Annotated in this window: 52 protein-coding genes and 1 tRNA gene (2 of these 53 running past the window's edge); 23 read left to right on the forward strand and 30 right to left on the reverse strand. The window is 62.0% G+C overall.

Features of this window, described 5'->3' with window-relative positions:
• Positions 1 to 803: the 5' portion of an ABC transporter substrate-binding protein gene (locus ACP7AL_RS03645; protein ID WP_425988973.1), read on the reverse strand. 217 nt of this gene lie to the left of the window's left edge; the window shows 803 of its 1020 coding nt (coding positions 1-803); it begins with the start codon at positions 801 to 803; its stop codon lies off the left edge, out of view.
• A gap of 97 nt (positions 804 to 900) precedes the next feature.
• Between ACP7AL_RS03645 and ACP7AL_RS03650 the strand changes: the two genes are divergently transcribed.
• The 3 genes from ACP7AL_RS03650 (at position 901) to ACP7AL_RS03660 (ending at position 4458) form a co-directional block, all read left to right on the forward strand.
• Entirely contained in the window at positions 901 to 1719 is an 819-nt protein-coding gene (locus tag ACP7AL_RS03650; protein WP_425988976.1) for a creatininase family protein, read from the forward strand.
• 137 nt (positions 1720 to 1856) lie between these two features.
• The gene (locus tag ACP7AL_RS03655; protein ID WP_425988979.1) at positions 1857 to 2126 is read left to right on the forward strand and encodes a hypothetical protein; all 270 of its coding nucleotides are present in this window, start codon (positions 1857 to 1859) and stop codon (positions 2124 to 2126) included.
• Between the two features lie 319 nt (positions 2127 to 2445).
• Positions 2446 to 4458, forward strand: coding sequence for a carbohydrate porin (locus tag ACP7AL_RS03660; protein WP_425988981.1), 2013 nt, complete (start codon positions 2446 to 2448; stop codon positions 4456 to 4458).
• 3 nt (positions 4459 to 4461) lie between these two features.
• Here the strand turns inward: ACP7AL_RS03660 and ACP7AL_RS03665 are convergent, their stop codons facing one another.
• From ACP7AL_RS03665 to ACP7AL_RS03690, 6 genes are all read right to left on the reverse strand, one after another.
• Positions 4462 to 6132, reverse strand: coding sequence for an FMN-binding glutamate synthase family protein (locus ACP7AL_RS03665; RefSeq protein WP_425988984.1), 1671 nt, complete (start codon positions 6130 to 6132; stop codon positions 4462 to 4464).
• Positions 6133 to 6408: 276 nt separating this feature from the next.
• Positions 6409 to 7281: a patatin-like phospholipase family protein gene (locus ACP7AL_RS03670; RefSeq protein WP_425988986.1), complete on the reverse strand. Its 873-nt coding sequence runs from the start codon at positions 7279 to 7281 to the stop codon at positions 6409 to 6411.
• Positions 7282 to 7391: 110 nt separating this feature from the next.
• Positions 7392 to 8300, reverse strand: coding sequence for an NAD(P)-dependent oxidoreductase (locus ACP7AL_RS03675; RefSeq protein ID WP_425988988.1), 909 nt, complete (start codon positions 8298 to 8300; stop codon positions 7392 to 7394).
• Entirely contained in the window at positions 8297 to 9781 is a 1485-nt protein-coding gene (gene tcuA, locus ACP7AL_RS03680) for an FAD-dependent tricarballylate dehydrogenase TcuA (RefSeq protein ID WP_425988990.1), read from the reverse strand. The genes ACP7AL_RS03675 and tcuA overlap by 4 nt, the downstream gene beginning before the upstream one ends.
• Before the next feature lie 110 nt (positions 9782 to 9891).
• Positions 9892 to 10653, reverse strand: a complete 762-nt coding sequence (locus tag ACP7AL_RS03685) for an N-acyl homoserine lactonase family protein (protein ID WP_425990012.1) — start codon at positions 10651 to 10653, stop codon at positions 9892 to 9894.
• 117 nt (positions 10654 to 10770) lie between these two features.
• Positions 10771 to 11466, reverse strand: coding sequence for an urease accessory protein (locus ACP7AL_RS03690; RefSeq protein WP_425988993.1), 696 nt, complete (start codon positions 11464 to 11466; stop codon positions 10771 to 10773).
• A 246-nt stretch (positions 11467 to 11712) separates the two neighbouring features.
• On the opposite strand from ACP7AL_RS03690, the gene ACP7AL_RS03695 reads away from it, so the two are divergent.
• Positions 11713 to 12693, forward strand: a complete 981-nt coding sequence (locus tag ACP7AL_RS03695) for a Bug family tripartite tricarboxylate transporter substrate binding protein (protein WP_425988996.1) — start codon at positions 11713 to 11715, stop codon at positions 12691 to 12693.
• A 107-nt stretch (positions 12694 to 12800) separates the two neighbouring features.
• Here ACP7AL_RS03695 and ACP7AL_RS03700 read toward each other — a convergent pair.
• The 3 genes from ACP7AL_RS03700 to ACP7AL_RS03710 all read right to left on the reverse strand — a co-directional run bounded on the left by ACP7AL_RS03700 (position 12801) and on the right by ACP7AL_RS03710 (position 15124).
• A tRNA-Arg gene (locus ACP7AL_RS03700) sits at positions 12801 to 12877 on the reverse strand.
• A gap of 118 nt (positions 12878 to 12995) precedes the next feature.
• Complete coding sequence (locus tag ACP7AL_RS03705) at positions 12996 to 13781, reverse strand: DUF1365 domain-containing protein (protein ID WP_425988998.1); 786 nt, start codon at positions 13779 to 13781, stop codon at positions 12996 to 12998.
• A complete protein-coding gene (locus tag ACP7AL_RS03710) occupies positions 13778 to 15124 on the reverse strand; it encodes an NAD(P)/FAD-dependent oxidoreductase (protein ID WP_425989000.1) in 1347 nt (448 codons plus the stop codon). Before ACP7AL_RS03710 ends, ACP7AL_RS03705 begins: the two co-directional genes overlap by 4 nt.
• A 274-nt stretch (positions 15125 to 15398) precedes the next feature.
• On the opposite strand from ACP7AL_RS03710, the gene ACP7AL_RS03715 reads away from it, so the two are divergent.
• Positions 15399 to 16211 carry a DUF1295 domain-containing protein gene (locus tag ACP7AL_RS03715; RefSeq protein WP_425989003.1) on the forward strand — a complete coding sequence of 271 codons (813 nt, stop codon included), beginning with the start codon at positions 15399 to 15401 and terminating at the stop codon, positions 16209 to 16211.
• Entirely contained in the window at positions 16208 to 17233 is a 1026-nt protein-coding gene (locus ACP7AL_RS03720) for an SAM-dependent methyltransferase (protein ID WP_425989005.1), read from the forward strand. The genes ACP7AL_RS03715 and ACP7AL_RS03720 overlap by 4 nt, the downstream gene beginning before the upstream one ends.
• A 3-nt stretch (positions 17234 to 17236) precedes the next feature.
• On the opposite strand, the gene ACP7AL_RS03725 is transcribed toward ACP7AL_RS03720, so the two are convergent.
• Positions 17237 to 17659, reverse strand: coding sequence for a DUF2177 family protein (locus tag ACP7AL_RS03725; protein WP_425989008.1), 423 nt, complete (start codon positions 17657 to 17659; stop codon positions 17237 to 17239).
• Positions 17660 to 18013: 354 nt separating this feature from the next.
• Between ACP7AL_RS03725 and ACP7AL_RS03730 the strand changes: the two genes are divergently transcribed.
• Together ACP7AL_RS03730 and ACP7AL_RS03735 are read left to right on the forward strand one after the other, a co-directional pair.
• Entirely contained in the window at positions 18014 to 18616 is a 603-nt protein-coding gene (locus tag ACP7AL_RS03730) for a YidB family protein (RefSeq protein WP_006022406.1), read from the forward strand.
• 90 nt (positions 18617 to 18706) lie between these two features.
• Positions 18707 to 18979: a GlsB/YeaQ/YmgE family stress response membrane protein gene (locus ACP7AL_RS03735; protein ID WP_425989012.1), complete on the forward strand. Its 273-nt coding sequence runs from the start codon at positions 18707 to 18709 to the stop codon at positions 18977 to 18979.
• Positions 18980 to 19013: 34 nt separating this feature from the next.
• Here ACP7AL_RS03735 and ACP7AL_RS03740 read toward each other — a convergent pair whose 3' ends face one another.
• The 4 genes from ACP7AL_RS03740 to ACP7AL_RS03755 form a co-directional block, all read right to left on the reverse strand.
• On the reverse strand, positions 19014 to 19817 hold the full coding sequence (locus ACP7AL_RS03740; RefSeq protein ID WP_425989014.1) for an SDR family NAD(P)-dependent oxidoreductase: 804 nt from the start codon (positions 19815 to 19817) through the stop codon (positions 19014 to 19016).
• Positions 19818 to 19934: 117 nt separating this feature from the next.
• Positions 19935 to 20684 carry a hypothetical protein gene (locus ACP7AL_RS03745; protein WP_425989017.1) on the reverse strand — a complete coding sequence of 250 codons (750 nt, stop codon included), beginning with the start codon at positions 20682 to 20684 and terminating at the stop codon, positions 19935 to 19937.
• Between the two features lie 65 nt (positions 20685 to 20749).
• The gene (locus ACP7AL_RS03750) at positions 20750 to 21538 is read right to left on the reverse strand and encodes an enoyl-CoA hydratase (RefSeq protein ID WP_425989020.1); all 789 of its coding nucleotides are present in this window, start codon (positions 21536 to 21538) and stop codon (positions 20750 to 20752) included.
• A gap of 58 nt (positions 21539 to 21596) precedes the next feature.
• Positions 21597 to 22742 (reverse strand): ABC transporter substrate-binding protein, encoded by a 1146-nt coding sequence (locus ACP7AL_RS03755; protein ID WP_425990014.1) that lies wholly within the window; start codon positions 22740 to 22742, stop codon positions 21597 to 21599.
• A 284-nt stretch (positions 22743 to 23026) separates the two neighbouring features.
• On the opposite strand from ACP7AL_RS03755, the gene ACP7AL_RS03760 reads away from it, so the two are divergent.
• Both ACP7AL_RS03760 and ACP7AL_RS03765 read left to right on the forward strand, forming a co-directional pair.
• On the forward strand, positions 23027 to 23836 hold the full coding sequence (locus ACP7AL_RS03760; RefSeq protein ID WP_425989022.1) for a thermonuclease family protein: 810 nt from the start codon (positions 23027 to 23029) through the stop codon (positions 23834 to 23836).
• A gap of 4 nt (positions 23837 to 23840) precedes the next feature.
• Entirely contained in the window at positions 23841 to 25328 is a 1488-nt protein-coding gene (locus ACP7AL_RS03765) for a M48 family metalloprotease (protein ID WP_425989024.1), read from the forward strand.
• Positions 25329 to 25445: 117 nt separating this feature from the next.
• Here the strand turns inward: ACP7AL_RS03765 and ACP7AL_RS03770 are convergent, their stop codons facing one another.
• The 5 genes from ACP7AL_RS03770 to ACP7AL_RS03790 form a co-directional block, all read right to left on the reverse strand.
• Positions 25446 to 26231, reverse strand: coding sequence for a CarD family transcriptional regulator (locus ACP7AL_RS03770; RefSeq protein WP_425989027.1), 786 nt, complete (start codon positions 26229 to 26231; stop codon positions 25446 to 25448).
• Between the two features lie 385 nt (positions 26232 to 26616).
• The gene (gene fdxA, locus ACP7AL_RS03775) at positions 26617 to 26955 is read right to left on the reverse strand and encodes a ferredoxin FdxA (protein WP_006022415.1); all 339 of its coding nucleotides are present in this window, start codon (positions 26953 to 26955) and stop codon (positions 26617 to 26619) included.
• A gap of 93 nt (positions 26956 to 27048) precedes the next feature.
• Complete coding sequence (locus tag ACP7AL_RS03780; RefSeq protein ID WP_425989030.1) at positions 27049 to 27318, reverse strand: RNA-binding S4 domain-containing protein; 270 nt, start codon at positions 27316 to 27318, stop codon at positions 27049 to 27051.
• Between the two features lies 1 nt (position 27319).
• Complete coding sequence (locus ACP7AL_RS03785; protein ID WP_425989033.1) at positions 27320 to 30682, reverse strand: helicase-related protein; 3363 nt, start codon at positions 30680 to 30682, stop codon at positions 27320 to 27322.
• A gap of 347 nt (positions 30683 to 31029) precedes the next feature.
• Entirely contained in the window at positions 31030 to 31866 is an 837-nt protein-coding gene (locus tag ACP7AL_RS03790; protein ID WP_425989035.1) for a DUF3108 domain-containing protein, read from the reverse strand.
• Positions 31867 to 32248: 382 nt separating this feature from the next.
• Between ACP7AL_RS03790 and rpmB the strand changes: the two genes are divergently transcribed.
• Complete coding sequence (gene rpmB / locus ACP7AL_RS03795) at positions 32249 to 32542, forward strand: 50S ribosomal protein L28 (RefSeq protein ID WP_006022419.1); 294 nt, start codon at positions 32249 to 32251, stop codon at positions 32540 to 32542.
• A gap of 192 nt (positions 32543 to 32734) precedes the next feature.
• Here rpmB and ACP7AL_RS03800 read toward each other — a convergent pair whose 3' ends face one another.
• The 3 genes from ACP7AL_RS03800 to cobS all read right to left on the reverse strand — a co-directional run bounded on the left by ACP7AL_RS03800 (position 32735) and on the right by cobS (position 36866).
• The gene (locus tag ACP7AL_RS03800) at positions 32735 to 33760 is read right to left on the reverse strand and encodes an esterase-like activity of phytase family protein (protein WP_024920563.1); all 1026 of its coding nucleotides are present in this window, start codon (positions 33758 to 33760) and stop codon (positions 32735 to 32737) included.
• Between the two features lie 4 nt (positions 33761 to 33764).
• Complete coding sequence (gene cobT / locus ACP7AL_RS03805) at positions 33765 to 35660, reverse strand: cobaltochelatase subunit CobT (RefSeq protein WP_006022421.1); 1896 nt, start codon at positions 35658 to 35660, stop codon at positions 33765 to 33767.
• A gap of 210 nt (positions 35661 to 35870) precedes the next feature.
• Positions 35871 to 36866 carry a cobaltochelatase subunit CobS gene (cobS, locus tag ACP7AL_RS03810; protein WP_425989039.1) on the reverse strand — a complete coding sequence of 332 codons (996 nt, stop codon included), beginning with the start codon at positions 36864 to 36866 and terminating at the stop codon, positions 35871 to 35873.
• Between the two features lie 294 nt (positions 36867 to 37160).
• On the opposite strand from cobS, the gene ACP7AL_RS03815 reads away from it, so the two are divergent.
• Together ACP7AL_RS03815 and ACP7AL_RS03820 are read left to right on the forward strand one after the other, a co-directional pair.
• A complete protein-coding gene (locus tag ACP7AL_RS03815; protein ID WP_024920564.1) occupies positions 37161 to 37811 on the forward strand; it encodes a DedA family protein in 651 nt (216 codons plus the stop codon).
• A gap of 7 nt (positions 37812 to 37818) precedes the next feature.
• Entirely contained in the window at positions 37819 to 38310 is a 492-nt protein-coding gene (locus ACP7AL_RS03820; protein WP_425989042.1) for a DUF1801 domain-containing protein, read from the forward strand.
• A gap of 54 nt (positions 38311 to 38364) precedes the next feature.
• Here ACP7AL_RS03820 and ACP7AL_RS03825 read toward each other — a convergent pair whose 3' ends face one another.
• Positions 38365 to 39015, reverse strand: a complete 651-nt coding sequence (locus tag ACP7AL_RS03825; RefSeq protein WP_006022425.1) for a J domain-containing protein — start codon at positions 39013 to 39015, stop codon at positions 38365 to 38367.
• 128 nt (positions 39016 to 39143) lie between these two features.
• On the opposite strand from ACP7AL_RS03825, the gene ACP7AL_RS03830 reads away from it, so the two are divergent.
• The gene (locus ACP7AL_RS03830; RefSeq protein ID WP_024920566.1) at positions 39144 to 39449 is read left to right on the forward strand and encodes a BolA family protein; all 306 of its coding nucleotides are present in this window, start codon (positions 39144 to 39146) and stop codon (positions 39447 to 39449) included.
• A 243-nt stretch (positions 39450 to 39692) separates the two neighbouring features.
• Here ACP7AL_RS03830 and ACP7AL_RS03835 read toward each other — a convergent pair whose 3' ends face one another.
• The 4 genes from ACP7AL_RS03835 to ACP7AL_RS03850 all read right to left on the reverse strand — a co-directional run bounded on the left by ACP7AL_RS03835 (position 39693) and on the right by ACP7AL_RS03850 (position 43371).
• A complete protein-coding gene (locus ACP7AL_RS03835; protein ID WP_425989047.1) occupies positions 39693 to 40067 on the reverse strand; it encodes an endonuclease domain-containing protein in 375 nt (124 codons plus the stop codon).
• A 116-nt stretch (positions 40068 to 40183) separates the two neighbouring features.
• Positions 40184 to 41533 (reverse strand): HlyC/CorC family transporter, encoded by a 1350-nt coding sequence (locus ACP7AL_RS03840; protein WP_425989050.1) that lies wholly within the window; start codon positions 41531 to 41533, stop codon positions 40184 to 40186.
• 78 nt (positions 41534 to 41611) lie between these two features.
• A complete protein-coding gene (gene aroB, locus ACP7AL_RS03845; protein ID WP_425989054.1) occupies positions 41612 to 42754 on the reverse strand; it encodes a 3-dehydroquinate synthase in 1143 nt (380 codons plus the stop codon).
• The gene (locus ACP7AL_RS03850) at positions 42751 to 43371 is read right to left on the reverse strand and encodes a shikimate kinase (protein WP_425989056.1); all 621 of its coding nucleotides are present in this window, start codon (positions 43369 to 43371) and stop codon (positions 42751 to 42753) included. Before ACP7AL_RS03850 ends, aroB begins: the two co-directional genes overlap by 4 nt.
• A gap of 193 nt (positions 43372 to 43564) precedes the next feature.
• Here ACP7AL_RS03850 and ACP7AL_RS03855 point away from each other — a divergent pair, with 193 nt between their 5' ends.
• The 4 genes from ACP7AL_RS03855 to ACP7AL_RS03870 all read left to right on the forward strand — a co-directional run bounded on the left by ACP7AL_RS03855 (position 43565) and on the right by ACP7AL_RS03870 (position 47696).
• Positions 43565 to 43711, forward strand: coding sequence for a hypothetical protein (locus tag ACP7AL_RS03855; RefSeq protein WP_006022431.1), 147 nt, complete (start codon positions 43565 to 43567; stop codon positions 43709 to 43711).
• 17 nt (positions 43712 to 43728) lie between these two features.
• Positions 43729 to 44688: a site-specific tyrosine recombinase XerD gene (gene xerD, locus ACP7AL_RS03860; protein ID WP_425989058.1), complete on the forward strand. Its 960-nt coding sequence runs from the start codon at positions 43729 to 43731 to the stop codon at positions 44686 to 44688.
• A 168-nt stretch (positions 44689 to 44856) separates the two neighbouring features.
• Entirely contained in the window at positions 44857 to 45819 is a 963-nt protein-coding gene (locus ACP7AL_RS03865; RefSeq protein WP_024922058.1) for an acetyl-CoA carboxylase carboxyltransferase subunit alpha, read from the forward strand.
• Positions 45820 to 46208: 389 nt separating this feature from the next.
• Positions 46209 to 47696, forward strand: a complete 1488-nt coding sequence (locus ACP7AL_RS03870; protein ID WP_425989062.1) for a L,D-transpeptidase family protein — start codon at positions 46209 to 46211, stop codon at positions 47694 to 47696.
• A gap of 71 nt (positions 47697 to 47767) precedes the next feature.
• Here the strand turns inward: ACP7AL_RS03870 and secA are convergent, their stop codons facing one another.
• Entirely contained in the window at positions 47768 to 50602 is a 2835-nt protein-coding gene (gene secA, locus ACP7AL_RS03875) for a preprotein translocase subunit SecA (protein ID WP_006022435.1), read from the reverse strand.
• A 399-nt stretch (positions 50603 to 51001) separates the two neighbouring features.
• Here secA and ACP7AL_RS03880 point away from each other — a divergent pair, with 399 nt between their 5' ends.
• The 3 genes from ACP7AL_RS03880 to ACP7AL_RS03890 all read left to right on the forward strand — a co-directional run bounded on the left by ACP7AL_RS03880 (position 51002) and on the right by ACP7AL_RS03890 (position 53760).
• Positions 51002 to 51931: a peptidylprolyl isomerase gene (locus ACP7AL_RS03880; protein ID WP_425989065.1), complete on the forward strand. Its 930-nt coding sequence runs from the start codon at positions 51002 to 51004 to the stop codon at positions 51929 to 51931.
• 186 nt (positions 51932 to 52117) lie between these two features.
• Positions 52118 to 53359, forward strand: a complete 1242-nt coding sequence (argJ, locus tag ACP7AL_RS03885) for a bifunctional glutamate N-acetyltransferase/amino-acid acetyltransferase ArgJ (protein ID WP_425989067.1) — start codon at positions 52118 to 52120, stop codon at positions 53357 to 53359.
• The gene (locus tag ACP7AL_RS03890; protein WP_425989069.1) at positions 53356 to 53760 is read left to right on the forward strand and encodes a (deoxy)nucleoside triphosphate pyrophosphohydrolase; all 405 of its coding nucleotides are present in this window, start codon (positions 53356 to 53358) and stop codon (positions 53758 to 53760) included. Before argJ ends, ACP7AL_RS03890 begins: the two co-directional genes overlap by 4 nt.
• 825 nt (positions 53761 to 54585) lie before the next feature.
• Here ACP7AL_RS03890 and ACP7AL_RS03895 read toward each other — a convergent pair.
• A complete protein-coding gene (locus tag ACP7AL_RS03895; protein WP_425989072.1) occupies positions 54586 to 55446 on the reverse strand; it encodes a methyltransferase domain-containing protein in 861 nt (286 codons plus the stop codon).
• 135 nt (positions 55447 to 55581) lie between these two features.
• On the opposite strand from ACP7AL_RS03895, the gene ACP7AL_RS03900 reads away from it, so the two are divergent.
• Complete coding sequence (locus tag ACP7AL_RS03900; RefSeq protein WP_425989074.1) at positions 55582 to 56394, forward strand: ComF family protein; 813 nt, start codon at positions 55582 to 55584, stop codon at positions 56392 to 56394.
• Between the two features lie 32 nt (positions 56395 to 56426).
• On the forward strand, positions 56427 to 56661 hold the 5' portion of the coding sequence (gene grxC / locus ACP7AL_RS03905) for a glutaredoxin 3 (RefSeq protein ID WP_024921760.1). 41 nt of this gene lie beyond the right edge of the window; only the first 235 of its 276 coding nucleotides appear in the window; the start codon lies at positions 56427 to 56429; its stop codon lies off the right edge, out of view.

The following is a 56661-nucleotide window of genomic DNA, read 5'->3' on the forward strand; positions in this document are numbered from 1 at the left end:
AGCAGATCGTCGGTCATCTCGGGATTGGCTTTCTTGATGAGCGCATTGCCGGCGCTGTTATCGCCATAGAGATAGGTGTACCAGCCGGTCACCGACGCATCGACAAAGCGCTGCACCAGATCGGCCTTCTTCTCGGCGAAGGCGGTTCTGGTTTCGATCAGCGTCGAATAGGCGTTAAAGCCATAGTCGGCGAGCAGGATCACCGTCGGCTTGAACTTCGCCTGCTTCTCGACCGCGAACGGTTCGGACGTCACGTAGCCCTGCATCGCGCTGTTCTTGTCGGCAAGAAACGGCTGCGCGTTGAAAGTGTAGGGCTTTACGTTCTCCTCGCTGAAGCCGTATTCGGATTTCAGCCACTGGAAATAGGTCGGCATTCCCTCCTTGGAAACGAACAGCGTCAGCGGCTTGAGGTCTTCCAGTTTGGTGACCTTTGACTGGGGGTGCGCCAGGAAAACCTGCGGGTCCTTCTGGAAAATCGCAGCGACGGCGACCACCGGCACGTTGTTCGCGACGGCGTCGAACGATTGCAGCGTGTTCGCGCTCATGAAGAACTCGATCTTGCCGGCGATCAACTGGATGCGGTTGTTGACGTTGGGGCCACCGGGAACGATCGTGACATCGAGGCCGTAACGCGCGTAGGTGCCGTCCGCCACGGCCTGATAGAACCCGCCGTGTTCGGCCTGGGCGACCCAGTTGGTGCCGAACGACACCTTGTCCAGTCCGCCGGGCGCCTGCGCATGTGCGGGTCCGGCAGCGAGCGCCATCCCGACGAGAAACGCGCGCAGCAAGTGGCTGGGTGGCATCATTGGACTCCGTTGAGCGTTTTGCCCATGATGGGCATCGCAAGGCTACTCTGCTAATTGATTCAAAGAAACGCCTGTTCGAAGAAACCCGCGCACGATGACTTCAAATCCTCCGCATGACTGGGCCGGAATTGACCTGTCCGGCATCGACAAAACCGATGCCGCTCGCTGGCTCGCCGTGTTGCCGCTCGCGGCAACCGAGCAGCATGGGCCGCATCTGCCGTTCGAGACCGATACCCTGATCGCGCAAGCGTACCTCGCGCGCGTCCGTGCCATCCTGCCAGAGAATCTGCCGGTGACGTTTCTGCCGATCGAACCGGTCGGAATTTCAACCGAACATACCGACTACCCCGGCACACAAACGCTGGCGACGGACGTCGCACTCGGCAAATGGATGGCGCTCTGCGATACGGTCGCGCAGACAGGCATCCGCAAACTCGTCATCGTCACCAGCCACGGCGGCAACAGCGCCGCGATGGCGCTGATCGCGCAGGATTTGCGCGCCAAGCATCGGATGCTGGCGGTGACCACAAGCTGGAGCCGGTTCGGCGCGCCGGATGGATTATTCCCTGCCGATGAATTGCGCTTCGGCATTCACGGCGGCGCAGTTGAAACCTCGATCATGCTCGCGGCCTTTCCCGATCAGGTCCGAGAGGACCGGCTCGCGAATTTCGAGTCTGCTGAAAAACAGATGACCAAAGAATTCCGCTGGCTCTCGGCGGGACGGCCCGCACCGTTCGCGTGGGCGATGCAGGATCTTAATCCGCTGGGCGCAGTCGGCGATGCAACGTTGGCCAGCGCGCAGAAAGGCAAAGCGGTGCTGGATCACGGCGCGCGCGCATTCGTTGAATTGCTCGATGATATCCGCAAGTTCGACCTCGCCCGGCTGGCAAATCGGCCTGAGATTCTGAAGTAGCCACATAATATATTGAAATAACTAGATTTTTCGGCGCGATGATTTCTCGGAAAGAATCTTCGAACCTATTCTCGTGAACTCACCACCAATTGGCATGCGGTCCACACGGCCCGCCCCAAACAAGGATGGAGAGTTTCATGTCGATCAAGACCAAAATTGCCGCCCTCGCTGTTGCTGCTGTCGCTCTGACCGGTGGCATCGCCGCCACCACCCAGGAAGCCCACGCCGGCAAGTTTCATCATCACCATGGTGTCGGCATTGGTGTCGGTCTCGCCGCCGGCGCGCTGTTCGCCGCCGCTGCCAGCAATGCTTACGCGGGCGACTATTACGGCTATCGCCGCTGCGGCTGGGTTCGCCAGTTCGACGCATACGGCAATTACATCGGCCGCGTTCGTAGCTGCTACTGATCCGCTTCAAAGTTGAGTTCGGCGCGACGCCTCATCCACGCCGCGTCGACCCAAGGACCCGCCCGGTTGTCCCCCCGGGCGGGTCATTTCATTTTTGCTTGCGCGATTCGCCGAGCGTCTCTAAGCCACAGCCGCATGTCGTCTGATTGTCACATAACAATGCCATGGCTCCCGGGCGAATTCCGGCCGGCCCACAGATCGGCTGCTCACAAGCAAAACAATCACTTGAGAACAATTCGCAAATACCGCCAAATGCCAGCAAGCCCGGTTCTTTCTGGTCCCTCAACCCGCAGATGCGATCCCGCGCGCTGGCCGTTTCATGAGCTCGATCAAACGCCACATAGTCCTGATGAAAAGCGCAGTCGCGGGACTTGCGCTGGGAGCGACGTCGCTTGATGTCGCGCGGGCGGCCGACGCCGCCCTGCCCCTGAAAGCGCTGCGCGCCGCGCCGGTTTTCGACTGGAGCGGTCTCTATGTCGGAGGTCACGCGGGCTATGGCGGCGGTAGCTTTGGACCCGGCACCAATCCGCTGCCGCAGCAGGGCATCTTCTTTCCGCACAGCATCACCGGTCTGATCGGCGGCTATCAGGCGGGCTACAATTTCCAGCTTGCGAACAAGTGGGTGCTCGGCTTTGAGGCCGACATCTCGTTCACCAGTCCGCTCGATCGGCCAAAACTCGAGCCCGCGCCGTTCAACACAACCTTCGATTACTTCGGCACGGCGCGGGGCCGCATCGGTTACGCCTTCGGGACGTGGCTGCCCTATGTCACCGGCGGCGCAGCGTGGGGACGCACGCGCATCGATCTTAACGATCCGGCCGGCGAGATTGTCGGCAACAAGTCGCGCATGCATCTGGGCTGGGTTGCCGGTGCCGGCGTCGAATTCGCGCTGGGCGGCAACTGGTCCGGAAAGGTTGAATACAACTACATCGATCTTGGCGCGCGCACTTACGGGCTCGGCGACGTGCCGCTGCCCGATGTGCGGGTCGATCCGCAGGTTCACACCGTCAAGCTCGGACTGAACTACCGGCTCTGGGACACGCCGCCCTGGATCGCGGGCAACTCGGCGATCAAGCCGCCTTCGCTTCCGGAATCAACCGACTGGAACGTCCACGGCCAGACCACGCTGATCACGCAAGGCTATCCGTCCTTCCGCGCGCCCTATCAGGGACCGAACAGCCTGCCCGGCGCCGGACGCACGCGCGAGACCTGGACCGTCGGCGCATTTCTTGGCTGGCGGCTGTGGGACGGCGGCGAGTTTTACTTCAATCCCGAGATCGCACAGGGATTCGGCATCGGCAGCACCCTCGGCCTTGCCGGCTTCTCGAATGGCGAAGCGCAGAAGGGCGGCGCGGAGTATCCGAAATTCCGCGCGCAGCGCTATTTCTTCCGTCAGACCTTCGGTCTCGGCGGCGAGCAGGAAGACGTGGCCGACGCCGCCAATCAGTTGCCCGGCAAGCGCGATATCGACCGCGTCACGGTCACGGTCGGACGGTTCGCCGTCGGCGATTATTTCGACGGCAATTCCTATGCGAAGGATCCCCGTGCCGATTTCATGAACTGGGCGATGTGGGCGTCTGCCGCCTATGACTTCCCGGCCGATCTGCCGGGCTTCACGCGCGGCGCCGTGGTCGAACTCAACCGCAAGGACTGGGCGATCAGGGCCGGTCTGTTCCAGGTGCCGTCGCAACCCAACAGCGACGTTCTCACCTTCAAAACCGGCGGCGCAGTGGTCGAATTTGAAGAGCGCCATACAATCTTCAGTCAGCCGGGCAAACTGCGCGTGGGTGTGTTCGCCAACCGCGGCAACACCGCCAACTATCGCAACGCGCTGGGCATCAGCGAGGCGAATCCCGGACTCGACATCAACGACATCGTGCCCGGCGAGCGCAAGGAGCGATCGAAGTACGGCTTCTACGTCAACGCCGAACAGCAGGTCGCAACCGACATCGGCATCTTTGCACGCGCAAGCTGGAACGACGGCCAGAACGAGATTCTCTCTTTCACGGATGTCGACCGGAGCGTGTCCGGCGGCGTTTCGATCAAGGGCAGTTACTGGGGACGGCCGGCCGACACCATCGGCCTCGGCGGAGCCATCAACGGACTGTCGAGCGCACACCGCGATTTCCTGGCCGCCGGCGGCAAGGGTCTTCTGATCGGCGACGGCCGGTTGAACTACAGCAACGAGCGCATTCTGGAGACCTACTACGCGCTGGCGCTCAACAAGGCCTTCACCTTCACCGCCGACTACCAGCTGATCACGAACCCCGCCTACAACGCGGATCGCGGACCGGTCTCGATCTTCTCAGGACGCCTGCACGGCGAGTTCTAAAAATCAGCCGCGCAAGGCCACCGGCGCCGATACGGACACAGGCGGCGCCGGAAGAGGCGCAAACGACTCCGCCTGCGCGAACGCCCAAGCATGGAAGCGCGGATTATCGACCTTGCCTTCGAGCAGTTCGCCAGGACGGAGCTGCGGATAGAGCCGCGCGAACGACAGCACGTCCGTTCCCGATATCCGATGCGAGAAGTGGATCGGACGAATCTCCTGCGGATGGCTGAGACCGGAAGCCGCGATCAGTTCCGCCAGCGCATGCAATGTGGCGCGGTGATAGTTATAAACGCGCGTCGTCTTGTCCGGCACCACCAGCGCGCGGCTGCGCGTCGGATCCTGCGTCGTCACGCCGGTCGGACAGCGATCGGTGTGACAGCTCAGCGACTGGATGCAGCCGAGCGCGAACATGAAACCGCGCGCTGAGTTGCACCAGTCCGCGCCAAGCGCCATGGCGCGGGCGAGATCGAATCCTGTCGCGATCTTTCCGGCAGCGCCGATCCGGACGCGGTCGCGCGCATTGATGCCGATCAGGGCGTTATGGACGAAGCTGACGCCTTCGCGCATCGGCATCCCGAGATGGTCCATGAACTCGGCCGGCGCCGCGCCGGTGCCGCCCTCGTTGCCATCGACCACAATAAAGTCGGGATAGATTCCGGTTTTGACCATGGCCTTGCAGATCGCAAGAAATTCCCAGCGATGACCGATGCAGAGCTTGAAGCCCACCGGCTTGCCGCCCGACAGCCGCCGCATCTCGCCGATGAACTGCATCATCCCGATCGGGTTTGAGAAAGCGCGGTGATAGGCCGGCGAAATGCAATCCTCCCCCACCGGGACGCCGCGAATGCGAGAGATTTCCTCGGACACCTTCGCAGCCGGCAGCACGCCGCCATGGCCCGGCTTGGCGCCCTGGCTGACTTTCAGTTCGATCATCTTGATCTGATCGTCGCTGGCGACCTTCGCGAACAGTTCGGGATTGAACGTTCCATCAGGATTGCGGCAGCCGAAATATCCCGAGCCGATTTCCCAGATCAGATCGCCGCCGTTTTCGCGATGATAGGGGCTCACTCCGCCCTCGCCGGTGTCGTGCGCGAAGTTGCCTTTCTTTGCGCCCGCGTTGAGCGCGCGCACCGCGTTGGGACTGAGCGCACCGAAGCTCATCGCTGAGATATTGAATACCGACGCCGAGTACGGCCTGGTGCAGTCGGGGCCGCCGATGGTGATACGGAAATGTTCGTCGGTCGGCGGCTTCGGCGCTACCGAATGGTTCATCCATTCATAGCCTTCGGCGTAGACATCTTCCTGTGTGCCGAACGGGCGCTTGTCGAGCACCATCTTGGCGCGCTGGTAAACCACCGCGCGCGTGTCGCGGCTGAACGGCTTGCCGTCCTTTTCGCTCTCGAAGAAATACTGCCGCATCTCGGGACGGATTTCTTCGAGCAGAAAACGGATATGCGCGGAAATCGGATAGTTGCGCAGGACTGCATGACTCTTCTGAAGCATGTCGTGAATGCCGAGCGCCGACAGCGACCCGAAAATCGCGATCGGAATGGCAAACAGAAAAATATGCTTGAAGTCGTAGTAGATCGCGCAGCCGATCAGGAGCGCGGTGATGCAAATACACAGCGTCAGAATGATAAAGCGAGGCGAGAGCAGCAGCGAGAAATTTTGCATAAAAACCTCGACAACAGATTCGTACGGCGCAACGCCGGCCCGCATGTTGGCGTGTTTCCCTGCGCAGGTCGATAGCACAGCGAAAACTGCCACCACAGACGGCAACTATACACCAAAGCGTGAGACCTCGACATCAGCCGTCCGGCCGGGCACGCGGATGGTTTGACGTCACCCTGTCATATCGCGCACGTAAGGGTTGGTGTTTGCAGGAGGCTCTGCCCCTGCAGCCATATTGCAAAGCAATATGGCGCGGCCCGCGTCATAGCAGGCGCTCGCTCAGTGCTGGTGTGGACGCATTTCGCCGGGGATGCCGCCCTTCTCAAGCCCGCCATCGGCGATCCACATCTCGGTGCTCTTTATGGCCCGCGCGATATGATCGTCTGTGCGGGTGAAGTCATAGGGCGAGCCGACCAGCGGGCAGAGCGGCGGCACGACGCAATAGTCGATGGTCGACTCCAGATACTCCAACTCGGTGGTCATCTGCCGCGAGATCAGCAGCGTCAGCGCGTGCAATGCGGTTGCGACAGCCCCGACCGGCGGGTTCTGTCCCGCGCAGGCAAATCCCGTCGGCATGATGACGAGCCGCTTCGCGCCTTTCTGGATCGCAACCCGGATCGGCGTGTTGCTCGATATTGCCCCGTCGGCCAGAAAACGGTTCTCGTGCTTGACCGGTGCGAATGCACCCGGAATGGCGGTGCTGGCCACAATCGCCTCGGCGGCGGAGCCCTCCGACAGCACCACAGTCTCGCCGGTCACGATGTCGGTGGTGACGATATGAACCGGAATGATTGAGTCTTCCAGTTTCTGGTACGGAAGATGATCCTCGATCAGCTTGCGGACACCGTCGTGGGAGATGAGAAAATCCCGCCGCCACAGAAAGCTGAGGAACGAACGCGCCGAGACCGGAAACACATCCTGCCGTGTCAGCCCCCGCCAGATCTCCGCCAGTTTCTTGACGCCGTCCAGTGTGGGCGCGCCGGCATAGTAAGCGCCGTTCATCGCGCCCACGCTTGACCCGACCACGAGATCGGCCGTGACCCCATGCGCTGCGAGCGCCTGCATCATCCCGACCTGAATCGCGCCAAAGCTTCCGCCGCCCGCGAAAACGAAAGCAGTCTTTGTTGGGGTGTGATCGTCCTCGCCGTGCATCGCCGGAATTATACCAATCCGTGCGCCGCACACGCAATCAAGATCGCTTGTTCACGACGAGCGTCATTGATCGTCAGGACCGCGAGCGGTGCATTGAGAAGGCAATTTGTTTATTCCTTGCTGAGCGACCCATCCCGATCAATGAGTTTGGCGATGACGGGAAAGTACGCATCGCCAAAACCGCCGTCGATGGCCTCCTGAAGAATCTCGTGGACCAGCGCAGCGCCGCGCGGCTCGATGCCGCCCTGCGCAGCAAGCTCGAGTGCATAGGACATATCCTTGAGCGCATACTCCGTCGAAAATGCGCGCAGGGGAAAATCGCCCGGCACGATGGCCTTCAGCCCGTGGTTGCGCAGCGCGAAGCTGTCTGCCGATCCTTTCGACAATGTATCGAGCAGCAGCTTCGGCTCGACGCCGCTGCGCTTGGCGATTGCGACCGCTTCCGCAAGCGCGTTGACGGTCTCGAACAGCACCATGTTGTTGAGAATTTTGGTGACCTGCCCCGCACCGGTGCCACCGCACAGCGTCACTTCGGTCGCGAAACACCGGATCAGCGGCTCGACCGTATCGAACAACTGCGGCGATGCGCCGACCATCACGCTCGATGTGCCGTCCTGTGCGGCCTGACGTGTCCGGGCGATCGGCGCATCGATCCACGACGCTCCCCTGCTCTCAAACTGCCTTGCAAAGTCGCGGGTGAGTTCGACCGATGACGTTCCGAGATCGATGACGATCTGGTTCGGCCTGACATTCTGCAACAGCCCTGCGCTGCCATCGAAGGCAATGCGGACGTGCCTGGCGCTGGGCAGACACAGAAACACGACGTCAGCTCGTGACACGATGTCGGCGACTGAAACCGCCACGCGTGCGCCGTCCGAACCAAGCCGCGCAAGCGGTTCGTGCGCGAGATCATAGACCACGAGCGGCTTCCCGCTCTTCTTCAAGAGATTGCGGCAGATCGGCTCGCCCATAACGCCAAGCCCGATAAATCCGATCGCGTTCATTGCCGATGACGTCATGACGCCTTCACCCGCTTGCCGGCGGAATCGCCTGCGATCCGGCCGAACACCGCGCCTGCCATCAGTCCGGTGCCGCCGGGATAATTGAAATAGAACAGTCCGCCCACGAGTTCACCGGCAGCATAAAGATTCGGGATCGGCGCCTCATCGAGGCTGACGACTTCACCGGCCTGCGTGATCTTCAGGCCGCCGAAAGTAAAGGTGATGCCGCACGTCACCGCGAACGCGAGATAAGGCGGTTTGTCGAGCGTGTTGGCCCAGTTGCTTTTCGGCACAGCGAGGCCTTTGGTGCCGCGCCCGTCCTTGATATTCGGATTGAACGGCACACCGGTGTTCACCGCGCTGTTCCAGCCGGTGACCGTGCGCATGAAGCCTGCCGGATCGACATCGTCGAGTTTTGTCGACAACGCCTCCAGCGTATCGGCCTGAACCTTCGTCACCTGCCGGATCCGGTATTCATCGCGCAGCAGATGCGCGACCTTCTGGTCGAAAATCTGCCAGGCGAACTGACCCGGCTGATCGAGGATCACGCGGCCGTATTTCGCGTAGGTGTAGTTGCGGAAATCCGCGCCCTCGTCGACGAAACGCTCGCCCTTCGCATTGACCATGATGCCGAACGGATAGGAGTGCTTCTGGAAGCCATCACCCACCGCAAGGTCGCCATGCTCGGGCGCATTGCGATCCCAACCCACCGCATGACAGCCGGACCAGTTGCCGGTCGGCCGGGCGCCGATATCAAGCGCCATCTGGATTCCGCTGCCGGTGTTGAAGCGCGTGCCGCGCACCTTGGCGAGATCCCATGACGGACCGAGATAACGCGTACGCCACTCGGCGTTGGCCTGAAAGCCGCCGCTGGCGAGGATCACGGCCTTGGCGCGGATGTCCCGCGTCTTGCCGTTCTGCCTGACGCGAACGCCCTGCACACCATTGTCGTCCGCGATCAGTGACAATGCGCGGGTCTCGAACATCACCGCAATGCCTTCGCGCGCTGCGGACTTGTGCAACGCCTCCACAAGCCCCGGCCCGCCGCCCCAGGCTTCGACGGTCAGCCCGCCCCAGAACTTGAACTTGCCGTCGACCTTGAAGGCCTGACGTCCATAGATCGGCACGAAACGCACGCCCTTGGTTCGCATCCAGTTCATGGTGGCGTGGCTGCGGCGTACCAGCAGTTCGACCATATCGGGGTGGGTGCGGTTCTGCGTCACGCGCGCCATATCATCGAAGAACTGATCCTCGCTATAGGTGCCGAAATCGGTACTTTCTTTTTCGCTGTCGGAGAGATCCGGCATCAGTGCATAGAGATCGTCCACCGTGTTGTAGGCGACGCGCATGGCGCCGGCGGTGAAACTCGAATTACCGCCATGCTCGCCTTCCGGCGCGCATTCCAGAACGGCGACGCTGACGCCGTGCTCGCGGGCCGCCAGCGCCGCGCACATCGCGGCATTGCCCGCCCCTACTACAACGACGTCATACTCGCTCATGATCGCCCTGCCGCCGCTTCTGTTCTGTTACGCAGAACATTGTTCGTTATTGACTGGAATTCTTACCTCGCTTTCGCGAGGCGGCTCAAGCCGCTCAACCTTCGGGCTATCTAGGCGACGAACGACCTTTTCGGATTCTTGTGCAGCGCGACCGCATCGGCCTTGCCGCCCACCTGCGGGTAAAGCTCGCGCACCATCGGATCGTGACCGGGAATGACGCGATCGGGATGACCGGCAAGACGCTCGACGGTCTTCCAGCCCTCCATCATGTCGCCGACGTTGTAGACGATCGGGAATGGATTGCGCCGATGCATGTTGCCGTAATAGTGCGCGGCGTCGGAGGCGAGCACCACCGGCCCCCGCTCGGTCTCGACGCGCACCACCTGGAGACCATCGGAGTGTCCGCCGACATGATGCAACGTCACGCCCGGCGCGATCTCTTCGTCCCCGTCATGAAACACGACGCGATCGCTGAACACATGGCGCACCATCAGCGTCACATCCTCAGCGGAAAACGGATGCCGCAGCAGGCCATGGCACATGCACCGGCCGGTGGCGAAACTCATCTCACGATCCTGCAGGTGAAACCGCGCATTGGGAAAGCGATCGAGATTACCGGCGTGATCGTAATGCAGATGCGTGATCACGACGTCGCGGATGCTGCCGGGCGCAACGCCAAACAACTCCAGCGCATTCGCCGGATTGATGGTGAGATTGCGCGACCGTTCGCGTGCCGCGGCATCATTGAAACCGGTATCGACCAGGATGTCGCCATCCGTGCCGCGGATCAGCCAGACGAAGTAATCGAGATCGGTGCCTTCGTTGTGAACATCCGGGGTCAGATAGTTCTGATGCGGCTGGCGTCCCGTCATCGTCGCGTAACGGATGGCGTAAATTTCGTGATGATGGGCCAAGGCGTTCCTCGTCTGCTGTTGTTTTGCCGATACTCTGCACATCGGCAGCTATCGCGACAAGACGCGTGGAAAGTCCTACGCCAGCGCCGTGGAATAGATCGTCATAGCGCCGATCCCGATGGTGACGACACCAACAACAGCCTGAAGCCCGCGGTTGGCCCAAGTCAGCCATCGCGCCGAGACGGCGAGCGGCACTGCGATCACCGTCGACAGTGCTCCCATCCCGAGCATTGAGCCAATTCCGAACAGCAGGACGTAAAGCAGGCCGTAGACCGGATTGGCGAGTTGCGTGACCACAAGAACCAGCAGCGCGGCCGAGCCAGCCATGCCGTGCATCAGCCCGACCAGCAGCGAGCGCCACCGGAATCCATGGTGATGATCGTGACTGCTGCGCTGGTGCGGAACGGACTCCGCCGCATGGCTGTGCAGATGAAGGTGCGCAGTGCCGTCGCCGTGCCGATGCCGATGGAAATGCACCCGGTCGCGCCACAGCCGCCACAGCACATGCGCGCCGAGCCCAACCAGCATGACGCCGACGGCGGTTTCCAGTGGGCGCGCCAGGTGTTCGGGGATCGCATGGCCGAGCAGAATTGCCGCGCCGGCGAACATGAACAGGGTGATGGTGTGACCGAGCCCCCAGGTCAGCCCATGCTTGACGATGTCAGTGACGCTCGATCGCCGGGCCGCGATGCTGGACACCGCCGCGATGTGATCGGCCTCTAACGCATGCTGCATGCCAAGAAGAAAGCCGAGGCCCAGAATTCCGAACATTGGTGTGGCGATCTCATCTCTGAACCGGCAGTGCACGCTGGCACGCACTGTATGATGTTGTCAATAAATCCTCATACATCAGGCCAATCTGCGCGGAGTCGTTCGCCCCGGAGCCAAGGGCAGCGGCGAAACGTCCCGTTGTCCGGCGAGACGCATTGCAGGAACATGAGCGGTATTTTGCTGCGTAACGACACCCAAAGCGTCGCCAAGAGACGACGCAATCCAATAATCCCGGGAGGATCTGACGTGAACCTGAAATTCGGCTGGTACGCTTTATTTGCATTTGTGGCGGGCTCTTTCGCCGTGGCCGGTCAGGCCCGGGCTCAAACATGGCCGGAGAAGCCGATCACCTTCGTCGTGCCGTTCGCAGCCGGTGGCGGCACCGATGCCTTCGCCCGCCCGCTCGCCGCCCAGCTCGATACGCAACTGGGAACACGTGTGTTGATCGAAAACCGGGCAGGCGCCGGTGGAACCGTAGGAGCCTCGCAGGCATCCAAGGCCGTGCCCGACGGCTACACCTTCTTTGTCGGCGCGGCGCATCACGCCATCGCCCCGGCGATCTACCCCAATCTCGACTACAATCTTGAAAAGGATTTTGTCCCGGTGGCGCTGATCGCGCGGCCGCCGCAGGTGATCGTCGTCAATCCTGACAAGGTTGCCGCCAAGACGCTGCCGGAGTTCATCGCCTATCTTCACGCCAATCCGGACAAGCTGAACTACGGCTCCGCCGGCACCGGCACCACGCATCACCTCGCTGGCGAATTGTTCAAGATCGTGACCAAGACGCGCATTCAGCATGTGCCCTATCGCGGTGCCGGACCCGCGATGCAGGATCTGGTCGCCGGCCATGTGCCGCTGGTGTTCGACGGGCTCGGCTCATCGGCGCCGCAGATCCGCAGCGGGCAGTTGCGCGCGCTTGCCGTCGCAGCCCCGAAGCGGGTCGCGGCCTTCCCTGATGTCCCCACTGCTGCGGAAGCAGGCGTGCCGGGTTACGAAGTTTCGACCTGGTATGGGGTGTTCGCACCGAAGAATACGCCGCCAGCGGTTGTCGAACGCATGACCAAGGAACTGCAGAAGGCGATGCAGACGGCGGCGATCAAGGAGGCGTGGGAGCGCAACGGCTCCGACGTTCCCGACGTCACGGGCGCGGCGTTCGGTGCGATGGTGGCTGCGGAAACCGTGCGCTGGCAGAAGGTGGTCACCGAGGCGGGCGTCAAGCTGGACTGACCGGCACAAGGCGTTTCACACGTACATACAATCGCCGGTTCAGCATGTGCTGGACCGGCCATGCGCGGTAATCTCGGATGAACGGTCCCCGGACTGTCCGAGGTGAATGGCGATCCCGGGAAGACTCGAACTTCCGACCTACGGTTTAGGAAACCGTCGCTCTATCCGGCTGAGCTACGGGACCGGTCTCTGTCTCTCGCCGAAGATGAACTGCGAGAGCTTAAAACTTTCGCAATTCCATATCAGAGGGCGCGCACGACCGCTACCCCGGCTGAACGCGATGCCAGATCCTTCGGGGAAACTCAGGATAGATCCGCGCCTGAGACGACCGTCGCAAGACGACGTGGCGCAGGGGTATGCCGGCGCAGGCGAAAGCCCTTCAAAATCATCCGCAGCGCATGCCAATGGATCGCTGCGATCACCGTAACCGTCAGCATGGGATGACGTATCATCAGGTGCAAAAGAGACCTGTCGCTCAACGGCAGCTTCGATCCGGCAAGCGACGCAACGATAATTGGCCCTTGCCGATCTTCGCCTCGAACGGTGACTTTGACCTTTTCTGCCGGCAGGTCCACGCGGAAGGCATAACTCATATCCATGTCGAGAAACGGCGAGACAAAAAAAGCCTTGGCGCATCGCTGTTCGACAGCCGCGCCGCCCGTTTGCTTACATGGAATGATGTAACTGTGCCGCTCACCGAACGTATTGTGGACTTCATAAATGATGACGGCCAGCGATGCATCGGGCCGATAACAGAAGTACACACTGAGAGGATTGAAGCCGTAACCGAGGATTCGCGGCATGCAGAGCAGTTCAATCCTGCCTATTTCAGCCGTCATTCCTGATGCATTCAGCAACTCCTCGATCTGAACGCGAAGTGCCGTACCGCTGCCGTTCCCGTGATCGGCGTCATAAAAGCTCGTCAGATTAAACCGGTTATGGGAGAAGGATTTCAGCCTGCCAGCGATCGTACCTATCTCATCGAGGTCGAGCAGCATCCAGAACGCGCCGTAACGCAGTTTATGGACGCGCGGCCTCAGGCGATGGTGAAATACATCTCCGACATAGAGCCTCGAATTGATCGTCATACCGCCATCTCGACGGAGTTGCGGGCGCCTGCACCGAGGAAAATGCGCCCTGATTCATTCTCCACGCGCCAGGGCCGCCGCACGTGTCCCAACGCTTCGGCCACGGCGAGTCCCGACTGCAGCGCGTCCTCATGAAAGCCCGCACCGAAGTAGCTTCCGCAGAACCATGTATTGCGATTGCCCTGCAACGACCAGAGCTGCTGCTGCGCCCTGATCGCATGTGAATCGAACAGAGGATGTTCATAACGTTCGCTATGCCAGATTTCACGAGGCTCGCGCAGAGGGTTAAGCGTTACAAACCAATGCTGGCTGGTGGGAATATTCTGTAGCGCATTCATCCAGTAGGTCACCATCGGGCTCTCGAGCCCTTCCTGATCTGCCCGACCAATGTAGTTCCAGCTCGACCACGCAACCCGCCGCTTTGGCATCAGCGCCGGATCGGAATGCAGGACAGCGCGGTTGACGCTGTAGCGGAAAGCGCCGAGCAATCCGCGCTCCTGTTCATCGGCGTCGGAGAGAATTGACAGCGCCTGATCCGCATGTGCCGCAATCACGACAGCATCGAAGCTGTCGGTGTTTCCGTCACTATCCCGAATTTCAACGCGGTCGCCGCATCGCCGGATCGACCGCACACCAGTGGACGGGCGAATGCGATCGGCATAACGCCGCGTCAGGGCTTCGACATAGACACGGCTGCCACCCACCACAGTCCGCCATTGAGGCCTGTTACGGATCTTCAGCAATCCATGATTGTCATGAAACCGGATAAACGATGCTGCGGGATATCCCAGAATGCTGTGGGCCGGAGCCGACCAGATCGCACCCGCCATGGGCAGCAAATGGTCATTTCGGAATGCGGCGCCATAGCGGCCGGCGTCAAGATAGTCCCCGAGCGTTGTATGGATTCCATCGAGCAAGACAAGATCGCGCGGTGCCTCACGGTAAAATCGCTGAAGATCGTTCAGCATCGACCAGAAGCGCGGACGCAGGACGTTGCGCGGCTGGGCGAACAGGCCTGCGAGCTTCCCGCCGGAATATTCCAGATTGCCGTCGGCAAGCGACACGGCAAACGACATCTCCGAAACCTGGGTCGGGACGTTCAGATGATCGAATAGAGCCGTCAGATTGGGATAGGTCACTTCGTTGTAGACAATGAACCCGGTATCGACCGCAACATCGTCTGCCCCTCGCCTTACGGTGACGGTATTGGAGTGGCCGCCGATACGGCGGTCCTGCTCGTAAACGGTCACATCATGGCTCTCGCTGAGCAACCAGGCAGCGGAGATACCTGCGACACCTGTCCCGACGATGGCTATGTTTTTCCTGCTACTATCGCGTCCCATCCTGCAATTTTTCCGTCCCGTTATCGCAAACGATGAGGTACCCCGGAGAAATTCGCGCTTGGAATGAAACCAAACACGGCGGGGGTCGTATCGTTTGCTGTGCACAGCATTGTTAGAGTGATACGCGCGAGGCAAGCGCGGGTTTCAGCAAACGGGACGGCACCGCGCAGAAGCGCAGGGCCGACTCGTTCGGCCGCATTACGGGCAACTCCAGGCCAAAAACCTTCAGCCCGTCAACGCCAAAAAGCCCATAGAATAGTAGAGGTTACGTGTAATGACCGGCCTTAACGCTGTCGCGGCCCTCGGCACGCTGGCGGTCATATTATCCCTCATCATGGCTGGCGCCTGGCTGGTCTGGCGACAATCCGGGAATTCGGGCTGGATCGATATGATCTGGACGTTCGGCCTCGGGGGGCTCGGTTGTGGCAGCGCCCTGCTGTCACAGACCGGCAGCGAGCGCAGGCTCATCGTTGCATCATTGATTGTCCTTTGGTCACTCCGGCTGGGGCTGCATATTGCACACCGTACCACGAAAATTGTGGATGATCCCCGATATGCAATGCTCGCAAAGGATTGGGGGCAGGATGCACGGCGCCAGATGTTCTGGCTCCTGCAGAAACAGGCGCTGGTGAGCATTCCCCTGGCGTTCTCGATGCTCCTGGCAGCTTCGAACCCCGCTCCCGGGTTACGCGCGCAGGATATTGCGGCGATCCTGATCTTTGCTGTTGCCATTGGCGGCGAAGCTCTCGCCGACGAACAATTGCGCCGCTTTCGGGCCCTTCCGGAGAACAAAGGCTCGATTTGCGATACCGGCCTGTGGGGATGGTCACGTCATCCCAATTACTTCTTTGAATGGCTAGGCTGGCTCGCCTATCCGCTCTTTGCGATCGACTTCGGCGGAGATTTCCCGTGGGGATTTGCCGCTCTTGCCGGCCCCATCTGCATGTACTGGCTGCTGGTCCACGTATCCGGCATTCCTCCACTGGAAGAACACATGCTCAGGCGGCACGGATCGAAATTTCACGACTATCAGTCGAAGACCTCTGCCTTCTTTCCATATCCCAGGCATGACGCGAGGATGCTGTGAGCCTGACACAAGCGACCATCCGCATTGGCGAGTCCGTGCCGTGGCCCGACGCATTGAGCCGAGCAGTCATCAGCCAGCTTGTCGGGCGAACAAGGCGATCCCTTTTGGCAGCCCCAACCGATGACGCCGATTTTGCGCGCGGCATGTCTGTCTACCCTGTGGCGGTGCATACCGACGACGCGAACGCCCAGCATTATGAAATTCCGGCGGAGTTCTTCGCGTTGATCCTCGGGCCGCAGCGAAAGTATTCGTGCTGCCTCTATGAAAGCGATACGAGTTCGCTCATCGACGCCGAAGAAAACGCACTGGGCGTCACGGCGGAGCATGCCGTGCTACGTGACGGCCAGCGCATTCTTGAACTGGGCTGCGGCTGGGGATCGCTTTCGCTCTGGATGGCCCGGCACTATCCCGCGTCACGCGTCGTATCCGTATCGAACTCGCACTCACAGCGTCAGTATATTTGCGATCAGGCGCGAAAAGAGGGCCTGCCCAATCTCGAAGTCATAACATCCGATATGAACGAATTTATTCCGTCCGGACAGTTCGACCGCATCGTCTCCATCGAGATGTTCGAGCACATGGCTAACTGGCGGCCGCTTCTGGAACGGCTGAGAAAAGCCCTGAAGCCCGACGGAAATCTTTTCCTGCACGTGTTCAGTCACCGCTCGGCGTCTTATCGCTTCGACGCCGCCAACCGCGCCGACTGGATCGCGCAACATTTCTTTACCGGCGGCATCATGCCAGGTCATTCGCTGATCCGGCAATTCCCAGACATCTTTTCAGTCGATGCCGAGTGGCGCTGGAGCGGGACGCAATACGAGAAAACCGCCAACGACTGGCTTGCGAATTATGACCGGAACGCTGACGCGATATTTGATATTCTTCTGCGCGTTTACGGCACCGAGGCACACATCTGGCAACGACGCTGGCGGTTGTTTTTTCTCGCAACCGCCGGATTGTTCGGTCATGCCCGCGGCGAGGAATGGGGCGTCAGCCATTATCGGCTTCGGCCCGCCGGATAGCGCCTAGCCCGCGCTGTAACCCAGCCACGAACTGCCGAGACGCGTGAGCAGGCAAGACACCGCTGCCGCTGCGCCGGTTGCGATTGCTCCGTATACGACATCCACGATCACGATCTGGAGCGACCAGTTGCGGAGGGTGGCATAATTCGTCAGATCGTACGTTGCATAAGCGATTGCCCCGAATAGCAGACCCAGCACCAGAGCGGTGCCGACTGACCCTGAGCGCAGTCCCGGAAGCACCGCAAATACCAGGATGCCTACTGGATACATCGCGTAGAACGCGACAGCAGGCCCGAGACGAACGTCGGCCAAAAGAATATCGCCAAGCACCGGTTTATAGAGAGCCGGTCCCATAGTGCTGAGCCAGACAGCGTCAGCGGCACCGAAGACAAGCAGAGCGCAGAGATATCCCACAACATAGACCATGCATTCACCTTCGCGTTTGCAGCATCGTTCAGATACGGCATTTCGAGCCGTCTGGTTTCGGTCACACATGATGCCTGATCGATATGGCTTTGCCCGGAACGCACTACCGCCATCCGCATAGTTCGGCGTGATGCATCGTCGCGCGGCGAAACCCGGCCGTCCGGTATGAACTCGCCCGGGCATGACACGCCAAGATTTTGGTCGGCGCAATGGCTGAACCCCGGATGAACAGCAAGAGCGCCTAAAACTTTCGCAATTCCATACCAAACCCGCGCGCAGGCTTCGCTGCCTTGTAACCGTCATGACGAAACACTAGTCTTTCGCACTGGGCGGGCGTTCGACAGGAGACAAACGATGGGTTTGCTCGACATTCTCAACGGCATGCAAAACGGACCTCGCGGGCCAAGCGAACCGAGCGCATCGGGTGAAAGCAGCGGCGGGATGTCGCCGATGACCATGGCGATCCTTGCGCTTCTTGCCTACAAGGCCGTCAAACACATCAGCGGTGGCCAGCAGGGCACAGCCCCCGGCGCGCCCGCGCCATCGACACCAACCCCATTGCCCGGCACCACGACCGCCAGCACCGGCGGTCTCGGCGGCGCGCTTGGCGACCTGATGAAAGGTCCGCTCGGAGGCGCACTCGGCGGACTGCTGGCAGGCGGCGCAGCCGGAAGCGTCCTGAGCGGCGGGCTGAACGATCTGCTCAAGCAGTTTCAGGACAAGGGCCACGCCGAGACGGCAAACTCGTGGGTCAGCCCCGGCCCCAACAAGCAGATCTCACCCGGCGACCTCGCCTCCGCGCTCGGTGCGGATCAGATCAGCACGCTGACCTCACAGACCGGTTTGTCACGCGACGAACTGCTTGCGGGTCTCGCAAGGCAGTTGCCCGACGTCATCAATCAGCTGACGCCCGACGGCCGGTTGCCGACAGAAAAAGAAGCAGCGCGCTGGATCTGATCGGCGTCACGAAGGACGTGGAGCGATTTTGCTCGCTCCACGCTGACCGGCAAACGACTCCTTGAATTTTAAGCACGAAGGATTCCAGCAATGCTCTATGTTCTGATCGTCGGACTGATCGCGGGTTTTCTTGCGCGGCTCTTGTCACCCGGCCCGAATAATCCGACAGGCTTCATTCTGACGATTGTCCTCGGCATCGCCGGCGCGTTTCTGGCGACCTTCGTCGGTCAGGCGATCGGCCACTACGCTCCGGGCCAGGGCGCCGGATTCATCACCGCCACCATCGGCGCGCTGGTGGTGTTGTTCATCTGGAACCGGCTGGTTGCGCGCGGGATCGTCTCCGATCCCGGCAACAAGGTCTGAGCGGAAGTTTCATCTTCCGCTCAGGATGGCCCGGTCACCGTTTGGGCAGAATGGCCGATCCGAGATGTGCGCCAGCATCGATCCGCACGATCTCTCCGGTCATGCTGCGTGACGCTGGACCGGCAAGGAAGCAAACGAGCTCGGCCACATCGTCCGCCGTTGTTGCGATCTGGAGCGGCGACTGCTCCGTCACCATCTGGCGAATCTTTCCGGCGAGTTCGGGACCTCGCCCCTTGGTGAACCAGGGCGTATCGATGTAACCGGGACAAACGGCATTGACGCGGATCAGCGGCGCGAGCGCGCGTGACAGAGACAGCGTGATGCTGTTCAGCGCGCCCTTGCTTCCGACATAGGCGACCGACGATCCGATCCCCGCGACACCCGCGATCGATGAAATGTTCACGACAGATGCCGTGCGGGCAGAATGCTTCGCGCCGGCCTCCAGCAAAGCGCGCGACGCGCGGATCATCTGAAACGGACCGATGGTATTGACAGCGTAGATGCGCTGGAAGTCTTCCGCCGAGAGTCCCTCGAGATCGCCATGATCGACATGCTTGGTCATGCCGGCATTGTTGATCAGGCCATCGAGCCTTCCCCACGGGGCCGCGGCGGCCGCGATCTTCCTGCAATCCTCGTCGCGCGAGACGTCGCCCTGCACGACCACGACCTCGGCTGCACCCGCGCTCCGGCATTCATCCGCAGTCTGCTCGGCCTCTTTCTGGCTCGAGGCGTAGTTGATGACGATGCGCGCGCCCTGCTTCGCCAGCAGCAGCGCGGACGCCGCGCCGAGGCCCGAAGCAGAACCCGTGACGATTACCGACAATCCATCCTTGGCCATTTCGTATCCTTCTTGGAAAACCATTTTTGCGCGCGCAATCTAACGACCAATTTCAGGCCGTGACAGCGATTTTCAGGCCAACACACCGCAGGAATGGCAGATGCGCAAACGCCAGCCTCAGGCGGTGATGTGGAAATCAACGCCGCCGAGGCGGAACGACTCTGCCGTTACCGCATGCCCCCGCGCCTGTGCCGCACGCAGCACCGCGGCGGGATCGCGGACACGAAACGTCAGCCCGCTCATGATCTCGTTCTCGCCTTCAACGACCTTGATGCTGCAATTGACAAGATCGATCCCGCTGCCGCTGGCCGGAATGCCAATGATGCGGCCCCAGTGATCCGCAAGCCCGCGCGGATCGGGGCTGGTGAGAGTGACCTCGGTCAGCGCAAGGGTCACATCATCGCGGATCGCCGTGTGCCAGTCAGGCCCCGCCGGCGGATAGGGACCGCGAATGTTGTCGCTGTTCGCGGTGTGATTGAACTCGATGAAGGCCGCGCGGCAGTCGCGCGGATGAAGCTGAACCCCGAGATAGGGCGCGCGATCGATCACGTGAGAGGTCCGCACGCCGATGGCTTCGGCATTCTTCTGCCGCTCGCGCGGATCGGCACAGGACAGGATCGCCATGTAGCCGCCCCGCCCGCCGGTCTTGTCGATGAACCGGCCGGCAGCAGTGCCACCCTGAAACGGCGCCACGACTTCAAGCAGGATGGTGTCGACCGGAAGAAGTGCGTTTTCCAGGCCGTAGCGCGCAACATTGGGATCGCGGTAACAGACGGTCAGGCCCATGATCGCGGCGATGTCGCCGACCACCGGTTCAAGATGCGGCACAACGAGGCAAATCTGCCGCAGCCTTGTCGCATCCGTCATTCACGCATTCCCATTCTGATGTCCAAGCGTGATCTTGTCGGGTCCCGACTTGTCGGGATCAGGCCCTAGCGTCCCTTGAACACCGCGGAGCGTTTTTCCATGAACGCTTTGGCGGCTTCCAGATGATCCGCCGTTTCGCCGCATCGGGTGTGATGCGCCGCTTCAGCGTCGAAGCAGGCTTCGAGCGACAGGTGCTCGGCATTGTTGATGTTGCGCTTGATGTAGCCGAGCGTCACGGTCGGCCCCTGCGCCAGCGACATCGCGAGCGTAGTCGCGGCATCGGCGACCTCTGCATCCGGGACAACCTTCGTGACCATTCCGAGCGCAAGCGCTTCCTGCGCTGTGAGAACAGGTGACATCAGATACAGCTCACGCGCCTTGGCGCTGCCGAGCATCTGCGTCAGGAAATACGTGCCGCCGTAGTCGCCGGAAAAGCCGACCTTGGCAAAGGCCGTCGTGATTTTTGCAGATGCCCCGGCGACGCGCAGATCGCAGGACAGCGCAATGGAGAGACCCGCTCCCGCCGCCGCGCCATCGATCTGCGCCACCACCGGCTTTGGCAGTTCATGCAGCAGCCGAGAGATTTCCATGCCCTTGCGCAGATTGGCGCGCTTCACCTCATAGGTGAGCTCCGACTTGTTCTCGGCCATCGACTTGACGTCGCCGCCGACGCAGAAGGTGCCGTTGGCGCCGCGCAGAAGCACAGCCCGGACTTCGGTGTCGTCCGCCGCCCGCCGCACCGCCTCGATCAGATCTGCCGACATTTCGGCGTTGATCGCGTTGCGCCGTTCGGGCCGGTTCATGGTGATGGTCAAGAGACCGCGATCGAGGCTTTGCAGAATCGTACCGGGCATGGCGATTTCCTGTGTTGGATCATCAGCAGCGCCGGACAAACCGGCGCCGCCGATCGATCTACTTCTTGATCAGGGGGCAGCGCGACGCGTCGAGCGACTGGAAGGCCTGATCGCCGGGGATGGTCGCCAGCAGCTTGTAATCGTCCCACCGCGCCTTCGATTCCGACGGCTTCTTCACCTCGAACAGATACATGTCGTGCACCATGCGTCCGTCTTCCCGGATCTTTCCGTTCTTGGCGAACATGTCGTTGATCGGCGTCGACTTCATGACCTTCATCACGGCTGCTGAATCGGTCGTGCCCGCCTCCTTCACCGCCTTGAGGTAATGCGTGACCGATGAATAGACCCCGGCCTGCGCCGAGGTCGGAACGCGCTTGACCTTCTCCATGAAACGCTTGCTGAACGCGCGGGTGTCGTCATTCAGGTCCCAGTAGAACGCTTCCGCCAGCACGAGGCCCTGCGCGGTCTCAAGCCCGATGCTGTCGATGTCGGTGATGAAAGCCAGCAGCGGCGACAGCTTTTGTCCGCCCTTCATCAGGCCGAATTCAGCGGCCTGCTTGATGGCGTTGATGGTGTCGCCGCCCGCATTGGCGAGACCCACAACCTTGGCTTTCGATCCCTGTGCCTGCAGCAGAAAAGATGAGAAGTCCGACGTGTTGAGCGGATGCTTGACGGTGCCGAGCACCTTGCCGCCCATCTTGGTGACGACAGCGGAGGTATCCTTCTCGAGATCCTGTCCGAACGCATAGTCGGCCTGAAGGAAGAACCAGGTATCGAGTCCGGTCTTTACAGCCGCGAGGCCGGTGGAATTTGCCTGCCCGAACGTGTCGAAGACATAATGCACGGTGTAGGGGCCGCAGGCCTCGTTGGTCAGACGGACCGACCCCGGGCCGTTGAACATGATGATCTTGCCCCGCGCCTTGGCGATCTCGTTGGCCGCCAGCGCGGTCGCAGACGCCGCGACATCGACGATCGCCTCAACGCCCTGATTGTCGAACATGTCGCGGGCAATGCTCGATGACAGATCGGCCTTGTTGAGATGATCCGCTGCGATGATCTCGATCTTGCGGCCCAGCACTTCGCCGCCGAAATCCTCCGCGGCCATTTTCGCCGCCGTCTCGCTTCCGGTGCCGGTGATGTCGGCATAGAGGCCGGACATGTCGAGGATCGCGCCGAGTTTCAAAGGCGGCTTGCCTTGCGCCATCGCGGCGGTTGAGCCGATCACGAGCGCAGATGACACGAGGCTTGCGAGGATTTTCTTCAATGTTGTCTCCCGTTGTCGATGGCGCGCCTTCCCCGGCGGCATCTTTGGTTGCTTTCATCATGGCGCAACCCTGACATCGCGGCAAGCAACCGCCCCTGCAAATGCCATCGGTCGACGCGCGTGCGGCTTGACTCACACGTGTCAGCCGCAACACATTCCGCAGGTCGAAACTGGTTTGGTGCCGAACTCGCTTCGGCGTGCCCGCAAGGCCTGACAGCGTGGTGATGAACCGCCGCATCCCGATCACATTCTGCTGCGCGGTGCTGCTGACCGCGGGCAGTGGCGGCAGCCTTCGCGCCGCATGCGAGTTCGCGCTTCAGGGCGAAGGCCGCGTCAGCGGCGTGCTCGACATGCGTACGTTTCGTCTCGGCGACGGACGCGAGATACGTCTCGCCGGCATCGAGCCCGCAGGGGACATACGCGCGCGCGGGAAGGAAACTCTGGCTTCCCTGATCGATGGCCGCGATGTGACACTGCGCAGCTCCGACGACGGGCCGGACCGTTATGGACGTCAGCATGCCTTCGTCTTTCTGAAAGACATGGAGACGCCGATCCAGTCCGAACTCCTGGTGCGCGGTGAAGCGCTCGCGTCGCCTGTCACGGACAGATCATGTTCCACCGCGCTGCTGACCGCCGAGGCTGCCGCCCGCGCCGCGAGGCGCGGCATTTGGGCCAGTTCCGCTGCCATAAAAAACGCGGAAAGCACCGACGATATTTTGACGGGAGTTGGACGTTTTACCGTGGTGGAAGGAACGGTTTCATCGGCCCGTTTGGCCGGAGCGGTATTTTACGTCAATTTCGGGCGGCGATGGACACGGGACTTTGCCGCGACTATTTCAAGGCGCATGATGCCGGCGCTGGAAAGCGCCGGGATCGACCTTAAGTCTCTGAAAAACAAGAGAGTTCGGGTTCGAGGCTGGATCGAGAAGCGTGGCGGGCCAAGGATCGAGGTCACCTACGCGGGGCAGATCGAGGTAATTGCTGCGGCGGACGTGGCCGCGAACGGCACGATGCCGAGGGACGAGGGCAAATAGCGGCGTGGCGATACCTGCCAACCGACGCGAAACCAGGAACCTCAGCCGCGTTTTTGCGGCCGCTTCGCTGTGCGCGTCATTGGCGCTGGGCGCCTGCGGAGACCTTGGCCGGTTCCAGACCGCGTCAAGCCCCGGTTTCGCTCCCGTCAAACCGAACAAGCCCGCGGCCCAGACGCCGGCCACCGAGCGCGAACACAGCCGCATCATCTCATCCTACGGCGGATCGTATGACGATCCGCGGCTGGAAGCGCTGATCACCAAGACCGTCGATCGCCTTGTCGCGGCCTCCGAGCGGCCTGATCTCACCTACAAGGTGACGATCCTGAATTCCGGCGCGGTCAACGCCTTCGCGCTTCCGACCGGGCAGCTCTATGTCACGCGCGGCCTGATCGCACTCGCCAGCGATACGTCCGAATTGTCTTCCGTACTCGCCCACGAGATGGCGCATGTGCTCGCCAAGCATGCGGCAATCCGCGAAGACCAGGCCAAGCAGGCCGCCGTGGTCACCCGCGTCGTCGCCGATATGGGCAATGACCCCGATATGAACGCGCTGGCGCTGGCCAAGACCAAGCTGACGATGGCGAGCTTTTCGCGCGCACAGGAATTCGAAGCCGACGGAATCGGTGTCGGCATCTCGGCGCGCGCCAAGTTCGATCCGTTCGGCGCGGCGCGCTTCCTCACCGCGATGGAACGCAACGCAGCGCTCAAGGCCAGCCGTGCGCCGGCCGATCCGCGCTCGCTGGACTTCCTGTCGTCACACCCGGCAACGCCCGAGCGTGTCCAGAATGCGCAGGCCAACGCACGGCAATATTCATCGCCCGAAGCCGGCGAACGCGACCGCGACACCTATCTCTCCGCCATCGACAATCTTGTCTATGGCGAAGATCCCAGCGAAGGGTTTGTGCGCGGACGCCGCTTCCTGCATCCCAAACTTGGCTTCACGTTCCAGGTGCCGGACGGCTTCGTGCTGGAGAACACCGCGCAGGCCGTCGTTGGCGTTCGCGAAGGCGGCACCCAGGCGATGCGCTTCGACGTGGTGCGCGTCCCCGCGGAGCAGTCGCTTGGCGACTATCTCAATTCCGGCTGGATGGAGAATGTCGACAAATCCTCAACCGAGGACACGAGCATCAACGGCTTTCCGTCCGCCACCGCGACGGCCAGCGGCGATCAATGGCAGTTCAGGATTTACGCCCTGCGTTTCGGCAGTGATGTCTACCGCTTCATTTTCGCGGCGAAGAAGAAAACACCCGAGGCCGATCGCAGCTTCCGCGAAACGGTGAATTCATTCCGGCGTCTGACGCTTGCCGAGATTCAGGCCGCGCGGCCGCTGCGGATCAAGATCGTGACCGTACAGCCCGGTGACACCATTGAATCGCTGGCGTCCCGGATGCAGGGCGTCGATCGTCCGGTTGACCGGTTTCGCGTTCTGAACGGTTTCGACAGCCGCTCAACGGTGAAGCCGCGCGATCGCGTGAAGATCGTCGTGGATTAGGCATGATCCCGAAAGTGAGACCCGGCGTTGTGACAACGTCACGCCCTGACAAATAATTCTCCATAAAAAAGCCCGGCTCCAAGGCCGGGCTTTTCATTTCAATTGTTGTCGACGAGATCAGGCCGCTTCGTCGGCCGATACCGAGTCATCTCCCTCGTCGCCCTCATCAGCGTCGTCGGAAACTGCGTCGGCGCCCGCATCGGCATCAGCCTTGGCTGCGCCGCGGCGGGGGCTCTTGGCGAGATTCGACTCGATCTCCTTGACCGCCTCGGTTTCCGTCACGTGCTGAACGACGGCGATTTCGCGCGACAGGCGATCGAGCGCCGCTTCATAAAGCTGACGTTCGCTGTAGGACTGCTCTGGCTGCGACTCCGAACGGAACAGGTCGCGGACCACTTCGGCAATCGCGACGATGTCGCCCGAATTGATCTTTGCTTCGTATTCCTGCGCACGGCGCGACCACATGGTGCGCTTGATGCGCGCACGGCCCTTCAGGGTTTCCAGCGCGCGCTTCACCAGCGAGGGATCCGACAGCTTGCGCATGCCCACATTGGCGACCTTCGCCGTCGGCACCCGCAGGGTCATCTTGTCCTTGATGAAGTTGATGACGAAAAGCTCGAGCCGCGCACCCGCGATTTCCTGCTCTTCGATCGCAAGAATCTGGCCGACGCCATGCGCCGGATACACGACGAACTCGTTGGTCTTGAATCCCTGACGCTGGGTCAGCGGCTTCTTCGGCTCTTCCACGCGCGGTGCGGCCGCAGCCGGCTTCGCGGCGGGCTTGCCGGCAACGGTCTTGACAGGAGCCTTGGCGACAGGGGCCTTCGACACCGTCTTCGCAGGCTTCGCAGCGGACTTTGCCGGGGCCTTCGCAGACGGCTTTGCAGTTTTTTTGTTGGGCATTGTGCTTCTTTTGTTTTTTGAGGTTGGGGCGGATGCGCGAGCATCCTTTTTCGGCGCGCTGCGAATCGCAGACGCCTTCTTGGTGCCCTTATCCTTGGAACCCTTGTCTTTTATTTTGGAGTTCTTTTTGTGACGCAATTTGTCTGACACAGCGCCTTTGCGTGGAAACGCCACGCCCCTGTTCAATGGTTTCTCGGGGAACCCGTCAGTCCTAACCGGGACACAAAAATGGGGTTCGGCTCTTGAATGTGCCCAAAATAGCACATTTCCCGCAAAAATCAATGATTTATGCCCTGCGACGCCTTCCGGACGGCGTCCGGCAGGCCCTCATCGCTGGGTAGGGTTAAAAGTTAGCCGTGCCGGGGGGCGGCGTCAGCAAGCCAGATCAGTCGCCTGAGCCCGGATTGGCAGAAAAATATTTGTCGAACTTGCCCTCGACGCCGTCAAATTCCTTGGCGTCGTCGGGCGCGTCTTTCTTCTGGGTGATGTTGGGCCAGGACTTGGCGTATTCCGCGTTCACCTCCAGCCACTTCTCCAGGCTGGGCTCGGTGTCGGGCTTGATCGCGTCCGCCGGGCATTCAGGTTCGCACACACCGCAGTCGATGCATTCGTCCGGATGGATCACCAGCATGTTCTCGCCCTCGTAGAAGCAATCCACGGGGCAAACTTCCACGCAGTCCATGTACTTGCACTTGATGCAGTTTTCAGTGACGACGTACGTCATCCAAAGCTCCGGAAGGTCTAAATTTTCAGTTTGGCGTAGCGCAGGATGTGCATCGCCGCAAGGGAAGTTCTGCCCGTAATGAGAGGCAACTAGTTACTCGGGAGGCGTTTGTAAATCAGCGTAGATTGCGCGTCCCGCAGCCGCATCCCCTCGCCGGTCCACGAATCCGGTGATCTTGAGCACACGAACCCGGCTGTCGAGCACGATGGTGAGGACGTCGTCTGCCTTCACCGCATGTCCCGGTGACGTCTGGCGCATACCGTTGATGCGAACGCGCCCTTTTGCGACCAGAGCCGCGGCATCGACCCGGGTCTTGACGATCCGCGCGTGCCACAGCCACTTGTCGAGGCGCTGACGATCCAAATTATTCCTTGCGGTTGCCCGCAAGCTGCTCCTTGAGCGCCGCCAGCTTTGCAAACGGCGAGTTCGGATCGGCGGGACGATCGCGCTCGCGCGGCGTGGCGCTGGTCGCGTAGGTGCGATGCGAGCCGCCGCTGCGGTCGCGGTCATCCTTGCGCCCGTCGCGGCCGCGCTTGTCGAACTTGCCCTTGCCGCGCTCCTGATTGCGGTCCTTGCCCTTGAAGCCTTCGCGCGGACGGCCGCCCTTGTCGTCACGCGGCGGGCGCGCCTGCGCGGCATCTGCGCCTTCCGCGGCAACCGCCGGAGCGTCGGGGCGTGGCCGGCGATGCTCGTTGTTACGGTCGCGGCGATGGCGGCCATGACGCTCGCGCTTGTCATCGCCGGAAGCGGCTTCACCTTCGGCTGCGGGAGCGGCGGATTTATCCGGCCCCTTGTAGCGGCTGCGATCATGACGCGGACGGCGCTCGTCCGAACGTCCGCCCGGCCGCCAGACTTCGACCAGGACCGGTTCTGCAGAAACCGGCGCCTCAGTCGCAGTCTGATCGGATGCAACGTCGCCAGCAGGCGCTTCAACAGCCGCTGTTTCAGTGGCTTCGGTGACAACGGCCGGCTCGGAAGATGTCTCAGCGGCGGCTTCCGCCACAGGTTCTGAGGTTTCCGATGGCGGCGCGAAGTTCACTTCAGGCAAGCGCGACGCGGATGTATCCGCAGGAACGGATTCGGCAGAGGGCACCGCCTCAGTCGTCGCGTCGTTCGTAACATCTGCGATCGAATCGGTTGCCGCGGCAACTTCGGGCTCGGCAACGACCGCTTCGGAGACCGAAGCGGTGTCCGCTGTTTCAGCCGTCGCATCAGCCACGGTTTCCGCAGCGACTGGCGGCGCGACAACCTCCGGCAGCGGCGGACGCTTCTCCATGCGATAGCCGAGCGCCTTCAGGATCGAGGCAAAATCTTCGCCAGCGGAGCCCGTGAGCGATGTCATGGCCTGTGTCGCCGTGAACGAGCGGCCGTCGAACGCGCCGGCCGGCTTGTCGCCGGGCGAACCAGGACGCCACGACAGCGCAGGGCGAATAAGATCCGCGAGACGTTCCAGAATATCGACACGCACCGCGCGGTCGCCGCACAGCTTGTAGCCGAGCGTGCGGTAGGCCTCCTGATCGAGCGCCTTGTCCGCCGGGAACGAGGTACGGCCGCTTGCCGCCAGATGCTGCGCACCGGTCAGTGCCGACCAGTCCACGTTGTCGCGCTTCAGTCCCCACAACAGCGATGCCAGACCGCGCGCGGCCGGCTTCAACAATGCGGGGAGAAAAATGTGATAGGCGCCGAACCGCACGCCGTACTTGCGCAGGCTCGCGCGCGACGGCTGATCGAGATCCTTCATCTCGGCAGCGATCCTCGGCCGCTCCAGCACGCCGAGCGCCTCGATCAACTGGAAGGCGATGCCGCGCGCGATGCCGGTGACATCCTCCGCCTTCGACAGTTCGAACATCGGCCCGAGAATTTTTTCGATATGCGTCTTCAGCCACAGATCGAGCCGCGTCTGCACGGCCTCGCGTGACGGGCCAGTCAGCCGTTCGTCCGCAATGATGCGGATACGCGGATGCAACGCATCGTCGGCCGCGACAAGCTTGGCGACGGCGTCGCCGGTCCAGCGCAGCGTTCCATCGGACGCCAGCACGAACTGTTCGTCCGGTGCCTTTGAAAGCTTTTCGGCGCGCGCATCGATTTCACCGGCCAGCGCCTTGAGCGCCGCGGCCTGCAAGGCCTTCGCATCGGAGCCCGCTTCAGCGGACTCCGGCGCGAACATGAATCCGTCGAGACGGCCAATCATATGGCCCTCTACGATCACTTCGCCCGTCTTCCCAATCTCAGTATTCAGCATCGTGTTTTCCCGCAAGCGCCGCATCAATACACTGGTCCGGCGATCAACGAAACGCTCAGTTAGCCGTTCATGCAGGGCATCCGACAATTTATCCTCGACGGCGCGGGCAATTGCCTGCCAGCGCTCGGGGTCCACCAGCCAATCGGGACGATTTGCCGCGAATGTCCAGGTCCGTATCTGGGCAATCCGGGCCGATAACGTGTCGATATCGCCGTCTGTGCGGTCAGTTTGTGCGATCTGGGCCTCAAACCAGTTGTCCGGAATACGGCCCTTCCGCATCAAGAACCCATACAGCGTGGTGACAAGTTCGGCATGGGCGGCCGGCGACAGCTTGCGGTAGTCGGGAATCTGGCAGGCTTCCCAGAGCCGTTCCACGGCCGCCGCGCCCTTGGCCATATCCCGAACATCTTCATCACGGGCCGCATGGTCGAGCACGCGGATGTCCTCGGCGATCGGCGCGCGGGTCAGGGCTTCATGGTTCGGCGTCAGCGCCAGCGAGACCTGGAGCGCGCCCAGCGAGGAGAAATCCAGCCGCGCGTTCCGCCACTGCAACATCTTTACGCTGTCGAACGTGTGGTTCTGAAGCGCATTGACCAGTTCGGGCTCGAACGGCGCACAGCGCCCGGTGGTTCCGAACGTCCCGTCGCGCGTCGCGCGGCCGGCGCGGCCTGCGATCTGCGCGAACTCGGCGGGTGTCAGCCGGCGGAACTGATAGCCGTCGTATTTGCGGTCCGACGCGAACGCCACATGATCGACATCGAGATTGAGGCCCATGCCGACCGCATCGGTGGCAACGAGATAATCGACATCGCCGGACTGGAACATGTCCACCTGCGCATTTCGGGTGCGCGGCGACAATGAGCCCAGCACAACGGCAGCGCCGCCGTGCTGACGCCGGATCAGTTCGGCGATGGCATAGACTTCATCCGCCGAGAACGCGACGATAGCAGTTCGCCGCGGCTGCCGGGTGATCTTGCGGTCGCCGGCGAATTCGAGTTGCGACAATCGCGGCCGGGTGACGATGTTCACGCCAGGCAGCAGCCGCTCGATGATCGGCCGCATCGTGGCCGCGCCAAGCAGCAGGGTTTCGTCCCGTCCGCGCCGGTTCAGAATCCTGTCGGTGAAGACGTGACCGCGCTCGAGATCAGCCGCGATCTGGATTTCGTCGACGGCCAGAAACGACACATCGAGATCGCGGGGCATCGCCTCGACGGTGGAGACCCAATAGCGCGCATGAGGCGGCTTGATCTTTTCTTCGCCGGTGATGAGCGCGACCGCGCCCGCTCCGGCCCGCGCGGCGATCTTGTTGTAGACCTCGCGCGCCAGGAGACGCAGCGGCAGACCGATGATGCCCGACGAGTGGGCCAGCATCCGCTCGATGGCGAGATGGGTCTTGCCGGTGTTGGTCGGGCCCAGCACCGCCGTAACACCGGCTCCGGGGGCGCGCTCATTCGAAAACAGCGGAACGGAAGACGACAGAGGCATAATCGAGAGGTCCGCATGACGCACACGACGCGGACGCCGCAGCAAGTTTGAAGGAAGTGTCTCACAATGCGACGCTTTTCGCGCCGCGACTTAAGGTTTGGAACGGTTAAGGAACGAAAGAAGCCCGAATCGCTGACTCGCAGTGAGTCTGCCCAGATCGCCTCAACATGTCGCACAAACCAATAGATGGCGATACTAGATGAAGTTTGAAGATGCTCCGCGCGCGGCCAGATTTGAATGAAATCGTTAAATCCGGAGTCGAATCGGATTGGCCGGAGAGTCAACACGATTCACGGTGAGATTCGTTCCTGAATCATCCTCGCGGCGGTCAATGCTGGCCGGGTTTGTCAGTTCGTCTTGGCCGTCTTCTGCACCGAGATGAACTCCGTCGCCTCGATCATGCCGGTGCCGAGCGGGGTCGGAATTGTAATTCTGAAAGGCGCCAGCACCCGCGTGCCGGCGATGGGCGCAAACCATATTTCCATGTTGCGCTGGGCGGCCACGTACTTGATCGAGGCGCGATCCGGGACGTAGCCCGCGATCGGCGTGAAGTAGACGGCACAGACCACAACCGGGCCGTGATAGCCCTTTTCAGCCTTCACAGCTTCCATGCGCTTGTATTCAAGGCGCAGATCGTAGCGCATCCTGCCGTCGAATACCGACAGCGTCTTGCGGCAGGCCTCGGGGCCGACCGGATCACCGGTGCCCGCAACCTTCAGCAGCGCACCCGTCATCGGATCAAGAACATTGCGGCGATGCGCCTCGGTGACCGGAATCCGATCCGGATTCTCGTCGGGCTTCGGCTCGATGGATGAATCCTTGATATTGCCGCCGCCCAGCGTGATGCGGATGACTTCCGCCTTTTTTCCGTAATTGACCGTCGAAATATAGCTCAGCGGCGCGAACTGGCCCGCTGTGATGCGTCCCTGCGAGGTGCCGGTGCCATTGCCGCCGCCGATGGATTTCATCAATCCGGTGGTGGCGCCGCTGACGGCTGCCGAATACTGATCCTCGGACACATCGACGACCCAGGCGCCCTTGCCGATCGGAAGGCCCGCGAGCGTTGCTTCATACTTGGCGTCCAGACGGCCCTGGGCGCTGGCCGGGCAGGCAGACATCGCCAACAGGCCCGCTACGGCCACAATACCCAGACAAAGCTGGGTTTGGGCGGTCCGGGAGAGCATCCAAGAAAGCTTTGGGAACCGGGGCATTGCCGACGAAATCCTGCTGACCAGCGATTGACCGGAGCCACCGGGCGCAGCGTCTGCGGGACTTGTTCCCGAATAGGCCGCGAAAGTCGTATCGATAGCCTCAGATATCTGTCTGGTCACGGATTACGTCGATTATATGTTAGGAAATCACTGGTTTGACGGGGAAAATCGTCATTTCCAGCTGCCGCGGCCTGCCCCCTGGCGCACAGAAAAGCCGCTGAAATCGCGCCTCAACCTTGACGCTGGGCCGCCAGCCCCTTATAGCTCCGCCGTTCCTGAAATGGACGGTTTAAACCCCCACGTGACCCCTTTGGGCGGTCCGGGGCGATACTAGGTTTCGCCAAAGGATTACACGATGTCTCGGCGCTGCGAATTGACGGCCAAGGGCCCTCAGGTTGGCCACAAGGTCAGCCACTCGAACCACAAGACCAAGCGCCGGTTCCTGCCGAACCTGTGCAACGTCACCCTGATCTCGGAAACGCTGGGCCGCAACGTGCGCCTGCGCGTCTCGACCAATGCGCTGAAGTCGGTCGATCACAACGGCGGTCTCGACGCGTTCCTGCTCAAGGCCAACTCCGGCGACCTGTCGCCGAAGGCGGTCGAGCTGAAGCGCCAGATCGAAAAGAAGAAGCTCGCCGCTGCGAGCTGATCCTTCGATCCGCAATTTAAGATTTCAAAGAGGCCGGGTTTCGACCCGGTCTTTTTTTGTTTTCGTGCGAAGCAGACACCGTCATTGCGAGGAGCGTAGCGACGAAGCAATCCATTTCTTTCCGTTTCAAAGAGTGGATTGCTTCGCTTCGCTCGCAATAACGAAGAAAACGCGAGCGGTGGACGATAACAGTCACTCCTCAACGAGCGTGAACTGCAGCAACAGCGTGCGCTGGATCATCGAGAAATTATCGTCGGACACCATGGTCACGACCGTATCGCCGTCCGCCGTGACATGGGTGTCGATGCCTTCCATGTTGTCGATCTCGTAGCCGAGATCGACCTCAAAAATTGTCGGCCCATCAATCACCGCACCGGGAACGACGGAGGCGAGCGGCACCCTGCGAATCCGGATGCCGACACCTTCCAGCATCGAAAATTTCCGTTCGAGCAGCAAAAGATCGCCGGACGGCAGCAGGGTGGCATCGCTGATATCGAAATTTTTCGTCAGCCTGACGGAGAACTGTCCCGGCGACGGGCCGCCGAGCAGAAAGCCCTGGATGTTTCCCGACGCATCAAGCCCGCGCTCCGAAATCGCGATCAGCGTGCCGGCGAGCGGCTGTCCCTTGGGAACGAATACCAGCGTTTCCAGCCCCTTGTTGAAGGGCAACTTGCCGATTTCGGGCGGCACCGGCACGATCTCCCCGCGCGACCTGATCCCGCCCTTGCTGAAATCGAACCGCAGGATCTGATTGACCCGCTCGAGACCCACATAGACGGTCGAACCATCGAGAGCGAGGGACTCGCTGTCGAACCAGCCGCGCGCTGTAATCTTCTTGCCGTCGCTGTCCAGCATCGGCGCGGACTTCACATCGGCAAGTCCAGTCATGACCTTGCCGCGATAGGCGATCCGGCCGGTGAACCAGTTCCCCTTGTCGCTCAGGGCGATGAACTGTTCGCCCTTTTTATCCAGCCGCAATCCCGACAGGCCGCCGAAGCCGCGAAACGATGACGTCAGCACCAGGCCGCTGCGGAATTCCAGCGAACCATAGCGGATGTGAGAGGCATCGCGTGGATCGAACGACTCGATCCTGCGGGCGTTGACCTCGACGGAAGAGGTTTGCGCGTGCGCGAACTCTGCGCCTGCGCCCAACATGCCGGCCGGAAGCGCCGCCATGGCGTTCCGCAGAAACGACCGGCGGCTGATGTCGATGGCCATGATCTCAGGAATGCAGTCTGCGGCGGCGCGGCGTCGGAGCCTCAGTATGAGTCTCGGTGAAAAGCTCGGCCAGCTTCTCGGTGATGGCGCCGCCGAGTTCTTCCGCATCCACGATGGTGACCGCGCGGCGATAGTAGCGCGTCACGTCGTGGCCGATACCGATCGCGATCAGTTCGACCGGCGAGCGGGTCTCGATCTCTTCGATGATGTGACGCAGATGCCGCTCGAGATAGTTGCCCGGATTGACCGACAGCGTCGAGTCGTCCACCGGCGCACCGTCCGAAATCATCATCAGGATCTTGCGCTGCTCCGAGCGCCCGAGCAGGCGCTTGTGCGCCCAGTCGAGCGCTTCGCCGTCGATGTTTTCCTTGAGCAGGCCCTCGCGCATCATCAGGCCAAGGTTCTTGCGCGCGCGCCGCCATGGCGCGTCCGCCGACTTGTAGATGATGTGACGCAGATCGTTGAGGCGGCCCGGATTGGCAGGCTTGCCCGCCGCCAGCCACGCCTCGCGCGACTGACCGCCCTTCCACGCCCGCGTGGTGAAGCCGAGAATCTCGACCTTGACGCCGCAGCGCTCCAGCGTCCGCGCCAGAATGTCGGCGCAGGTCGCAGCTACCGTGATGGGACGGCCGCGCATCGAGCCGGAATTGTCGAGCAGCAGCGTCACCACCGTGTCGCGGAAGGTCGCTTCCTTCTCGTGCATGAACGACAGCGGATGGAACGGATCGGTGACCACACGCGACAGCCGCGCCGGATCGAGAATGCCTTCCTCGAGATCGAAATCCCAGGCGCGGTTCTGCTGCGCCATCAGCTTGCGCTGCAGGCGATTGGCCAGCCGCGCCACGATGTGCTGCAAATGCGCGAGCTGCTTGTCGAGATAGCTGCGCAGGCGCTCCAGTTCGTCGTGCTCGCATAGATCTTCCGCCGACACGACCTCGTCGAATTTCGGCGCAAAGGCATGATACTCCGGCCCGCGCGGCTCGTTGCCGCCGCGGCTGGGCGGGCGATGCGCCTCGCCCGGCGATTCGTCCTCGCCCATCTCGTTGTCGTCGAACGCATCGCTGGCGGACGCCTGCGCGCTCTCCATGGCGTTTTCCGACATCTCCTCGGTGGAGGATTGCGACTGGTCGGCGCTCATCTCCTCCGCCGACTCGGTGTCGGGTGAGCCGTCCGCGCCGGACTGATCCTTTTCGCCGTCGCGGTTCTCGTCCTGATTGTCGTCCTCGTCCTGATCGGCATTGCTCTCGTCGCCAAGCTCAAGCGCGTCCAGCAGATCGTGAACCACATCGCCGAAGCGTGTTTGATCTTCGGTGAACTCCTTCAATCGGTCGAGACGCGCACCGATCTTGTCTTCGAGGATCGGCCGCCACAGATCGACCATCTTGCGCGCTGCCGCCGGCGGCGCCTGGCCGGTCAGCCGTTCGCGCACCATCATCGCCAGCGCATCGGCCAGCGGCGCATCGGCGCGGTCGGTGATCTCGTCGTATTTGCCGCGATGGAAATGATCGTCGAGCATCGCGGTGAGGTTCTTGGCGACGCCGCTCATCCGCTTGGCGCCGATGGCCTCGACGCGGGCCTGCTCGACGGCATCGAACACGCCGCGCGCCTGCGGATTGCCCGGCACCAGCTTGCGGTGAACCTTCGGGTCGTGACAGGCGATGCGCAGTGCAATTGAATCGGCATGGCCGCGCACGATCGCCGCGTCCTTGCGGGTCAGCTTGCGCGCCGGTTCGGGCAGCCGCGCCTTGCCGGGCGAGAGGCCCGGACGTTCGGCGGCAAACGTCACTTCAAGTTCAGGCTGCTTGGCGATGGCCCGCAATGCGGACGTCACCGCGCGCTTGAACGGCTCTGTCGGAGATTCCTTCGACCCGGTCCTGAACTTGATATTGGACGTGCTCATTGCGGCGTGGACCTCACGCTTCGCTTTCTGACTCCCTCCCCCTTGCGGGGAGGGTGGCGCATCGAGAGCGAAGCGAACGATGCGTCGGGTGGGGAGCTACAAGTTCTGTACTGCGTCGACCCCCAACCCCGGCCTCCGCTTCGCTCGGCCGACCCTCCCCGCAAGGGGGAGGGATTCAACCAGCGCACGCGATGACTCGCGCAGAAGACGTCAGCTCAGCGCGACATTCACCGAAGATTCCGGCAGCTCCGCATTAAAGCAGCGCTGATAGAACTCCGCCACCAGCGGACGCTCAAGCTCGTCGCACTTGTTCAGGAAGGTGACGCGGAATGCGAAGCCGATGTCGCCGAAGATCTCGGCGTTCTCAGCCCAGGTGATGACGGTGCGCGGCGACATCACCGTCGACAGGTCGCCGTTGGCGAACGCGTTGCGCGTGAGGTCCGCAAGACGGACCATCTTGTTGACAGTGTCGCGGCCGGCATCGGTGCGATAGTGCTTCGCCTTGGCGAGCACGATCTCGACTTCCTCGTCATGCGGCAGATAGTTCAGCGTGGTCACGATCGACCAGCGGTCCATCTGACCCTGGTTGATCTGCTGGGTGCCGTGATAGAGGCCCGAGGTGTCGCCGAGACCGATGGTGTTGGCGGTCGAGAACAGGCGGAACGCCGGATGCGGCTTGATGACCTTATTCTGGTCGAGCAGCGTCAGGCGGCCGGAGACTTCCAGCACGCGCTGGATCACGAACATCACGTCCGGGCGGCCGGCGTCGTACTCGTCGAACACCAGCGCGACGTTGTGCTGAAGCGCCCACGGCAGGATGCCGTCACGGAACTCGGTGACCTGCTTGCCATCCTTGACGACGATGGAGTCCTTGCCGACGAGATCGATACGGCTGATGTGGCTGTCGAGGTTGACGCGCACGCAAGGCCAGTTGAGGCGGGCCGCGACCTGCTCGATGTGCGTCGACTTTCCGGTGCCGTGGAAGCCGGTGACCATGACGCGGCGGTTCTTGGAGAAACCGGCGAGGATCGCGAGCGTGGTGGCGCGGTCGAAACGATAATCCGAGTCGACGTCGGGCACATGGGGATCGCTGTTGGAATAGGCAGGAACCTCGAGATCGCTGTCGATACCGAAGACCTGACGAACCGACACTTTCATGTCGGGGAGGTTCGTGGGTTCCTGCGATAGAGTCGTGGCGGCGCTCATCAATCCTCCGTGGTCCCGGATGCTCCCGAAACCAGACGTGCTTGCTGCGGGTGGGGTGCGTGATTCAACCTAGCAGACAGATGCAAACGGCAGAAGCCCACCATACAATGAAAGTTCCAGTGTATTTTCATTGAGATAAGCTATTTTTGCGCGTTTGGTAGGTCTGCCCTGCGATTGTGACCATACGCGCCGGGTGTCTGGAGCCGGTTTTGTCGTTTTTGAGAGCCGATCTCGCCGCTTCGCCGCCGGTTCCTGCGGTGTATTTTACCGTCTGACGCCGGCAGTGGACCTCCCGTGAATTACCTCAATCAGTTGATCGGCTTCGTCTCGCTTCACGCCGAGCTTGCCTATGCCGCGATTTTCCTGGCGGCGTTTCTCGAAGCCATTCCTATCCTGGGCACGCTCGTTCCGGGATCGACCGTCATTCTGGCCCTCAGCGCCCTGATCCCCGCCGGCAGCCTTGGCCTCACACCGGTCCTGGCTTCCGCCATCGCCGGCGCGGTGATCGGAGAAGCTCTCGCCTACTCGATCGGCTACGTCAGCCAGCGCGAGATCCTGACATCATGGCCGATGTCGAAATACCCGGCGGTCATGGCGCAAAGCGAGGAGTTCTTTCACCGTTACGGGACATTTGCGGTGTTCTTCGCGCGTTTCGTCCCGCCGGTCCGCGCGCTCGTCCCGGTCGTGGCTGGCGCACTCGGCATGCCACCGCGCCGCTTTTATCCCGCAAGCATCGCGGCCTGCCTGTTATGGGCGCCGGCGCATGTATTGCCGGGCCTTCTCGCCGGTTCCGTTGCCGAGCGATGGGGCGCCAAAGTCGAACACTATGGATTCCCGCTGGTCGGCGGCATCATCGCGATCGGGACGATCGTGGTCGCGGTTCACTACTGGCACAGCCGGCGCAAAACGGCTGCTCCGGCCGAGAAGCGCTCCAGCCAGCAGTGAGCATTCCATGAAGCGCAATACCGGACGGAGCGGGACCTTCAACGACAGCAATGTCGCGAAGGTTTTCGCGGCCTACCCCGAGGACGTCCGCGCTAAACTGATGAAGCTGCGTGCCATCATTTTCGAGACCGCGGAAACCATCGACGGTGTCGGTCCGCTGGAGGAAACGCTGAAATGGGGCCAGCCCAGCTATCTCACGACTGAAACCGGCAGCGGCAGCACGATCCGTATCGACCGCGAAAAATCCGACGGCCGCGTCGCGATGTATTTCCATTGCCAGACCGATCTCGTTGAGACCTTCCGGGAGCTTTATCCGACGCAGATGGAGTACGGCGGCGACCGCAGTATCCTGTTCAAGGTGGCAACGCGGATTCCGGAAAACGCGCTGCGCCACTGCGTCGGGCTGGCGCTGACCTATCACGCGCGCGCAAAGTCTCTTCGAAAAACAAGACGCCTTCGAAGAACAAGGCTGCGTCGAAGAAAAAAGCAATCGGGGTAAAGAAGGCCGTTTCAAAGAAACAGCGCGAACCCGGCAAGCCGGAACAGCCCGCGCTCAGGACGCGCGCACGACCGTCTTGAGATAGTTGTAGGCCTTGATGATCTCGATCAGGCGGTCTTCGGTCGAGCGATCGCCGCCGTTCGCATCGGGATGATGCTGCTTCACCAGCAGCTTGTATTTGGCTTTCACCGTCTCAAGCGTCGCGTCGGGACCGAGACCCATGACCAGCAACGCCTTCTTCTCGGCATTGAAGATCTTTCGCGTCTCGACTTTCGGCTCCTCCGCCTTCGCATTCGAACGCCAGCGGCTCCGGCCATTCATCTCGCTGAAGACGCTGAAAGGATCGACAGCGTCGTCCAGGTTGACCGCGCCGGACTTGCCTTTGCCCTTCGCTCCGTTCTGACCCATCTTCCAGGTCGGACGGTGTCCGGTCTGCGCATCCTTCTGGTAGGTGGCGACCGCCTCGTCGCTCATGCCCTGGAAGAAATTGTAGCCCTGATTGTATTCGCGGACGTGGTTCAGGCAGAAATGCCAGTATTCTTTCTCGTTTCCGCGGCCCTTCGGTGCACGATGCGCACCCCTGTTCTTGCAGCCCGGCGCTTCGCACATCACAGCTTCCTCGCGCGCAGCAGCCTGCTGCTTCGCGCTCTGCTTGTTGGGCTTGATGCGAATGCTGTCGAAGAATTTGGATGAGTCGATGGCCATGGCTGCTACGATAACGCCTTGCTGGAAGCGTGAATTTTGACGGTCGCGGATTATACATCACCGCGACGGTGAACCGCAATTGAAACGGTCATTGACCTTGGCGAATAACGCACGATATTGCGCAGATCATGACCGCAAAAGATCACATCACAAAGAAGTTGAGCGAAGCTTTCGCGCCCGAAAGCCTCGATGTCGCCGACGAATCCCATCTGCATGAGGGCCACGCGGGCCACAGGCCGGGCGGCGAGACGCATTTCAGGATATATATCGTGTCGAAGGCGTTCGAAGGAAAGAGCCGGATCGAGCGCCATCGCATGATAAACACGCTGCTGGCGCCGGAACTCGCCGGCTCCGTTCACGCGCTGGCGATGCACACCTACGCCCCCGGTGAAGACGCCCGGCGGCCCGCCCCTGCCAAGGCGTGCAAACACTGATGCACTGATTGTTGCCGATCAGCCGCCGCAAATTTAACTGCTGCGCAAAGATCTGCGACCCCCACCCCCGACCCCTCCCCGCAAGGAGGAGGGGAGCAGGGAGCGCTCCCGTCATCTATCTTGTCGCCTCACATCATCTATCTCATCACCCCACATCGTCGTCGGTGGCGCTAGAACGCCGTTCCCGCTTTCGGCTTTTTCTCGGGCGTGCCGCTGTCGCGCGGCAGCGGCACGATCCATCAATTACTCCCCTCCCCCTTGCGGGGAGGGGTCGGGGGTGGGGGTCAACGCATCCTGAATCTCAAGAAGCACACCGTCCAGATTCCGGATCACATCGTGATTCCAGAACCGCAATACACGATAACCTTCTGCCTCGATCTTTTTCGTTCGCGTCTCGTCAGCCACCCGCTGCACGTCGTGCTGGCCACCATCAAGCTCAATAACAAGCTTTGCCCGGCGACTGACAAAATCGACAATGAACGGGCCAATCAATCCCTGCCGCCGGAAGTGCGAGCCGGTCAACGCAATGTCGTGACGAAGGCGCTGCCATAGGACACGTTCAGCATCGGTCGGCTGGGCGCGCATACGCCGTGCGAACTGTCGCTGACGATCATTCATTGCACGCTCACGTCACGCTTGGCCAACCCCCACCCCCGACCCCTCCCCGCAAGGGGGAGGGGAGCAGGGAGCGCTCCCGTCATCTATCTCATCGCCTCACATCGTCGTCGGTGGCGCTAGAACGCCGTTCCCGCCTTCGGCTTTTTCTCCGGCGCGCCGCTTTCACGCGGCAGCGGCACGATCCGCAGCGCCGTGATGCGGTTGCGCTCACGCCGCAGCACCCTGAAACGGAATCCGTGGAAGGTGAAGCTCTGACCCCGGTCCGGGATCGAGCGCGCTTCATGGATAACGAGACCGGCGATGGTCGTCGCTTCCTCGTCCGGCAGATGCCAGTCCATCGCGCGGTTCAGATCGCGGATCGGCACCGAGCCCTCGACCACCACCGATCCATCCGGCTGGGCCCGGACACCGGCGACCACCACATCGTGCTCGTCGGAGATGTCGCCGACGATCTCTTCCAGAATGTCTTCCAGAGTCACCAGGCCTTCGACCTCGCCATATTCGTCGACCACAAGCGCAAAGTGAGTCTTGCGGCGGCGGAAGGCCTTGAGCTGCTCGGACAGCGGCCGCATCTCGGGCACGAACCACGGCGGCAAGGCGAGCGCACCGACATCGATCTTGGAAAGATCGCCGTCGTTGGCGCGGATGGCGCGCAGCAGATCCTTGGCGTGCAAAACGCCGATGATGTTCTCGGGTTTCTCGCGCCAGAGCGGGATACGGGTATATTCGGACTCGAGAATTCCCTTGATGACCGCGTCAGGCGGGCCGTCCGCGTTGACGCTGACCATCTTGGTGCGGTGGACCATCACGTCGGACACAGCAAGATCGCCGAACCGGAACACGTTCTGGATGTATTCGGCTTCGCCGCTCTCGATCTTTCCGTGCTCGGCCGACTCTTCCACAAGCCCTTCGATTTCGGAGTCGGTGAGAATTTCGCTCGTTGAGGATTCCTTGACGCCCAGCATCCGCAGGATGCCCCGCGACGCGCCGTTGAGCAGCCAGTTCAGCGGATAAAGAACGAGAAAGGAGACATAGAGCGGATACGCGATCCATTGCGAGACCGGCACGGGCTGCCTGATCGCAAGCGTTTTCGGCACCTGCTCGCCGATCACGATATGCAGCGACGAGAACACCAGAAAGCCTGTGATGAAGGCCGCGAAATGCAGCGCGGACTCCGGCATTCCCAGCGGCTCGAGCACCGGCTTGAGCAGCGCCGCAACGGTCGGCTCGCCGACCCAGCCGAGACCGAGCGAGGCCATGGTGATGCCAAGCTGGCAGCACGCGAGATAGGCTTCGATATTGCCCATCATTTTCATCAGCAGCCGTGCGCCGAAGCGGTTCTGCTCGGCCATCGCCTTGACGCGAAACCCGCGGCTTTTCACCAGCGCGAATTCCGCCGCCACATAGAATGCGTTGGCGGCGAGCAGAAGGACCGCGATGAGCAGATTGACGGCGGCTGAATTCATGTTTGTCCCGCGACTGCCTCGTCCTTATGCGGTGCGCCGACGACAAGTCCTGGCATTCCGCGTTGAGACAGCATCACCTCACCCCGACAATTTTTCCTGAAGAAACGCACGAACCGTCGACGGATCGACGTCGTTGACGATCACTGCCTTGCCGACCTGTTCCAGCAGGATGAACGTCAATCGCCCGCGCTTCACTTTCTTGTCCTGCGCCATCAGCGTCATCAGCGTGTCCGCATCCGCAAGACCTTCCTGCTGAAAGCCGGCGATGTCCTGCACCTTGGTCGGCAGACCGACCGAGGCGAGGTGACGCTGCACGCGCGCGGCATCGGACGCAGAGATCATGTTCAGACGCGCCGAGAATTCGGCGGCCAGCACCATGCCGACAGCAACCCCTTCGCCGTGGAACAGGCGATCGGAAAAACCGGTCGCCGCTTCCAGCGCGTGGCCGAAGGTGTGCCCGAGATTAAGCAATGCGCGGTCGCCGGTTTCGCGCTCGTCACGCGCCACGATCTCGGCCTTGGCGCGGCAACTGGCGGCGATGGCCTGTTCACGCGCGGCTCCGCCGGAAAATATCTCGCCGTGATGAGCCTCCAGCCAGTCGAACAACGCCGCATCGCCGAGCACGCCGTATTTTGCGACCTCCGCATAGCCCGCGCGGAACTGGCGCGGCGACAGTGTATCGAGCACCGCCGTATCCGCGATCACCAGCACCGGCTGATGAAAGGCGCCGACGAGATTCTTGCCGTGCGGAGAGTTGATCCCGGTCTTGCCGCCCACCGATGAATCGACCTGCGCAAGCAGCGATGTCGGCACCTGCACGAAATCGACCCCGCGCCGGACGATCGAGGCCGCGAAGCCCGCAAGATCGCCGATCACACCGCCGCCGAGCGCAATCACCAGATCGTTGCGCTCGATCTTCGCCGCGATCAGTCCTTCGGAAACCTCCTGCAACACCGCGTAGCTCTTGGACGCCTCGCCCTCGCCCACCACGATCCGCGACGATGCAATGCCGGCATCCGCCAGCGCCGCCTCGGTCTTGCCGAGCCAGTGTCTGGCGACGGTGCGATCGGTCACGATGGCCGCGCGTGCGCCGGGCCGCAGCGCGGCGATGCGATGGCCGAGCGAGGGCAGCACATCGCGGCCGATGACAATGTCATAGGCGCGGTCGCCGAGGGCGACGCCGACGGTCACCGGGTTATTAGTCTTGATGGGAGCGGTCATTGTGTTTCGCTTGAGGAAGAGGATGCCGCGCCTGACAACAGGTGTGCGGCCAGCGCGTCGATGCATTCATCGACGATTTTCTCGTGCGGCACATCGCGCGACGCGATCGCCAGATCGGCAAGCTGATAGAACGGACTGCGCTCACCGATCAGACGCGCGATGGTCGCAGCCGGATCGGCAGTCTGCAGCAGCGGCCGGTCGGCGCGGCGCTTGACCCGCCTGAGAATGATATCGCCGTCCGCCTGAAGCCAGATGGAGACGGCCTTGTCATGAATTCGCCTGCGCGTCTCCTCGCGCATGAACGCGCCGCCGCCGGTGGCGATCACGCAGGGGCCGGTCTCCAGCAGCCGCGCGATCACCCGGGCTTCACCATCGCGAAAATAGGGTTCGCCATGCTGCGCGAAGATTTCGCTGACCGTCATGCCCGCATGCGCGATTTCGATTTCATGATCAGCATCGAGAAACGGCACATGCAGCCGCGCACCCAGCCGGCGCCCGATGGTTGACTTGCCCGACCCCATCATGCCGACAAGCACGATCGAGCGGCCGCCCAGAGCCGCGACGATGTCGGCCTCGTGGGTCATGCCGTCCTGATGGCTGGCTGCGGTTTCTGTCATCTCTGGCCCGGTTGGCCGCAAATGCGGCTAAGCTCATGTGTCACCTATACTACTCCTGCCGATCCCGTTGCCAGAGACTCTTGCCGAAACGGCGCGAACATGTTGGTAGTTTAGTCGGTCCGAACCGCAGTGTTCCGGCGGTCAACACGCCTTTGGCGCCGCATCTCAAAGGTTAATTTCGAGGCTATTCGCGATGCCCAGCCTGTTTCGCTTCCTGACTGTCGTGGCGGTGCTCGGCGGGCTGATCTACGGCGGCATCTTTGCGCTCGCCAATTTCGTCAATCCCAAGCCGCGCGAAATGACGGTCAGCGTTCCGCCCGACAGATTTCTCAAGAAGTAGGCGGCTGGAGGAACGTCATGCCGTCCGACAAATCCTCCGACGCACGGCTCACCGGCCTGTTCCTCGATATGCTCGCGGCTGAGCAGGGCGCCGGCGCCAACACGCTCGACGCCTATCGCGGCGATCTCGAAGACCTCTCCGAATTTCTCGCGCGGCGCAAATCCACCTTCATGAATGCCGACACCCAGACACTGCGCGACTATCTGGCCGACCTCGACACCCGCGGATTCAAATCGTCGAGCGTGGCGCGCAAGCTCTCGTCGACGCGTCACCTGTTTCGCTTTCTTCTCAGCGAACGTGTGCGCGGCGATGACCCGGCTGCAATCCTGTCAGGCCCGAAACGCGGGCGCGCATTGCCGAAGGTGCTGTCCATCGCCGATGTCGATCGTCTGCTGACGCAGGCCAAGGCGCTGTCGGTTGCGCCCGAACAATCGCCGCTGCAACGACTGCGCGCGCTCCGGCTCTCCTGTCTGCTCGAGATTCTTTACGCGACGGGGCTTCGCGTCTCGGAACTGGTGGCGCTGCCGCTCTCCGCCGCGCGGCGCGACGCACGTATGATCGTGGTGCGCGGCAAGGGCAACAAGGAACGTCTGGTCCCGCTCAACGAAACGTCGAAGCAGGCCATGGCCGACTATCTCGCCGCCCTTGACGAGACGCGGCGCACGCAGAAGAAGGCATCGGCGGCATCGAAGTGGCTGTTTCCGTCATCCGGCGAAAGCGGCCATCTGACGCGGCAGCATTTCGCCCGCGACCTCAAAGAATTAGCGATGGCCGCGGGCATTGCGCCGCGGCTGATCAGTCCCCACGTCTTGCGTCACGCATTCGCTTCCCATCTTCTGCACAATGGAGCCGATCTGCGGATCGTCCAGACGCTGCTCGGCCATACCGACATTTCCACGACCCAGATTTACACCCATATCGTCGAGGAGCGACTAAAGAGCCTGGTGCGCGATCTGCATCCATTGGCCGACACATGAGGCGACGAAAAGCCCAACAATATCGACACTCTTGACCACGGCGCTTGACTTGGGAGCGCTTCTTGACTTGAAAGACCCCACGAAAGACCTCAATCCTCGATCAAGAGCGACCAAAAGACCGATTCGCGCGCCCTTCGCCCAATCGTGCCCGCCCCTTATATTTGTCACATGCCGGACCTGATGCGCAGTTATCTGGACTTTGAAAAACCCGTCGCCGAACTCGATGCCAAGGTGGACGAGTTGCGTGCGCTTGCCGCCAGCGGCAGCGACATCAGCGAAGAAGTGTCGCGCATTGAAGAGAAGGCGGCGCAGGCGCTGACCGAACTGTATTCCGACCTGACGCCATGGCAGAAAACCCAGGTTGCGCGTCATCCGCTGCGGCCGCATTGCCTCGATTACGTCAGGCAGCTCATCACCGAGTTCACGCCGCTCGCGGGCGACCGCAAGTTCGGCGACGACGAAGCGCTGATCGGCGGCTTCGGCCGTTTCAGAGGCGAAAGCATTTGCGTGATCGGCCAGGAGAAGGGCGCGACCACCGAAACCCGGCTCAAGCATAATTTCGGCATGGCCAAGCCCGAGGGCTATCGCAAGGCCGTCCGGCTGATGGAAATGGCGGATCGCTTCGGTATCCCCGTGCTGTCACTGGTGGACACCGCGGGCGCCTATCCCGGTATCGGCGCGGAGGAACGCGGACAGGCGGAAGCGATCGCGCGATCCACCGAAGCCTGTCTCAATCTCGGCGTGCCCAATGTCGCCGTCATCATCGGCGAGGGCGGCTCAGGCGGCGCGATCGCGATTGCCACCGCGAACCGCGTGCTGATGCTCGAACACGCGGTGTACAGCGTGATCTCACCGGAAGGCGCGGCCTCGATCCTGTGGCGCGATTCGACGAAAGCGCAGGAAGCCGCGATCAACATGAAGATCACTGCGCAGGATCTCGCCCGCTTCGGTGTGATCGACACCATCCTGAAGGAACCGCCGGGCGGCGCGCACCGCGATCCACAAGCCATGATCTCCCGGACCGGCGACGCCATCGCGCAGGCCTTCAACGACATGCGCAGCCTCGATTCCAAGGCGGTCCGCAACCAGCGCCGGCAGAAGTTCCTCGATATCGGACGCAAGCTCGGCTAGGGCGTCGCCCAAGCCAAATCTGCGCAATCCATGCGGCGAAGTCACATCGTGGCTTTTTCGAGACAGGCCCGCTTCTGGCCTGGCCGTTTTTCCCCTGTATTTTGATTTACTTAGCGTTGACCATAAAACGCTTCCCGTCCCTGCGGGACAGGCCGCTCGGCTTGCGACAGAGGGGTATTTAAGGATAATAATTGCTCAATTGCTGACGCACGTTTTTAGCCAAAAAGCCAACCTCGCTTTTACGACGAAAACACGTGCGGCCTCTTTTAACAGACAGTGTTTTCCGGCCGCCTCCTGCGCGCCACTTTGCCGGAAGACGATCTGTTACCGGGGTCGAGTCTTGGGTCTAGCCGGAGTATGGGGATTGCCGGTCTGCCGCGGAGCCTTGCATGATTGACCGCACGCACATTCGCGCGCTTGTCACGTCGGCTGCGCTTGCGGCCGGCGTTTTGCTTGCTGGATGCAACGGCGAACAGCTCTCGCCGAGTTCAAAGGCCAATCGCCCGATCCCCGACAAGCTGCTCGCCGACATCGAAACGAAGAACATGGACAAGGCGTCGCCGATCCTTGTCCGCCTGTTCAAGCAGGAAGCCGAACTCGAAGTCTGGAAGCAGGACCGCAACGGCAAGTTCGCGCTGCTGAAGACCTACCCGATCTGCCGCTGGTCGGGAGACCTTGGACCGAAGGTCAAGGAAGGCGACCGTCAGGCGCCGGAAGGCTTCTACTCGATTACCCCGGCGCAGATGAATCCGACGTCGGCGTATTTCCTGTCGTTCAACATGGGCTATCCCAATGCCTACGATAAGGCATGGGGCCGCACCGGATCGCAGTTGATGGTCCACGGCGATTGCTCGTCGCGCGGCTGCTACGCGATGACCGACGAGCAGATCTCGGAAATCTATGCGCTCGGCCGTGAATCCTTCTTCGGCGGCCAGAACGCATTTCAGGTGCAGGCCTATCCGTTCCGCATGACGCCGCAGAACATGGCCCGCCACCGCAACAATCCGAACATGCCGTTCTGGAAGATGATCAAGGAAGGCAACGATCACTTCGAGGTCACGAAGCAGGAGCCGAAGGTCGATTTCTGCGAGAAGAAGTACGTCTTCGACGCGGAGAAGCCCGCAGGTTCGACCCGCCCGCTGACCTTCAACGCCTCGGCGCAATGCCCCGCCTATCAGGTTTCGCCCGAGATCGCCGAAGCGGTCCAGGACAAGCAGCGTCAGGATGAATTGAAGACCGCGCAACTGATCTCGCGCGGCACGGCGACGGCGCGTTCGCGCGCCGGTATCGACGGCGGCATGCATCCGGTGTTCGCCTCCAAGCTGCCCGAAGGCGAAGCCGCGATCGACAAGGACGTCACCGACTATACGGTCGCGGCGTATCTGCCTGCTCCGGGCACCATTCCCGCTCACGCGACCCTTCCAAAGGCGCCGGAAACCGCGCCGTCGTTCAGCTTCACCTCATCGTCCAACAGCGAGCCGGTGGTGGCGGTGACCAGCACGACGCCTGCTGCATCTTCCAATGCCAGCGCGAGCTCGTCCGAGGGCTTCCTCAGCAAGCTGTCCCGTTCCGTCGGCCTGCGCGGATCCGATCCCCAGCCTGCCGTGGCGCCGGCAAAGCCCACCGCGGTGACCACTGCACCGAAGGCAAAGTCGCCCGGTCCGACCAGGGAAGCCGCCAAGAGCACCCCGCCACGCGTTATTCCGCTCGATCGTTCGCAGCAGGCTCAGGCGCCCGCCAAGCCTGCCGCTCCGGCGCCTGCGACCACAGCCGCGGCAGCCGCGCCCGCCGCTCCGGCATCTCAGCCGTCGCTGGCCGGGGCTCAGCCCGCAGTGCAGGCGAACTCCTTCGACAGCCGCTGGTCGACGGTCCGCTAAGCAAGCGTCATTACCGCACATAAAAACGCCGGTCTTTCGACCGGCGTTTTTTATTCAGCGGGTTGGACTGCTCAGGCGAACTTGCCGTGGCAATGCTTGAACTTCTTGCCGGAACCGCAGGGGCAATCCTCGTTGCGGCCGACCTTGCCCCAGGTCGCAGGATTCTGCGGATCGCGCTGGGCGGCCGGGACGGGCGCGAGAGCGGCCTGTGCAAAGGCCATCTCGTCCTCACCGGTATTCGGATTGAGCTTGTGCGCTTCCATCTGCGGCAGTTCCGGCTGCTCGTCCGGCGGCACGATCTCGACGCGCACCAGTTGGGCGGTCACCGCCTCGCGCAGGTGCGAGATCAGGCCCTCGAACAGATTGAACGCCTCGGACTTGTACTCCTGCAACGGATCGCGCTGTCCGTAGCCGCGCAGACCGATCACCTGCCGCAGGTGATCCAGCATCACCAGGTGCTCGCGCCACAGATGATCCAGCGTCTGAAGCAGGATCGACTTTTCGACATAGCGCATGACATCGGGACCGAACTGGGCCGACTTCGCCGCCATGTGTTCGTCGACGCGCTGCTCGATGCGCGACAGCATCTCCTCGTTGGCGATGCCTTCTTCCTTGGCCCATTCATCGACCGGCAGATCGAGATCGAGGACGCGCTTCAATTCGTCCTTCAGGCCGGCGACGTCCCACTGTTCGGCGTAGGCATGCTCGGGCACGTGCTTGGCAACAAGATCGTCGACGAGCGCATGGCGCATGTCGGCGACGGTCTCGGCGACGTTCTGGTCGCGCATCAGATCGATGCGCTGATCGAAGATCGCCTTGCGCTGGTCGTTCTGCACGTCGTCGAACTTGAGCAGGTTCTTGCGGATGTCGAAGTTGCGCGCCTCGACCTTCTGCTGCGCCTTTTCGAGCGCCTTGTTGATCCACGGATGGATGATCGCCTCGCCCTCCTTGAGGCCGAGACGGGTCAGCATGCTGTCGAGCCGGTCCGATCCGAAGATGCGCATCAGATCGTCTTCGAGCGACAGATAGAACTTGGTGCGGCCGGGATCGCCCTGACGGCCGGCGCGGCCACGAAGCTGATTGTCGATGCGCCGGGATTCGTGACGCTCCGAGCCGATAATGTAGAGGCCGCCCGGCTTGGTGATGGTCTTGGCCGGCTTGCTGCCCTTCGCCGGTTCGATCTCGATCACTTCCTCGGATTTCAAAACCATCTCGCGGAAGCGTTCGATGTCGGCCTTGATCTGTTCGATCTTGGCCTTTTTCTCGGCCTCATCCGTGATGTCGGCGGTCTCGATCTGGCTGCGCATTTCCAGCGAACCGCCGAGTTTGATGTCGGTGCCGCGGCCGGCCATGTTGGTCGCGATGGTGATCGCGCCCGGCACGCCGGCTTCAGCCACGATGTAGGCTTCCTGTTCGTGGAAGCGCGCGTTGAGAACCGCGAACAGCTTGGCGGGCTTGCCCGCGCGCGCGGCTGCGTAGAGCTTCTCCAGCGCCTTCGGATTGCCGAAGTCGATCTGCTTGTAGCCGTTCTTGGCGAGATACTCGCCCAGCACTTCCGACTTCTCGATCGACGCCGTGCCGACCAGCACCGGCTGCATGCGCTTGTTGGCCTGCTCGATCTCCGCGAGGATCGCACGATGCTTTTCCTCGGCGGTGCGATAGACCTCGTCGTCCTCGTCGAGACGCGCGATCGGCACGTTGGTCGGGACCTCGATGACCTCGAGCTTGTAGATGTCGAACAGTTCGTCCGCTTCCGTCGCCGCCGTACCGGTCATGCCGGCGAGCTTGTCGTACATGCGGAAGTAGTTCTGGAACGTGATCGAGGCCAGCGTCTGGTTTTCAGGCTGGACCGGCTGATGTTCCTTGGCTTCCAGCGCCTGATGCAGACCTTCCGAATAACGGCGGCCCGGCATCATACGGCCGGTGAACTCGTCGATGATGACCACTTCGCCGTCGCGGACGATGTAGTCCTTGTCGCGCTGGAACAGCGAGTGCGCACGCAGCGCCTGATTGATGTGGTGAACGACGGAGACGTTCTCGACGTCGTAAAGCGAATCGCCCTTGAGCTGGCCGGCGGCCTGCAACAGGTTCTCGATCTTCTCCATGCCGGCTTCGGTCAGCGTGACGGTGCGCTGCTTCTCGTCGACCTCGAAGTCCGTCACCTTTTCCAGTTTCGGAATGTAGGTGTCGATGGTGTTGTAGAATTCGGAGCGATCGTCGAGCGGTCCGGAAATGATGAGCGGCGTGCGGGCTTCGTCGATCAGGATCGAGTCGACTTCGTCGACAATGGCGTAAGCGTGACCACGCTGGACCATGTCCTCGAGCCGATACTTCATGTTGTCGCGCAGATAGTCGAAGCCGTACTCGTTGTTGGTGCCGTAGGTGATATCGCAGGCATAAGCCGCCTGACGCTCGGCATCGTCGAGACCATGGACGATCACGCCGGTGGTCATCCCGAGGAAGCCGTAGATCTGCCCCATCCAGGCGGAGTCGCGCTTGGCGAGATAGTCGTTGACGGTGACGACGTGAACGCCCTTGCCGGCGAGCGCATTGAGATAGACCGCCAGCGTCGCCACCAGCGTTTTGCCTTCGCCGGTTTTCATTTCGGCGATGTCGCCTTCATGAAGCACCATGCCGCCGATCAGCTGCACATCGAAATGGCGCTGACCGAGGGTCCGCTTGGCGGCCTCGCGAACGGTGGCGAATGCAGGAACCAGGAGGTCGTCGAGGGTCTTGCCTTCCGCGATCTGCTTGCGGAACTCCGCGGTCCGCGCCTTCAGCGCCTCGTCGGACAGGGCCGCGATCTCGGGTTCCAGCGCGTTAATCGCGTCGACGCGGGCTTGGTATCCCTTGATCCGCCGGTCGTTGGCGGAGCCGAAAAACTTGCGGGCGAGCGCGCCGAGCATGAAAAATTCCTGTCTTGCAGTTGGCGTTGCGGCTGAAAGTCACCGCAGCCCTGAAACCGGTATGAAACGTCCGCAGAATTGCTGGTGGAGCAAACCCTTGCGCGAATCCTCGAGGATGAGTGCGGGAGCGAATTCTAAAGGTTCACCCGCTTGAGCGCGGCAAAGCCCCGCAGCAGCCAGGAGAGCCTGCCGGGAGAGATATGGGCCGTCCAAAGCCTTGTCAACGCGCGAACCTGTCAAGGATTTCATGATTTTGGCGGGTTTTTCACGTTGCGTCCGGGCAGAGGTTGGGCGAGTGTCCGGCCTCCCGAACCGCCCGGTCCTCCGGTCTTTGAGATTCGCATCATCACGAAGCGAACGCCGGCTCGGTAACCAGCCTTTGACCCATAAGGATTTTCCATGACCGTTTCTCCGAACCGCACAGCCTCCCACACCGGACTGGGCGCGCGACTAGGACTGCTCACATCGGCCGCTGCAATTTGTCTCACGGTCGTTCTGAGCACCGGCCAGCCGCTCCGCGCGCAGGACGCCAACGCCGTGATCGCAAAGGTTAACGGGGCCGAGATCCGCCAGAGCGATCTGACCGTCGCCGAGGAAGAGCTGGGACCGAGCCTCCAGCAGATGGACCCCGCGACCCGCCGCGACAATCTGATCGCCTTCCTGATCGATATGAAAATCGTCGCCAAGGCGGCCGAAGCCAAGAAGATCGGCGACTCGGCAGAGTTCAAGCAGAAAATCGCCTTCGCGCGCGACCGTCTTTTGATGGACAGCCTGCTCGCGACCGAAGGCAAGGCGGCCGTCACCGACGAGGCCATGAAGAAGGTCTATGAGGACGCCACCAAGCAGGTCTCGGGCGAGAAGGAAGTCCGCGCCCGGCACATTCTGGTCCCGACCGAAGAAGAAGCGAAGGCGATCAAGGCCGAACTCGACAAGGGCGCCGACTTCGCCAAGCTCGCCAAGGAAAAATCCAAGGATCCGGGCGCGGCCGACGGCGGCGATCTCGGCTTCTTCACCAAGGAACAGATGGTGCCGGAATTCTCCGCCGTCGCCTTCGCGCTCGAGCCCGGCAAGATTTCCGATCCCGTGAAGTCACAGTTCGGCTGGCACATCATCAAGGTCGAGGAAGCCCGCGACCGCAAGCCGCCGGACTTCGAGCAGGTGAAGGGCCAGATCCAGAACTTCGTGATCCGCAAGGCGCAGGCCGACTACGTCACCAAGCTGCGCACCGAGGCCAAGGTCGAACGCACCGACAAGCCGGCCGATGCTGCCGCTCCGGCTGCCACGCCGGATGCCAAGGCTGCTCCGGCGGCACCGGCGAAGAAGAAGTAAATCGACTTGTTGCCTTCTCCCCGCAAGTGGGGAGAAGGTGGCAAGCGCTTGCGAGCCGGATGAGGGGCCGAATGTTACCGATTTGCCCCTCACCCGACTTTCTCGCTGCGCGCGAAAGCCGACCTCTCCCCGCAGGCGGGGAGAGGTGATACAGAGCGCTCATCCTCACCAAGGAATTGAGCCCTCATGTCCACCGCCGTCTCCCCGCTCGCCCCCACCGATGTTCCTGACATGCCGCAGATCGACGGCGTGCGCCTTGCGACGGCGGCCGCCGGCATCCGCTACAAGAACCGCACCGACGTGCTGCTGGCGCTGTTCGACAAGGGCACCACGGTGGCCGGCGTGTTCACGAAATCGAAGTGCCCGAGCGCCGCGGTGGACTGGTGCCGCGCCAGGCTCAAGGGCGGCGAGGCCCGTGCGCTGGTGGTCAATTCCGGCAATGCCAACGCCTTCACCGGCAAAACGGGAAAGCAGGCAACCACGCTGACCGCATCGATCGCCGCGAAAGCAACCGGCTCGACTCCGGCCAAAATCTTTCTCGCCTCCACCGGCGTGATCGGCGAACCGCTCGACGCCACCAAGTTCAACGGCGTGCTCGATGATCTTGCAAAGGCCGCCGAACCCGATGGATGGATGAACGCGGCCACCGCGATCATGACCACCGACACGTTTCCGAAGGTTGCCACAGCCACGGTCAAGCTCGGCAAAGCCAAGGTCACCATCAACGGGATGGCCAAGGGCGCAGGCATGATCGCGCCGGACATGGCAACGATGCTGTCCTTCATCTTCACCGACGCACCAATCTCAGCAGCCGCGCTGCAATCGCTGCTCAAGACCGGCGTCGAGGATACGTTCAACGCGGTGACCATCGATGGCGACACCTCGACTTCGGACACCTTGCTGGCCTTCGCCACCGGTGCCGCGGCAGCACATGGCGCACCGAAAATCACCCGTGCCTCCGATCCGCGCCTGAAAGCGTTCACCAAGGCCTTCAACGGCATTCTGGCTGATCTCGCCGAACAGGTCGCGCGCGACGGCGAAGGCGCGCGCAAGCTGGTCGAGGTTGTGGTCGAAGGCGCAACGTCAAAGACGTCCGCGCGGAAAATCGCGATGTCGATCGCCAACTCGCCGCTGGTGAAGACCGCGATCGCGGGCGAGGACGCCAACTGGGGCCGCGTGGTGATGGCCGTCGGCAAGGCCGGCGAGCCCGCCAACCGCGACAAGCTGTCGATTGCGTTCAATGGCATCCGTGTCGCCACTAAGGGCGCGCGCGATCCGTCCTATGATGAGAAGGAAGTCTCCGCGCTGATGAAGCAGCCGAAGATCCAGATCAAGGTCGGGCTTGGTCTCGGCAAGGGCCGCGACCGCGTGCTGACCTGCGATCTCACCAAGGAATATGTTGCCATCAACGGCGACTACCGCTCGTGATCAAACTCGTCCTTGTTGTCGCCTGCGCACTGATCGACACGGACAACCGTGTCCTGATCGCGCAGCGTCCCGAAGGCAAGACGCTTGCGGGCCTGTGGGAATTCCCCGGCGGCAAACTGGAGCCCGGCGAACGGCCGGAGCCGGCGCTGATCCGCGAACTCGCGGAGGAACTCGGCATCAAGGTGGAGGAGCCGTGCCTCGCGCCCCTCACCTTCGCCAGCCACAGCTATGAGACCTTCCATCTGCTGATGCCGCTTTACATTTGCCGGAAGTGGGAAGGCACCATGACGCCGCACGAAGGCCAGCAGCTCGCATGGGTGCGCGCCAACAAGCTGCGCGATTATCCGATGCCGCCCGCGGACATTCCGCTGATCGCCCATCTGACCGATTTGCTGCTGTAGGCGCGGCGATCTCTTCCCTCCGTCATTCCGGGATGCGCCGAAGGCGCAGGCCCGGAATCCATGATTGCGACGATCTCCTGAGTGGCCACGGATTCCGGGCTCGCGCAACGCGCGCCCCGGAATGACGGCGGAAAATATTGCGGGCGCGCGGCTCGAAACATTTCGTGATGGGGATACGCGTCCCCGTGTTCTGAACCGCGCTTAAGTTCACTGCGTCCTGTTCGTGAGGGGCGCTTTCTAGAGGCGTCTTGAGAGCGGAGCAGGATGCGGCGCCTGCGCGCGTGTCTCGCACACACGTCGCCCGGGAGGCTGGGGTCAGTGTCCGGGCCAACTACGTGGCTCTGCCTTCAATGGCTGGACGCGGACAGGCACGAACGCGGCGAAAGCCGCCGGATCGGGGCGTGAAAGCGTCCGTCCTGTCCCGGAAGAACACTCCCCTCGCCAAAAATCGCCGCTGATGGCGCGCCGCAGGGCGACGCGCTTTCCTCTCGCACAGGAAAGCGAACCAATATCTTTGCGCCTTTCGGCGCGCCACGCCCCTCATATGAGGGGCACGACCAAAGCTCACCTCGCGCGATGCGCGAGCACAATGTCGCGCGTGTCACAGTATCACGCGCGTAATAAAAGTGGCTGTTTGATATTTGAATCGGAAAATTGAAGTGGCGCGCGCTGTCGCATTACACCCAATCGTCGTCCCCGCGAAGGCGGGCACCCATAACCACCGAACATCCTGATGATGGCGAGAAGATTGCTCCGGCATCTCCCTCAAATCGAGAACTCAGGGAGTATGGGTCCCCGCCTTCGCGGGGACGACATCGAGAAAAATCACGTGGTATCCTTGCGCGCCTTGTTCACCGCGTGCGCCAGCGACATTTTCGCCGAACCGGGCTTGAGCGGCTTCTGCTGGCTCTCGTGCGGCGCCCATCCCGACAGCCAGACCACATCGAACGTCGCGCGGATGCGTCCGTCGGGATCGGAAAACCGCTCGGCATAAACCTGCGCCATCTTCAGAAACGTGGCGCGGCGCGACGGCGTGCGGCGGCGCTCGTTCAGAATGTTGGTCGCGCCCATGCGCCGCAAATCCTGCATCAGCGCAAACGCGTTGTCGTAGCGCACGACGATGCGGTCCACATCGGTCACCGGCAGTGCGAAGCCGGCGCGTTGCAACAGCGCGCCCAGATCACGCAGATCGGCGAACGGCGCCACCCGCGGCGACACGCCGCCTTCCACCTCGGCTTCAGCCGCAGCGAAGGATTGCCGCAGTTCGGTCAGCGTCTCGCCGCCGATCGTCGCGGCGAGAAACAGCCCGTCAGGCTTCAGGGCGCGCCGGATCTGCGCCAGCACTCCCGGCAGGTCATTGACGAACTGCAGCGCCAGCGCCGAGACCACGAGATCGACGGAGCTTGGCGCAAGCGCCAGCGGCTCGGTATCGGAGACCGGCAGCACCACCGCACGCAACTGCGGGACATTGTCTCTCAGCGCGTCACGCACCTGGTCGCCGGATGTGCCGAGATCGATGCCGTCGGAAAATTCGCGAAGCACCGCCTGCTGCCGCTCCGCCATGTCCTCGGCCACGCGGTCGAGCAGGAAGGACGCGGCCCCGTACTTCACCGCGCGAGTCTGCCGGTCGCGCAGCAGGGCGCGATCGAACAGGCGCGGCGGCATTTCGGTCGAAGGCGAGGTCATGGCCGTTGGTACGCCCTCGGAGACTGGTCTGGCAATTGCCTGCGTGCCGACCCGGCAAGCGCGTGTAAGAATCGGACCACTGGCCGCGCTTGTTTCCGGCAAGGACACGAACTAGCCTCTGGCAGCGGGGAAATCATGTCGGGGCTCGATCAGGCATCGTCACATCCTTCAGGCCGGTTGCGTCTGCCGCTGCTTGGCATGCTTCGAACCGCCCTCACCTCGCTGCCGCGGCTTGCTCTCGACATTGCCCTGCCGACGCTTTGTGTGTCGTGCCGCGAGCCCGTCTCCGGCGAAGGTGTCTGTGCGGCCTGCTGGGCCAAACTGTCGTTCATCGCGCCGCCGTTCTGTGCGCGGCTCGGGATACCCTTCGTCTACGATCCGGGACCCGGCCTGTTGTCGATGCAGGCCATCGCCAATCCACCGGCCTATCAGCGCGCGCGCGCCGCGGTCCGCTACGACGAGGTGGCGCGGACCATGGTCCATGCCCTGAAGTATCAGGACCGCACCGATCTGGCGCCGGCTATGGGGCGATGGATGGCGCGCGCCGGTCAGGAGCTTCTCAGCGAGGCCGATGCACTTGTCCCCGTGCCGCTGCATTGGCGGCGCGGATGGAGCCGCCGCTACAACCAGTCCGGCGCGCTGGCGGCGGTGATCGGCAAATCCGCAGATCTGCCGGTGCTCGGGAACGCCCTGCGCCGGGTGCGGCCGACGCTGCAACAGGTCGGTCTTTCCAAGGCTGACCGCGCGCTCAACGTGCAAGGCGCGTTCAAGGTGCCTTTAGAGAACAAATCTTCCGTGCAGGGCCGCCGGATTGTGCTGATTGATGATGTTTTGACCTCCGGCGCGACGGTCGATGCCTGCGCCCGTGCGCTGCTGCGGGCCAGGGCTGCGTCGGTGGATGTGCTGGTGTTCTCGCGGGTTGTGGACACGCTCCAGAGCCCCATATAATTTGGGTACTTCCCGTTTCACAAAGGCAAGCCATGCCCGCAGTCGTCGAGATCTACACCCGCCCCGGATGCGGCTATTGCAGCGCTGCCAAGTCGCTGCTGAACCGCAAGAGTGCGACCTTCACCGAGTTCGATGTGGCGGTCGATCCGAACTGGCGCGCCGAGATGGTCCAACGCTCGAACGGCGGCGCGACGTTTCCGCAGATCTTCATCGACAAGCAGCATGTCGGCGGCTGCGACGAACTCTATGCGCTCGACCGCGAAGGCA

This window comes from Afipia sp. DC4300-2b1 (genome assembly GCF_049895725.1).
Lineage (GTDB): Bacteria > Pseudomonadota > Alphaproteobacteria > Rhizobiales > Xanthobacteraceae > Afipia > Afipia broomeae.

Coding starts and splice junctions, on each gene's coding strand:
- xerD (WP_425989058.1), top strand. CDS start 43,729: ATGCCGTCCGACAAATCCTCCGACGCACGGCTCACCGGCCTGTTCCTC.
- ACP7AL_RS03715 (WP_425989003.1), top strand. CDS start 15,399: ATGACCGGCCTTAACGCTGTCGCGGCCCTCGGCACGCTGGCGGTCATA.
- ACP7AL_RS03880 (WP_425989065.1), top strand. CDS start 51,002: ATGACCGTTTCTCCGAACCGCACAGCCTCCCACACCGGACTGGGCGCG.
- ACP7AL_RS03750 (WP_425989020.1), bottom strand. CDS start 21,538: ATGCCCGGTACGATTCTGCAAAGCCTCGATCGCGGTCTCTTGACCATC.
- ACP7AL_RS03705 (WP_425988998.1), bottom strand. CDS start 13,781: ATGACGATCAATTCGAGGCTCTATGTCGGAGATGTATTTCACCATCGC.
- ACP7AL_RS03660 (WP_425988981.1), top strand. CDS start 2,446: ATGAGCTCGATCAAACGCCACATAGTCCTGATGAAAAGCGCAGTCGCG.
- ACP7AL_RS03850 (WP_425989056.1), bottom strand. CDS start 43,371: ATGACAGAAACCGCAGCCAGCCATCAGGACGGCATGACCCACGAGGCC.
- ACP7AL_RS03785 (WP_425989033.1), bottom strand. CDS start 30,682: ATGCCTCTGTCGTCTTCCGTTCCGCTGTTTTCGAATGAGCGCGCCCCC.
- ACP7AL_RS03675 (WP_425988988.1), bottom strand. CDS start 8,300: ATGACGTCATCGGCAATGAACGCGATCGGATTTATCGGGCTTGGCGTT.
- ACP7AL_RS03755 (WP_425990014.1), bottom strand. CDS start 22,742: ATGGCGCAAGGCAAGCCGCCTTTGAAACTCGGCGCGATCCTCGACATG.
- ACP7AL_RS03710 (WP_425989000.1), bottom strand. CDS start 15,124: ATGGGACGCGATAGTAGCAGGAAAAACATAGCCATCGTCGGGACAGGT.
- ACP7AL_RS03830 (WP_024920566.1), top strand. CDS start 39,144: ATGACCGCAAAAGATCACATCACAAAGAAGTTGAGCGAAGCTTTCGCG.
- cobS (WP_425989039.1), bottom strand. CDS start 36,866: ATGAGCGCCGCCACGACTCTATCGCAGGAACCCACGAACCTCCCCGAC.
- cobT (WP_006022421.1), bottom strand. CDS start 35,660: ATGAGCACGTCCAATATCAAGTTCAGGACCGGGTCGAAGGAATCTCCG.
- ACP7AL_RS03895 (WP_425989072.1), bottom strand. CDS start 55,446: ATGACCTCGCCTTCGACCGAAATGCCGCCGCGCCTGTTCGATCGCGCC.
- ACP7AL_RS03825 (WP_006022425.1), bottom strand. CDS start 39,015: ATGGCCATCGACTCATCCAAATTCTTCGACAGCATTCGCATCAAGCCC.
- rpmB (WP_006022419.1), top strand. CDS start 32,249: ATGTCTCGGCGCTGCGAATTGACGGCCAAGGGCCCTCAGGTTGGCCAC.
- ACP7AL_RS03770 (WP_425989027.1), bottom strand. CDS start 26,231: ATGCCCAACAAAAAAACTGCAAAGCCGTCTGCGAAGGCCCCGGCAAAG.
- ACP7AL_RS03735 (WP_425989012.1), top strand. CDS start 18,707: ATGCTCTATGTTCTGATCGTCGGACTGATCGCGGGTTTTCTTGCGCGG.
- secA (WP_006022435.1), bottom strand. CDS start 50,602: ATGCTCGGCGCGCTCGCCCGCAAGTTTTTCGGCTCCGCCAACGACCGG.
- ACP7AL_RS03900 (WP_425989074.1), top strand. CDS start 55,582: ATGTCGGGGCTCGATCAGGCATCGTCACATCCTTCAGGCCGGTTGCGT.
- argJ (WP_425989067.1), top strand. CDS start 52,118: ATGTCCACCGCCGTCTCCCCGCTCGCCCCCACCGATGTTCCTGACATG.
- ACP7AL_RS03730 (WP_006022406.1), top strand. CDS start 18,014: ATGGGTTTGCTCGACATTCTCAACGGCATGCAAAACGGACCTCGCGGG.
- ACP7AL_RS03870 (WP_425989062.1), top strand. CDS start 46,209: ATGATTGACCGCACGCACATTCGCGCGCTTGTCACGTCGGCTGCGCTT.
- ACP7AL_RS03865 (WP_024922058.1), top strand. CDS start 44,857: ATGCCGGACCTGATGCGCAGTTATCTGGACTTTGAAAAACCCGTCGCC.
- ACP7AL_RS03790 (WP_425989035.1), bottom strand. CDS start 31,866: ATGCTCTCCCGGACCGCCCAAACCCAGCTTTGTCTGGGTATTGTGGCC.
- ACP7AL_RS03650 (WP_425988976.1), top strand. CDS start 901: ATGACTTCAAATCCTCCGCATGACTGGGCCGGAATTGACCTGTCCGGC.
- aroB (WP_425989054.1), bottom strand. CDS start 42,754: ATGACCGCTCCCATCAAGACTAATAACCCGGTGACCGTCGGCGTCGCC.
- ACP7AL_RS03835 (WP_425989047.1), bottom strand. CDS start 40,067: ATGAATGATCGTCAGCGACAGTTCGCACGGCGTATGCGCGCCCAGCCG.
- ACP7AL_RS03820 (WP_425989042.1), top strand. CDS start 37,819: ATGAAGCGCAATACCGGACGGAGCGGGACCTTCAACGACAGCAATGTC.
- ACP7AL_RS03725 (WP_425989008.1), bottom strand. CDS start 17,659: ATGGTCTATGTTGTGGGATATCTCTGCGCTCTGCTTGTCTTCGGTGCC.
- ACP7AL_RS03740 (WP_425989014.1), bottom strand. CDS start 19,817: ATGGCCAAGGATGGATTGTCGGTAATCGTCACGGGTTCTGCTTCGGGC.
- ACP7AL_RS03855 (WP_006022431.1), top strand. CDS start 43,565: ATGCCCAGCCTGTTTCGCTTCCTGACTGTCGTGGCGGTGCTCGGCGGG.
- ACP7AL_RS03685 (WP_425990012.1), bottom strand. CDS start 10,653: ATGACGGGACGCCAGCCGCATCAGAACTATCTGACCCCGGATGTTCAC.
- ACP7AL_RS03800 (WP_024920563.1), bottom strand. CDS start 33,760: ATGGCCATCGACATCAGCCGCCGGTCGTTTCTGCGGAACGCCATGGCG.
- ACP7AL_RS03655 (WP_425988979.1), top strand. CDS start 1,857: ATGTCGATCAAGACCAAAATTGCCGCCCTCGCTGTTGCTGCTGTCGCT.
- tcuA (WP_425988990.1), bottom strand. CDS start 9,781: ATGAGCGAGTATGACGTCGTTGTAGTAGGGGCGGGCAATGCCGCGATG.
- ACP7AL_RS03760 (WP_425989022.1), top strand. CDS start 23,027: ATGAACCGCCGCATCCCGATCACATTCTGCTGCGCGGTGCTGCTGACC.
- ACP7AL_RS03840 (WP_425989050.1), bottom strand. CDS start 41,533: ATGAATTCAGCCGCCGTCAATCTGCTCATCGCGGTCCTTCTGCTCGCC.
- ACP7AL_RS03670 (WP_425988986.1), bottom strand. CDS start 7,281: ATGCACGGCGAGGACGATCACACCCCAACAAAGACTGCTTTCGTTTTC.
- ACP7AL_RS03690 (WP_425988993.1), bottom strand. CDS start 11,466: ATGTTCGGAATTCTGGGCCTCGGCTTTCTTCTTGGCATGCAGCATGCG.
- ACP7AL_RS03745 (WP_425989017.1), bottom strand. CDS start 20,684: ATGACGGATGCGACAAGGCTGCGGCAGATTTGCCTCGTTGTGCCGCAT.
- ACP7AL_RS03665 (WP_425988984.1), bottom strand. CDS start 6,132: ATGCAAAATTTCTCGCTGCTGCTCTCGCCTCGCTTTATCATTCTGACG.
- fdxA (WP_006022415.1), bottom strand. CDS start 26,955: ATGACGTACGTCGTCACTGAAAACTGCATCAAGTGCAAGTACATGGAC.